Annotated in this window: 47 protein-coding genes (1 of these 47 running past the window's edge); 22 read left to right on the top strand and 25 right to left on the bottom strand. The window is 69.9% G+C overall.

What is annotated here, in order from left to right; all coding sequences use genetic code 11:
• From ACFOYY_RS17900 to ACFOYY_RS17885, 4 genes are all read right to left on the bottom strand, one after another.
• A protein-coding gene (locus ACFOYY_RS17900) for a hypothetical protein (RefSeq protein ID WP_386190358.1) crosses the window boundary here: on the bottom strand, positions 1–411 show its start. 963 nt of this gene lie to the left of the window's left edge; only the first 411 of its 1,374 coding nucleotides appear in the window; the start codon lies at positions 409–411; the stop codon falls past the left edge of the window.
• A 334-nt stretch (positions 412–745) separates the two neighbouring features.
• Positions 746–2,470 (bottom strand): M28 family peptidase, encoded by a 1,725-nt coding sequence (locus ACFOYY_RS17895; RefSeq protein WP_362777539.1) that lies wholly within the window; start codon positions 2,468–2,470, stop codon positions 746–748.
• A 169-nt stretch (positions 2,471–2,639) separates the two neighbouring features.
• A complete protein-coding gene (locus ACFOYY_RS17890; RefSeq protein ID WP_352013013.1) occupies positions 2,640–3,602 on the bottom strand; it encodes a LysR family transcriptional regulator in 963 nt (320 codons plus the stop codon).
• A 170-nt stretch (positions 3,603–3,772) separates the two neighbouring features.
• Positions 3,773–5,992 carry an MMPL family transporter gene (locus ACFOYY_RS17885; RefSeq protein ID WP_386190357.1) on the bottom strand — a complete coding sequence of 740 codons (2,220 nt, stop codon included), beginning with the start codon at positions 5,990–5,992 and terminating at the stop codon, positions 3,773–3,775.
• A 104-nt stretch (positions 5,993–6,096) separates the two neighbouring features.
• Between ACFOYY_RS17885 and ACFOYY_RS17880 the strand changes: the two genes are divergently transcribed.
• Entirely contained in the window at positions 6,097–6,726 is a 630-nt protein-coding gene (locus ACFOYY_RS17880) for a TetR/AcrR family transcriptional regulator (RefSeq protein WP_386190356.1), read from the top strand.
• Positions 6,727–7,063: 337 nt separating this feature from the next.
• Here the strand turns inward: ACFOYY_RS17880 and ACFOYY_RS17875 are convergent, their stop codons facing one another.
• Together ACFOYY_RS17875 and ACFOYY_RS17870 are read right to left on the bottom strand one after the other, a co-directional pair.
• The gene (locus ACFOYY_RS17875) at positions 7,064–8,104 is read right to left on the bottom strand and encodes a hypothetical protein (protein ID WP_386190355.1); all 1,041 of its coding nucleotides are present in this window, start codon (positions 8,102–8,104) and stop codon (positions 7,064–7,066) included.
• Complete coding sequence (locus ACFOYY_RS17870) at positions 8,101–8,703, bottom strand: RICIN domain-containing protein (RefSeq protein ID WP_386190354.1); 603 nt, start codon at positions 8,701–8,703, stop codon at positions 8,101–8,103. The genes ACFOYY_RS17875 and ACFOYY_RS17870 overlap by 4 nt, the downstream gene beginning before the upstream one ends.
• A 730-nt stretch (positions 8,704–9,433) precedes the next feature.
• On the opposite strand from ACFOYY_RS17870, the gene ACFOYY_RS17865 reads away from it, so the two are divergent.
• The 3 genes from ACFOYY_RS17865 (at position 9,434) to ACFOYY_RS17855 (ending at position 15,959) form a co-directional block, all read left to right on the top strand.
• Positions 9,434–12,532, top strand: a complete 3,099-nt coding sequence (locus tag ACFOYY_RS17865; RefSeq protein WP_386190353.1) for a golvesin C-terminal-like domain-containing protein — start codon at positions 9,434–9,436, stop codon at positions 12,530–12,532.
• Positions 12,533–12,556: 24 nt separating this feature from the next.
• A complete protein-coding gene (locus tag ACFOYY_RS17860) occupies positions 12,557–15,517 on the top strand; it encodes a hypothetical protein (RefSeq protein WP_386190352.1) in 2,961 nt (986 codons plus the stop codon).
• A gap of 223 nt (positions 15,518–15,740) precedes the next feature.
• Positions 15,741–15,959: a hypothetical protein gene (locus ACFOYY_RS17855; protein ID WP_386190351.1), complete on the top strand. Its 219-nt coding sequence runs from the start codon at positions 15,741–15,743 to the stop codon at positions 15,957–15,959.
• 271 nt (positions 15,960–16,230) lie between these two features.
• Here ACFOYY_RS17855 and ACFOYY_RS17850 read toward each other — a convergent pair whose 3' ends face one another.
• The 3 genes from ACFOYY_RS17850 to ACFOYY_RS17840 are packed head-to-tail and all read right to left on the bottom strand — an operon-like array spanning position 16,231 to position 18,481.
• Entirely contained in the window at positions 16,231–16,779 is a 549-nt protein-coding gene (locus ACFOYY_RS17850) for a hypothetical protein (RefSeq protein ID WP_352013010.1), read from the bottom strand.
• 21 nt (positions 16,780–16,800) lie between these two features.
• A complete protein-coding gene (locus ACFOYY_RS17845; RefSeq protein WP_352013009.1) occupies positions 16,801–17,781 on the bottom strand; it encodes an ankyrin repeat domain-containing protein in 981 nt (326 codons plus the stop codon).
• 28 nt (positions 17,782–17,809) lie between these two features.
• On the bottom strand, positions 17,810–18,481 hold the full coding sequence (locus ACFOYY_RS17840; protein ID WP_362915752.1) for an endonuclease V: 672 nt from the start codon (positions 18,479–18,481) through the stop codon (positions 17,810–17,812).
• A gap of 76 nt (positions 18,482–18,557) precedes the next feature.
• On the opposite strand from ACFOYY_RS17840, the gene ACFOYY_RS17835 reads away from it, so the two are divergent.
• Entirely contained in the window at positions 18,558–18,857 is a 300-nt protein-coding gene (locus ACFOYY_RS17835) for an MTH1187 family thiamine-binding protein (RefSeq protein ID WP_362777551.1), read from the top strand.
• Here the strand turns inward: ACFOYY_RS17835 and ACFOYY_RS17830 are convergent.
• The gene (locus ACFOYY_RS17830) at positions 18,845–20,110 is read right to left on the bottom strand and encodes an MFS transporter (RefSeq protein WP_362915750.1); all 1,266 of its coding nucleotides are present in this window, start codon (positions 20,108–20,110) and stop codon (positions 18,845–18,847) included. The two genes, ACFOYY_RS17835 and ACFOYY_RS17830, sit on opposite strands and share 13 nt — an antisense overlap.
• Before the next feature lie 325 nt (positions 20,111–20,435).
• Between ACFOYY_RS17830 and ACFOYY_RS17825 the strand changes: the two genes are divergently transcribed.
• From ACFOYY_RS17825 to ACFOYY_RS17800, 6 genes are all read left to right on the top strand, one after another.
• Positions 20,436–21,548: an MBL fold metallo-hydrolase gene (locus ACFOYY_RS17825; protein WP_362777556.1), complete on the top strand. Its 1,113-nt coding sequence runs from the start codon at positions 20,436–20,438 to the stop codon at positions 21,546–21,548.
• A gap of 257 nt (positions 21,549–21,805) precedes the next feature.
• Entirely contained in the window at positions 21,806–23,518 is a 1,713-nt protein-coding gene (locus ACFOYY_RS17820; RefSeq protein WP_386190350.1) for a glycosyltransferase family 2 protein, read from the top strand.
• Complete coding sequence (locus ACFOYY_RS17815; RefSeq protein ID WP_386190349.1) at positions 23,515–25,536, top strand: galactose oxidase-like domain-containing protein; 2,022 nt, start codon at positions 23,515–23,517, stop codon at positions 25,534–25,536. The genes ACFOYY_RS17820 and ACFOYY_RS17815 overlap by 4 nt, the downstream gene beginning before the upstream one ends.
• 8 nt (positions 25,537–25,544) lie before the next feature.
• Positions 25,545–26,555 carry a glycoside hydrolase family 6 protein gene (locus ACFOYY_RS17810; protein ID WP_386190348.1) on the top strand — a complete coding sequence of 337 codons (1,011 nt, stop codon included), beginning with the start codon at positions 25,545–25,547 and terminating at the stop codon, positions 26,553–26,555.
• 100 nt (positions 26,556–26,655) lie between these two features.
• Entirely contained in the window at positions 26,656–28,635 is a 1,980-nt protein-coding gene (locus ACFOYY_RS17805) for a Xaa-Pro dipeptidyl-peptidase (protein ID WP_362777563.1), read from the top strand.
• A 156-nt stretch (positions 28,636–28,791) separates the two neighbouring features.
• Positions 28,792–29,502, top strand: coding sequence for an SDR family NAD(P)-dependent oxidoreductase (locus ACFOYY_RS17800; RefSeq protein WP_386190347.1), 711 nt, complete (start codon positions 28,792–28,794; stop codon positions 29,500–29,502).
• 22 nt (positions 29,503–29,524) lie between these two features.
• Here ACFOYY_RS17800 and ACFOYY_RS17795 read toward each other — a convergent pair whose 3' ends face one another.
• From ACFOYY_RS17795 to ACFOYY_RS17785, 3 genes are all read right to left on the bottom strand, one after another.
• The gene (locus ACFOYY_RS17795) at positions 29,525–29,815 is read right to left on the bottom strand and encodes a DUF1330 domain-containing protein (RefSeq protein ID WP_352012999.1); all 291 of its coding nucleotides are present in this window, start codon (positions 29,813–29,815) and stop codon (positions 29,525–29,527) included.
• 83 nt (positions 29,816–29,898) lie between these two features.
• Positions 29,899–30,963, bottom strand: a complete 1,065-nt coding sequence (locus ACFOYY_RS17790; protein ID WP_386190346.1) for a cobalamin-independent methionine synthase II family protein — start codon at positions 30,961–30,963, stop codon at positions 29,899–29,901.
• Between the two features lie 117 nt (positions 30,964–31,080).
• Positions 31,081–32,022, bottom strand: a complete 942-nt coding sequence (locus ACFOYY_RS17785; protein ID WP_352012997.1) for a YihY/virulence factor BrkB family protein — start codon at positions 32,020–32,022, stop codon at positions 31,081–31,083.
• A gap of 397 nt (positions 32,023–32,419) precedes the next feature.
• Here ACFOYY_RS17785 and ACFOYY_RS17780 point away from each other — a divergent pair, with 397 nt between their 5' ends.
• The 4 genes from ACFOYY_RS17780 (at position 32,420) to ACFOYY_RS17765 (ending at position 36,757) form a co-directional block, all read left to right on the top strand.
• The gene (locus ACFOYY_RS17780) at positions 32,420–33,754 is read left to right on the top strand and encodes an erythromycin esterase family protein (RefSeq protein ID WP_386190345.1); all 1,335 of its coding nucleotides are present in this window, start codon (positions 32,420–32,422) and stop codon (positions 33,752–33,754) included.
• Between the two features lie 197 nt (positions 33,755–33,951).
• Entirely contained in the window at positions 33,952–34,122 is a 171-nt protein-coding gene (locus ACFOYY_RS17775) for a hypothetical protein (RefSeq protein WP_352012995.1), read from the top strand.
• Between the two features lie 96 nt (positions 34,123–34,218).
• Positions 34,219–35,253 carry an NADPH:quinone reductase gene (locus ACFOYY_RS17770; RefSeq protein WP_352012994.1) on the top strand — a complete coding sequence of 345 codons (1,035 nt, stop codon included), beginning with the start codon at positions 34,219–34,221 and terminating at the stop codon, positions 35,251–35,253.
• A gap of 130 nt (positions 35,254–35,383) precedes the next feature.
• A complete protein-coding gene (locus tag ACFOYY_RS17765; RefSeq protein WP_352012993.1) occupies positions 35,384–36,757 on the top strand; it encodes an NADP-dependent succinic semialdehyde dehydrogenase in 1,374 nt (457 codons plus the stop codon).
• A 67-nt stretch (positions 36,758–36,824) separates the two neighbouring features.
• Here ACFOYY_RS17765 and ACFOYY_RS17760 read toward each other — a convergent pair whose 3' ends face one another.
• Complete coding sequence (locus ACFOYY_RS17760; RefSeq protein ID WP_352012992.1) at positions 36,825–38,132, bottom strand: serine hydroxymethyltransferase; 1,308 nt, start codon at positions 38,130–38,132, stop codon at positions 36,825–36,827.
• A gap of 116 nt (positions 38,133–38,248) precedes the next feature.
• Here ACFOYY_RS17760 and ACFOYY_RS17755 point away from each other — a divergent pair, with 116 nt between their 5' ends.
• Both ACFOYY_RS17755 and ACFOYY_RS17750 read left to right on the top strand, forming a co-directional pair.
• Complete coding sequence (locus ACFOYY_RS17755) at positions 38,249–39,298, top strand: PucR family transcriptional regulator (RefSeq protein WP_352012991.1); 1,050 nt, start codon at positions 38,249–38,251, stop codon at positions 39,296–39,298.
• Between the two features lie 39 nt (positions 39,299–39,337).
• Entirely contained in the window at positions 39,338–39,487 is a 150-nt protein-coding gene (locus ACFOYY_RS17750) for a hypothetical protein (RefSeq protein WP_352012990.1), read from the top strand.
• 10 nt (positions 39,488–39,497) lie between these two features.
• On the opposite strand, the gene ACFOYY_RS17745 is transcribed toward ACFOYY_RS17750, so the two are convergent.
• The 3 genes from ACFOYY_RS17745 to ACFOYY_RS17735 are packed head-to-tail and all read right to left on the bottom strand — an operon-like array spanning position 39,498 to position 40,915.
• A complete protein-coding gene (locus ACFOYY_RS17745; protein ID WP_386190344.1) occupies positions 39,498–40,010 on the bottom strand; it encodes an ATP-binding protein in 513 nt (170 codons plus the stop codon).
• Positions 40,011–40,061: 51 nt separating this feature from the next.
• Positions 40,062–40,367 carry a DUF4031 domain-containing protein gene (locus ACFOYY_RS17740; RefSeq protein ID WP_362777644.1) on the bottom strand — a complete coding sequence of 102 codons (306 nt, stop codon included), beginning with the start codon at positions 40,365–40,367 and terminating at the stop codon, positions 40,062–40,064.
• Positions 40,364–40,915, bottom strand: a complete 552-nt coding sequence (locus ACFOYY_RS17735) for a TetR/AcrR family transcriptional regulator (protein ID WP_352012987.1) — start codon at positions 40,913–40,915, stop codon at positions 40,364–40,366. Before ACFOYY_RS17735 ends, ACFOYY_RS17740 begins: the two co-directional genes overlap by 4 nt.
• 116 nt (positions 40,916–41,031) lie before the next feature.
• On the opposite strand from ACFOYY_RS17735, the gene ACFOYY_RS17730 reads away from it, so the two are divergent.
• On the top strand, positions 41,032–42,606 hold the full coding sequence (locus tag ACFOYY_RS17730) for an MDR family MFS transporter (protein WP_352012986.1): 1,575 nt from the start codon (positions 41,032–41,034) through the stop codon (positions 42,604–42,606).
• Between the two features lie 100 nt (positions 42,607–42,706).
• Positions 42,707–43,669, top strand: coding sequence for a GNAT family N-acetyltransferase (locus ACFOYY_RS17725; RefSeq protein WP_352012985.1), 963 nt, complete (start codon positions 42,707–42,709; stop codon positions 43,667–43,669).
• 46 nt (positions 43,670–43,715) lie between these two features.
• Here the strand turns inward: ACFOYY_RS17725 and ACFOYY_RS17720 are convergent, their stop codons facing one another.
• Entirely contained in the window at positions 43,716–45,095 is a 1,380-nt protein-coding gene (locus tag ACFOYY_RS17720) for an MFS transporter (RefSeq protein ID WP_352012984.1), read from the bottom strand.
• Between the two features lie 102 nt (positions 45,096–45,197).
• Between ACFOYY_RS17720 and ACFOYY_RS17715 the strand changes: the two genes are divergently transcribed.
• Together ACFOYY_RS17715 and ACFOYY_RS17710 are read left to right on the top strand one after the other, a co-directional pair.
• Positions 45,198–46,073, top strand: coding sequence for a helix-turn-helix transcriptional regulator (locus ACFOYY_RS17715; protein WP_386190343.1), 876 nt, complete (start codon positions 45,198–45,200; stop codon positions 46,071–46,073).
• A gap of 125 nt (positions 46,074–46,198) precedes the next feature.
• The gene (locus ACFOYY_RS17710; RefSeq protein ID WP_362915728.1) at positions 46,199–46,636 is read left to right on the top strand and encodes a nucleoside deaminase; all 438 of its coding nucleotides are present in this window, start codon (positions 46,199–46,201) and stop codon (positions 46,634–46,636) included.
• A 1-nt stretch (position 46,637) separates the two neighbouring features.
• Here ACFOYY_RS17710 and ACFOYY_RS17705 read toward each other — a convergent pair whose 3' ends face one another.
• From ACFOYY_RS17705 to ACFOYY_RS17685, 5 genes are all read right to left on the bottom strand, one after another.
• A complete protein-coding gene (locus ACFOYY_RS17705) occupies positions 46,638–47,954 on the bottom strand; it encodes an AAA family ATPase (RefSeq protein WP_386190342.1) in 1,317 nt (438 codons plus the stop codon).
• Positions 47,951–49,420, bottom strand: coding sequence for a hypothetical protein (locus ACFOYY_RS17700; protein ID WP_352012980.1), 1,470 nt, complete (start codon positions 49,418–49,420; stop codon positions 47,951–47,953). The genes ACFOYY_RS17705 and ACFOYY_RS17700 overlap by 4 nt, the downstream gene beginning before the upstream one ends.
• Positions 49,417–50,517, bottom strand: a complete 1,101-nt coding sequence (locus ACFOYY_RS17695) for a hypothetical protein (protein ID WP_352012979.1) — start codon at positions 50,515–50,517, stop codon at positions 49,417–49,419. Before ACFOYY_RS17695 ends, ACFOYY_RS17700 begins: the two co-directional genes overlap by 4 nt.
• Complete coding sequence (locus ACFOYY_RS17690) at positions 50,514–51,296, bottom strand: hypothetical protein (protein ID WP_352012978.1); 783 nt, start codon at positions 51,294–51,296, stop codon at positions 50,514–50,516. The genes ACFOYY_RS17695 and ACFOYY_RS17690 overlap by 4 nt, the downstream gene beginning before the upstream one ends.
• 110 nt (positions 51,297–51,406) lie before the next feature.
• Positions 51,407–53,452: a HelD family protein gene (locus ACFOYY_RS17685; protein ID WP_386190437.1), complete on the bottom strand. Its 2,046-nt coding sequence runs from the start codon at positions 53,450–53,452 to the stop codon at positions 51,407–51,409.
• A gap of 63 nt (positions 53,453–53,515) precedes the next feature.
• Here ACFOYY_RS17685 and ACFOYY_RS17680 point away from each other — a divergent pair, with 63 nt between their 5' ends.
• Positions 53,516–54,121 carry a TetR/AcrR family transcriptional regulator gene (locus ACFOYY_RS17680; RefSeq protein ID WP_352012977.1) on the top strand — a complete coding sequence of 202 codons (606 nt, stop codon included), beginning with the start codon at positions 53,516–53,518 and terminating at the stop codon, positions 54,119–54,121.
• Positions 54,122–54,193: 72 nt separating this feature from the next.
• Here ACFOYY_RS17680 and gndA read toward each other — a convergent pair whose 3' ends face one another.
• Both gndA and ACFOYY_RS17670 read right to left on the bottom strand, forming a co-directional pair.
• The gene (gene gndA, locus ACFOYY_RS17675; RefSeq protein ID WP_362777663.1) at positions 54,194–55,624 is read right to left on the bottom strand and encodes an NADP-dependent phosphogluconate dehydrogenase; all 1,431 of its coding nucleotides are present in this window, start codon (positions 55,622–55,624) and stop codon (positions 54,194–54,196) included.
• 119 nt (positions 55,625–55,743) lie between these two features.
• Complete coding sequence (locus tag ACFOYY_RS17670; RefSeq protein WP_386190341.1) at positions 55,744–57,405, bottom strand: serine/threonine-protein kinase; 1,662 nt, start codon at positions 57,403–57,405, stop codon at positions 55,744–55,746.
• Positions 57,406–57,671 lie beyond the last annotated feature (266 nt).

Below are 57,671 nucleotides of genomic sequence, written 5' to 3'. Positions count from 1 at the left end.
CCGGACCACGTCCTTGACGGCGCCGCGGTACTTCACCGCGTCGAACGCGAGGTCGGGGCGGGCGGCCAGCCAGTCCCGCATGATCGCCCTGGTGCGCCGGTTGTTGACCTTGGCGCGGCGCAGCGCGCGGAACAGCCCGTAGACCCGGGGCGGCGGCAGCAGGGCCAGCCGCCGGGCGATCAGCCGTCCCTCTGCGCGGCGCTGTTCCGGATCCGCCTCCGCCGCCGTGGTCAGCAGGTTTTTTGCGATCATCACGGCGTTGTGGTCGTTGACGTCCAGGGCGAGGGTGGCGGTGTACAGATCGCGGTAGTTGCCCAGCAGGTAACGGTGCAGGAAGTCGAGCGAGAGGCTCTGTTCCTCCGCGCCGGAGTGGAACTCACGCTGGCCGGTCGAGGTGATCGCCGCGTTCACGAACAGCAGGACGTCGTCGGCGGCGATCAGGTCCGCGCTGGTTTCGACGTGGGTGTCGATCGTCGCCTCCGGGTCCGATGCCGAGGCCGGCCGGGGAATGAGGGCGCGAACTGCGAATCATCGCTTCAAATGCGGGTTCCGGAAGTCGCGCCGGAGTCCCACGGCCGGCGCTGGAAGCGTAACAGCGTAATTAACGATCTATCAGCTCATTTTTCAGGGCATCTCCGGACACAGATACGGCGGGCGGTTGTGGCCGCCCGCCGTACTGTCACCCGGTTTCCTGGTTGGTTCCGGTGGATCGATCAGAACCGTTCAGCCGGTTCGGATCCTCTGCTCAGATCTTCTGCCAGAGAGCGGGGACGTTCGGCGGCTCCCAGCCGGGGTAGGCCGTGTGTCCCTGGATGCAGCGGTAGCTGGAGCCGCCGTAGGTGACGACGTCACCGGTCGCGTAGGTCTTCCAGGCCGCCCACTCGGTGCCACTCTGGCCGCCGTTCACGGTCAGGGAGATGGTGGCCGTGTGGGTCACGTTTCCGCTGCCGGTGATCGTGATGGTGTAGGTGCCGGTCGGGGTCGTGGACGAGGTGGCCACGTTGACCGTCGAGCTGCCGGGCACGGAGACCGTGGACGGGCTGAAGGACACGGTGGTGCCCGCGGGGGCGCCGGAGGCGCTCAGCGAGACCGACTGCGAGTTGCCGGAGACGAGCTGGGTGTTCAGCGTCGTCGAGGCCGAGGCGCCGGGCTGGACGGTCAGCGAGCTCGGGTTGACCGAGATCGAGTAGTCGTCCGTCGGAGGCTGGCCGCCGACCGTGAGCCTGAAGGTGGCCGACTTGGCGCCGCTGGCCGCGTTGCCGTTCAGGGTGATGGTGTAGGTACCCGACGGGGTCGAGGGGGAGGTGGAGATGGTGACCGTCGAGTTGCCGGGGACGGAGACCGTGGACGGGCTGAAGGACACGGTGGTGCCCGCGGGGGCGCCGGAGGCGCTCAGCGAGACCGACTGCGAGCTGCCGGAGACGAGCTGGGTGCTCAGCGTCGCCGTGGTCGAGGAACCCGCCTGCACGGTGGCCGAGGAGGGGCTGACCGACAGCGAGTAGTCGTTGGAGGGAGCGTCGCTGACGCCCAGCTTCCACACGGCGTTCGCGATCGCGTCGGCGTTGACGTCCAGCGCGGTCACGTTGATGTTGCTGGTGGTGTCGCAGGAGGAGTGGTAGCAGCGGTCGAAGGCCTGGCCCGCCTGGCCGCCCCACTTGGCCGCCTGTGCCGAGGACTTGCGGGTCTCGGCGCCGGTGAAGACACCGCCGACCTTCACGCCCGCGTTCTTGAAGGCGGTGTGGTCGCTGCGGCCGTCGCCCTCGGTCTCGATCTCGGTCGGGATGTTCTTGCTGGCGTAGAAGTCGTTGAAGACCTTCTGGATCGCCGGAACGTCGTCGTAGACGAAGTAGCCCGGGTTGGGCGAGGCGGTCATGTCGAAGTTGAGGTAGGTGTCTACCCCGTTCGCGCCGCCGTTCTGCACGTAGTACCTGGAGCCGACCAGGCCGAGCTCCTCGGCACCCCACCACGCCAGGCGCAGGTGCTTGTTGAGGTTGGGCTTGAGGCTGGCCACGTTCAGGGCCAGCTCAAGCAGGGTGGCCGAACCGGAGCCGTTGTCGTTGATGCCGGGTCCGGCCGTCACGCTGTCCAGGTGGCTGCCCAGCATGAGGGTGGGGCTGGCAGGACCGGACGGCCAGTTGGCGATCAGGTTGTAGTGGGTCCGGCCGTTGTAGCTGAAGCTCTGGGTCTGCGTGGTGTAACCCACCGCCTCCAGCTTGTTCTTCACGTAGTTCAGCGACGCCGTGTAGCCGGAGGAACCGGACGAGCGGTTTCCGCCGTTGCTGTTGGCGATCGACTGGAACTGCTGCAGGTGCGCCTGGATGTTGCTCACGGACAGATCAGGTGCCGCGAGTGCGGCGCTGTTGCCCGCCGCGGGGGCCGCGACGGCGGTTGTGGCGCTCGCCACGGACGATGCGGCCATGGCGACGGCGGCCAGTACGGCGACCGCGCCTAACTTGACCTTGGGATTCACGCGGGGTGACTCCTCTCGGTGTCCCTTGGGGGGTTTGAGGGATGCAAGGAGCCCTGACGGTTTGGGCTGGACCAAAGCTCACACTCCGGGGACCGGGTGGAGTACCCCACGAATGTGGATAACTTGGAGATATGGTCGGCCAAACCTGGCAGGAAAGGGATATGGTCGTCTAGACCGGCGGAGAAAGCGGCACGTGGCGCCTCAGCCAGGAGGCATAGACCGGTGCGCGCCGTACCTCGGACCAGTAGGTCTTGGTCACCGCCTGAACCAGGTCGGGCCCGTGCCTGGCGATGGGGCCGTGTTCGGTCCAGCCGATCATGTGCCGGAACCGCAGCGGGGTTCCGGCGAGCGGCCGGATGACGATACCCGGATAGCCCTTGCTGGTCGCCTGGAACATGCCCACACAGCGTCCCGCGGCGATCAGGTCGATGGCGAGGCTGAGGTCGGCGGAGTAGGCGATCTTCGGTGCGAAGCCCTGCCGGGCGCAGGCCGCCCAGAAGTGCTCCCTGTGACCGGATTCGGCCAGCGCGTGCAGGGTCCAGTCCTCGCAGGCCAGATCGCGCAACTCCACCTCCTCCCGCTGGGCGAGCGGGTGGGTGGCGGCCAGGCCGACGAAGATCGGCTCGACGGCGACACCCGCGTACACCACTCCCGGGGGCGGGGTGAGCTCGTGCCCCGGATAATCTCCGAGCGTGGCGAGTTCGAGCCGCTCGGACTCCAGCAGTCCGGGCAGCAGGTCCATGGCCTCCTCGGTGCGGACGGTGATGTCCGCTCCGGCCAGCAGTTCATGGAGGCACTTGATGACATTTATCGCGAGATGGCTGGACATACAGCCCACTCGGATTTTGAGCTTCTCCGCGGCCTGTTCGGCGTAGCGCATGCCGTCACGCCGGAGCTCGTCGAAGGCCGGCAGCAGGGAGCGTGAACGGACCAGCACCCACATGCCGAGCTGTGTGGGCCGTGCTCCTTCCCGGCCCCGCTCGAACAGCGGTCCACCGAACATGCGTTCGATGCGTCGCAGCTGTGTGGCGAGCGCAGGCTGCGACATCTTGAGGGCTGCCGCCGCCTTGGAAATGCTGCCCGAGTCGGCGATCGCACAGATCGCCCGTAAATGACGCACTTCTAGGTCCACACCGGAAGGTTAATAGTAAAGAACCTTTCCGGTAAGGCCCAACTTTGTTGCGCGCCGTTTTCGTGGGCCGTATATCGGCGTCTGTGCAGCGTGTGGCGTCGGGGGGCCGCATACCAAATCGCATATGACGGCTCGATATGGAGTCCCTGTAAGGAACAAAAGGGACATTTTCACAGCCTGTCAGGCTGGTGAACGGCGTTGGACCCCGCCCCGGGGACGGATGGGACCGGATGGGGGACGGGCGTCTCGGTGAGGCCGATCCTACGGTGCAGGCGGCGAAGAGGCGCGGGCGCCCACCAGTTGGCTCTTCCCGTCAGCCGCATCAGGGCGGGCACCAGAACCGCGCGGATCACCGTGGCGTCGACCGCGACGGTCAGCGCCATGCCGATGCCGAGCTCCTTGAGGAAGACGACCCCGCTCGTCGCGTAGGTGGCGAACGACAGCGCGAGGATCACCGCGGCCGCGGTCACCAGCGGGGCGCCGCGGGAGACACCGGCCACGACCGAGCCGCGCGGGTCGCCGGTGCGCTCGTACTCCTCCTTGATCCGGGCCAGCAGGAGGATCTCGTAGTCCATCGACAGGCCGTAGGCGACGCAGAACATCAGGATGGGGATGCTCGGCTCGATCGAACCGGTCGGGGTGAAGGCGAGCGGGCCCGCCAGGTGGCCGTCCTGGAAGACCCACACCAGTGCGCCGAACATCACCGACAGGCTCACCAGGTTGAGCAGCGAGGTCTTCAGCGGGGCGACGACGCTGCCGGTCATCAGGAAGAGCACGACGAGGGTCACCAGCACGATCAGCGCCGCGACCAGCGGAAGACGGCCCGCGACGCCGTCGTGGTAGTCGGTCATCTCGGCGGGTGAGCCGCCGACGAGCACCTCGAAGGGCGCGGGCACCGCGCGTACGGCCCGAATCAGGTCGCCCGCGCCGGACTCCAGCCGCGCGGAGGAGGCCACGACGGAAAGCCAGGTTCCGCCACGGCCGTCGTGCGCGGTGAACCGCGCCGGGGCGGGGCCGCCGGTCCTGCGCCCGCCGCCGAAGGTCCCGGCGGCCGAGTCGACGCGCACCACGCCCTCAAGCCGGGACAGGGCCGCGGCGTACGGCCCGGCCGCCGCGGCGTCGCCGGTGGGGGCGACGACCCGCAGGGCGTCGGCGTCCTCGGCGGTGAACCCCGTGCGGACCTGGTCGTACAGCAGGCGCGCCGGGGCCGAGGCGGGCAGTACCCGGTCGTCGGGCGCTCCGAAGCGCAGGCCGAGGAACGGCGCGCCGAGCAGGCCGAGGACGAGCAGCGCGGCGCCGCCGGAGATCAGGGGGTGCCGGGTCACCACCAGCGCGGCGCCGTACCAGAGGGAGGAGGAAGAGGGGGCCGGTCGGCGGCGCTCGACACGGGAGCCGAGCAGGACGAGCGCGGCGGGCAGCACGACCAGCGCGGCGGCCACGGCGGCGAGGACGACCGCGATCCCGGCGTAGCCGAAGGAGGCGAGGAAGGGAAAGGGGAAGACCAGCAGCACCGCCAGGGAGGCCGCGACGGTCAGGCCGCTGAACAGCACCGTACGGCCCGCGGTGCGCACGGTCGTGGCGACGGCGGCGCGGACAGGCGCGCCGCCGAGCCGCTCCTCCCGGAACCGGAAGATCATGAACAGGCCGTAGTCGACGCCCAGGCCCATGCCCATGACCAGGCAGACGTTGGCGGCGAAGGTGGAGACCTCGGCGAAGCCGAGCACCCCGCGCAGCAGCGCCAGCGATCCGGCCACGGCGAGCAGCCCGGCGCCGAGGGTGAGCAGCGCGGCGGCCAGGCGCCGGTAGACCCACCACAGCGCCAGCAGCACCATCGGCACGATGATCAGCTCGGCACGGGTGAAGTCGCTCCGCGACTCCTCCATCACCTGGCGGAACACCTCGTCGCCGCCGCCGACCTCGACCCTGACCGGGCCGGACGGGCCGGTGAAGGCCCGCGCCAGGCCGGGCAGGACGTCACGACGCACGTGGTCGGCGCTGCCGGGCACCCAGGCGAGGACGAGCGCGCCACGGGCGTCGCGGCTGCGCAGGGTGTCCTGGCCCGTGGTCCAGTACGACCAGACGTCGCCGGCGCCGGGGTGGGCGGCGAGCCTTCGGGTGAGGTCGCGACCGGCCGCGGCGACGCGGGGGTCGTCAACGGTGCCCTCGCGGGCGGTCACCAGGAGCGTGACGTTCGGCACCCCGGTTCCGAAGCGCTCGGCCAGGACGTCGCGGGCTCGCGTCGACTCCGAGTCGGGTGCCTCGAACCGGTTGAGGGACAGCCGCGTCATGGTCCCCGAGGCCAGGAGGGCCGCCACGACGGCGACGATCATCCCGGCCGCGACCAGCCATGCCGGGCGCCTGGTCACGAGACCGGCGAGTCTGCTGAGCATGGATTCCCCCATTGAAGTATTTTTACGAGTAGTCGCTCGCATCAAGCGAAGATTACGAGTGATTGCTCGTGTTTTTCAAGCGGGGTTCGAGAGAAAGGAGGCCGATGGCCGAGACGACGGAGGATCCACGGCCGCGCAGACGGCAGGCACGCGGGGAACGGCGCATGGCGGAGATCCTCGCCGCGGCGGCCACGGTGTTCGCCCGGCTGGGGTACGAGGCCGCGACCACCAACAAGATCGCGGCGGAGGCCGGGATCTCACCGGGCTCGCTGTACCAGTTCTTCACCAACAAGGAGGCCATCGCGCGGGCCCTCGTCCAGGACTACCTCCTGGAGCTGGGACGGGCTCACCGTGGCGCGCTCGACCTCGCCGACCCCGCGGGGCTCGGCCTTGTGGAGCTGGTCGACCGGGCCGTCGATCCGATCGTGGCCTTCAACCTCGCCCATCCCGGCTTCAAGGCGCTGTTCGCGCGCCCCGACATGCCGCCCGAGCTGGCCGCCGCGCTCGCGCCGCTCCAGACGGCGTTGCGGGCACGCGTCGAGCAGATCATCGGGGAGCTGGCGCCGCACCGGGACGGTACCGAGCGCGCCCGTGTCGCGCTGACCTGCGTGCACATCGTGCAGGGGGTGATCCCGCTGATCACCTCGGCGGACCCGGCCGAGCGTCCCCCGCTGACCGGGGAACTGAAACGGGCGCTGTGCGGCTACCTGGAGTCGCTGGTCGCGCGCCCGTGACCGCTCACTCCGTGGCGTGCCGGTCCGCCGGGCGTTTCACAGCGGGGTCGGCGCTCAACGGTGATCGGTGGGCCGAGCCTGTTCCACAGACGGTTGCGGTAGGAGGGGCGCAGCGGCCGTACGCTCCGTCCGCTCAGGTGGAGATCCAGCTCCGCCGACACGTATATCTTGTCGGCGTTCGCCGTACCGGTGCCGCCGGATGCGTCAGGAGAGTGATGCCTCGCCGGTAGCCGGGCTGTCCCCGTGCGGCCCCGATCCACGCCAGTGAGGATCGGAGCCGCGCCCACGCCGTCATGCGCGGGCGGCGCGGATCGGCCGCGGAGCGACTTGTTCCTGGTCACTCGCCGTTCTTGGCGAGAACCGCGCTCGCGTTGGCCGTCCACTTCTGCGTGGTCTGCTGAGCGGCGGCCAACTTCTCCTTGTTCTTGGCCACGATGAGCTCCTCGTAGGCGATCCGCACGGTCTTGTAGACGCCGGTGAGATTGACCTCCTTCTGGCAGGTCGCGTCGATGCCGGCCACTCGCTTCTCCTCCGCGTCAGCCGGGGTGGAGGCATTGCGGCTGGCCCACCGGACGTCGTGCCGCGGGACCACGGGGCTTTCGTACCGCAGACCGTTTCTGGACATACACGTCTTCCAGGCGGAGACGGCCTGCCTCACCCTGCTGTCACCCATGGCCGAGATGCGCGAGTCCACAGCGAGCGCACGCGAGTCGACAGGAAGTTCGGCGGTGTCGCCGTAGATCTTCGCCTTCGCCTCCCCGGCGCAACCGCCTGCGGGAACGGTGTGGCCTGACTTCGTCCTCGGGTCGCGACCGTCATAGGCGGCCATCTGTTCCTTCGACGGCCCGTGCTTGGGCCTGACCTTGCTGAGCCTGGCGATCTCGGGTGCGACTTCCGGTCGTGGATATCCCTTGTCGGCCGCGGTGGCAGGGTCGAGATAGTCGAAATAGTCATATTCGTTGAAGGAGGTCTCGTCCCACGAGCGTACGATTCCATCCTCCCAGTCCGTGAAACCGATCGCCCGCATACATGAGTTCGCTGCGGCGTCTCTGGCCAGGCTGAGGTTCCTGAGTTCCTCCATTGACGGCAGATACGGATCCAGCGGCATGGGGATCCGCTTCCCGTTGGTGACCTGGAGAACGGATCCTATCGTCGGCTCCGGGGTCTTCTCCGGAGGAGAGGGGAGAGGTGAGCCTTCCGAGGAGGCCGGGCCGGGAAGCGTCGCCGACGGAGAGGACGATGATGTCGTGACGCTCGATACCGAGGTGTACTGCTGTGCGCGTTCCACACCACAGCCGGCGACAGTGAGACCGACGATCACCCCGAGAGAAACGACGCTGGTTCTCTTTCCGATGGGAGAGGTGGTGAAATTTCTCATTGTCCGTTCCTCTTCCAGTAGCAGTTGATGTGCTCGGACATGTAGCCCGAGTAGCCTGTAGGGGTGCAGGTGTCTTCTGTGTAAAGGGTGGTTTGATCGTATCTGGCCACCACCAACACGTCGTGATAGGGGTTCCCCTGGCAGCCGGCTCTGTTTATCCAGGCTGAGAAGTAGCGGTTGTATACCGGAGACCAGATCGAGCGGTAGTCCCACATCTGATAGTAAGTGTCGACCCTGTTGTACTGGTCGGGGAAACCACATGCGAGCCCGAAATCGTCATTGTAGGGCCTGTCGGCATGTCCTAAAACTTTGCTGCTGTTGTTGTTGACTATCAAATAGTAAGGGTTCCACAGTTTGAAGTCCGACCAGAGCTGGTTCTGGGAGGCCGCGTCGTAGGGCCATACGATCACCCGCGCCCCGTTGTCCAGGGATGAGCCAAGAACCTCCAGATAGGTTCCGGTGGAGTTACTTTGCCATCGATATGTGCCATCGGCATGGGCAGGTGATGACGGAACCGCGGAGGACGCGAGCATGGCTGCGAGCGTTGCCTTCGTCAAGAGCCCGACGACCCTTCGGGCGCGTGCGAACCTACTTCCCACATGAACTCCTTCTGTATCCGCCCAACGATCGGCGGCTGGCGCTCGGCGGTGAATGTGAAAGCTCTCGAACAGTGATCTATGCCATGGACGCACATCCATACTTCGATGTGCCACGAAATTTCCACCCGGATCTGGCGTGAAATTTCAGTCCTATGGGACTGGTCGGAGGGCGGAAAACGGCCGCCGGTCCGGGAGGGGCGACGGGCAGGCGCCGGCGCGAAGACCCGGGGCGGCATGCCGGAAGGCCGCGCCATGGCAGATCCAGGTCGTCCGATCCATCTGCTGGGCAGGGGCCGGAGATGATTTCGGTGCACCGGACTCCTGTAGTGACGCCCGGCCGGAGTCGATCTGATTCTCAAAAAGTCACAACCTTGTGAATCAAGGTCGGTGGTCGAGAACGTTTTGTCGGTCCGTCGGGGTTTCTTCTGGTGACGTTTTTGTGTCGGAGGCCGATGTGCGACCTGTTCCGCTCCTCTTCCCGAGGGTTGATGGATCCACTCCTGTTCGCCTTTTTGGCAATTACCGAGAACACGGTCGAACGTTGCCCTAGTCGGAGCGATGCGGCTCGGCGATGATCATCTTTATGATGCATCACGGAGTTTGTGGACGCAAGATATTTTTCTAGTCAAGTCCTGTTGATCTAGGGTTGTCCGTGTGATAGCTGTGATCGTCGGGGTGATTTTCCGTGACCCCCATCCCCTTACTCTGGCGGTATTAAATGTTGCGGACCGTGTTCAACGGGATTGCTCTCAACATGTTTTTGGCCGCGGCTCTAACTCTTCAGGCGATGTCTCCACTGAATGGTGCCGCGGCTGAAACGTTAGAAAATCGAAATCCAGAAAGAACGATTTCCCAATCGACCCCCGACTCCTCCGCCGAGCTCGCGTATGTGGCGCCTGAGCAGCGGGATCGTGTTCTGCCGAAGGGGTGGCAGGAGTCGAAGGACGTCGCCTTGGCCACGGCGGGCGACTCCACCGGGTTCCATGTGCTGGTCGCGAAGGAGAGCGATGGCTATCAGTGGCGTACGGTCGCCACACTCAGCGAACCCGGAATGGACACCGATCAGTGGATCGGCAACGCCTGCCTGACCGGTGCGGGAACCCGGGTGATGGCCGTCTACGCTCCACGGCATTTCACCAACCGGCCCGAACTCTTCGCGAGGGGAGCCTTCGCCGCGGTCGTCGACATCGGCACCGGCGAGGTCACCAAGCTCAGAGACCAGGTGACCCTGGCGTATTTCAACCCGGGCTGTGGCGCGGGTGACGCCGTCGCGCTCACCCAGGGGGCCGACGAGAATCACCGCACCAGCAGGTTGCTCCGCGTGGAGACAGGAGCGGGTAAGTCCACCGATCCAGTGGTGGTCCCGGGACAGGTCACCTCAGCGGTCCCCTACGGGGACGGGTACGTGGCTGCCAGGAACGCGGCTCTCGTCTCGGTCTCCAGGGCGGGGAAGACGAGGACACTGACCAAGGCCGGTTCTGTCCCGTTCGACATCCGGGTGGACGACCAAGGAGGTGTCGTCTTCGCCGAGGCGGACGCGGGCCGTATGACGGTCCGCTATCACCGCGACGGCACGACCCAGACCCTGGCCACAGGCGACCTCGGACGGTTGTCGGTCCACGCGGGAGGCGGCGGCAGGGTCTTCCTCGTCGGTGAAGCGGACAAGGTCCGGAGCCTGCCCGGCACGGTGACCGTCCTTGACGCCCCGGCTGACGGCCAGGTCTCCTCCCGGGGAGGACTCGTGGTCACCGCCGCCGCCCGGCGTGGCCTGCGTGGAGGACTTCGCGGAGACCCGAAGGACACCGGAATCGACGGGGTCGGCGGGAACAGCGCGGCCCCCGAGCCCATCGACGTGAAGGCGGAGGTTCCCGCGACACAGGCGAAGCTCGACTTCGAGGTGGCACCGGAGGCGAGGACGACACCGAAGATCAGCACGGGAAGGCTGGCGAATCCCAGGCTCGCTCAGGCCATGGGGCAGAAGGCGACCAGAAGAGCAGGTGCGCCCCTGGCCGCGGAGGACCCGGTTGACGTAGGTCACACGTGCTCGGTGCCGCGGAACGATCCGAAGCTCCAGACGTATCAGCCTCACTGGCGTCAGGTGGAGTGGGCGGTCGACCAGCTGGTGCAGAAACGGCTGACGCTGACCCGGCCGGCGAACTGGAAGGGGTCGGGGCTGCCGGCCTGGTCGCCGCAGGCGATGTTCCCCGCCGAGGACCTCCAAGGCGGCGGACGGGTCCCGACGAACATCATGCTTGGCATCCTGGCGCAGGAGTCGAACCTCTGGCAGGCGCAGCGGCGCGTTTCCGAGGGCGAGACAGGAAACCCACTGGTGGGCAACTACTACGGGGTCAACATCTACGACACCGACCCCGCCAACGACTGGACGATCGACTTCTCCGATGCGGACTGCGGGTACGGCATCTCCCAGCAAACCGACGGGATGCGTAAAGCCGGTTCGGAGCGAACCGGTGAGGTCGCCTGGCCGCCGGACAAACAGAAAGCCGTGGCCCTCGACTATGTCACCAACATCGCAGCCGGCCTGCGCACGCTGACCCAGAAGTGGAACCAGATCCGCACTGACACCGGCGGGCAGATGATCGCCAACGACGGCAGCTCCTCGAAGCTGGAGAACTGGTACTTCGCGATCTGGGCATACAACTCCGGCTGGCATCCGAAGGCGGATGCCAATGGCAACGACGACAAAGGTAAGCCGAACAACGGTGCCTGGGGTCTCGGCTGGACCAACAACCCTTCCAACGCCTTCTGGAAACCGGGTCGGCATCCGTTTCTGGACGGCAATGCTTATGCAGATGCGTCCACTCCGCAGTACTGGCCCTACCAGGAGAAGGTGCTGGGCTGGGCGGCCTGGCCCATCACCAAGACCTACTGGGACACCGCCGCGGGCAAGTATCAGGACCAGGCCGGATACAACCCCTCCTGGTGGAATCACACCGATTACCGTTCCGCGATAATTCCGGTGATCCAGAAAGCGAACCTCTTCGTCGTCGACTTGAGTGCGTTCTGCGTCGCACCGGGCGGCTCGGGCGCGGAACACAACAACTGTCAGCCCGGTACCGTCAACCAGGAGAATCCAGCCGCCACTCCGGCCGGTACGTGTCTGCGCGCGGACCTCAAATGCTGGTGGCATATTCCGAAAGCATGGAAGAGCTGCCCGGCCCAGTGCGGGAACGAGGGCACCATCCGCTACTCGGACGCCTCCTGGGCATCCACTGAGCGCGAAGAACCACGAGACTTCTGGTATCCGTGCCTGACCCCCGGGCTGCCGTCCGGCGCTCTCATCGTTGATGACGTCCCCCGTACGGCTCCCGCCGTACGTGGTGGCTGTGACAACAGCGGCTGGACCAACTCGGGAACCTTCACCCTCGAATTCGGCAGGGACGCCAAAGGAAAGGCACCCGCGAAGGCGGACTTCCAGCAACTCGGTAACGGTTTCGGCGGCCACGAGTGGTTCGCCTACACCCGCAACGCGGCCCACAACGGAGCGGTGATGCGGGTCACCGGCACCTGGACGCTCGACCAGCCGGTAACCGGACTCAGGCAGATCTTCGTCCACCTGCCCGACCATTACGGGTACACCCGCCAGGCACGCTACGACGTGCACACCGCACAGGGCATCAGAGCCCGGGTGATCACACAGCGTCCAGTCAAGGCGAACCCAGGACAGCAGGCCAACCGTTGGGTCTCGCTCGGTGTCTTCAACTTCTCCGGTACGCCCAAGGTCTCGCTGAGCACCCTCAACGGCAACGGCACCGGGGACGAGAGCGTCGTCTTCGACGCCGTCGCCTTCGCTCCGGCCTCCTGCCCCTGACGCCCTTTGGAGACGGTGTAAATCATGAGATTTTTCCGCGCCCCCCGGCGGAAAGCGGCCGCCATCGCGCTGGCCGCGGTTCTGTCGGCCGTGTTCCTTCCCTCGGCCTCGCCACAGGCCAATGCCACGACCGGCGCGCGCTCCGGCCCGGGAAGCGCTTCGGCGAAGACGTCGCCGGCCCCTGACGACCCGAAGCCCTATCACCGTGTTGAACGCAAGGAGAGCGCGCTCCACAAGGAACTGACCGGGAAACGGGCCGACTTCGGTCCTGCTGACCCGCTCTCCCAGGCATGGGCCAAGCACAAGATATCCACCGAGGAGTACATCGACCTCTCCCTGAAACGCGTCGCGAGACCGGGAGACCTCCCGAAGGAGTACCGTCCTGCGGCCGAACTGCCCTCCTCGGCGGGACTCGCGCTCGGCTACGCGCTCTCGATGCATGACAAGAAGCGGGAGAACGCGAACAGACTGATCGATGCATCAGGCCTGTCGGTGACGTCCGAACCACCTCAGGAAAACGCATCGGCGTCCGCCCGGAACGCCGCCTCCGCGTGGCCGGACTGCGACGCGGGGGACTACTCGTACCTGTTCCACAATTTCGACTGTAAGAGAACGCTCAATCTGTCGAGGCAGATCAACGTCTACTACAGCGTGGACGGGCTCAAGCCGCTCGATGGCGTCCCGGCCGTCGACCTCAACACGAACGGCGTGCCGGACGCCATAGACACTTTCGTGGGATCCCTTTCCACGGCATGGGCCGCGTACGAGTCCTGGGGATATGGCTGGCCGTCGAAGCCAGTTCACATATTCTTCGGCTTCGACGAGAACAACAACCCGGGACTGACACTCCCCTTCGGCGACAGCCTCGAAGACGGCGTGATCATGATCCTTCCCTCAGATCCCGGGCCTGACAGATACACCTACCTCGCCTACCACGAGCTTTTCCACGCGACTCAGTACTACTACCTGCCTCTCCTCAGCGTTATCGTCGACCTGCCCTCGGTCAACTGGTGGATGGAGGCGACGGCGGAATGGGCCACGCACCGGATGTACAACCTGGTCAATCCGTCCGCGCCGGGCTGGGACATATACAGCTACGCGCTCGATGAGTTCCTCGGCAACCCGGAACGAGCCGTCAACGCGAGTACCTGGCCCTGGCAGGCGCACAAACGGCAGTACGGTGCCTTCCTCCTGGCCCAGTACCTGACGGAACAAACCGACATGGATTTCGTCCGCCACACATGGGAGGAGATCCCCTTCGACCTTCCCATCAGTTCGATAGCCCAGGTCGTGGAGGGCTACAACCTTCAACTACCGATCTTGCTCCAAGGGTTCGCTCTGGCGAACTACCGGCTGACTGCCGACGTGCCCGATCTAAACCGTTTCATCGGCTCCCCGGTGGGATACCGCGACCCCCACGCGACAAGTCGGTGGAGCTCTGAGCTCGCGCCTTGGCTTGGACGGCCGAAACGGTCCAGCGAGCAGGCTCTGGCCTGGGGAAGATCCGCCAACGGATCGGTCGAGGTCTACCCCGGCGGAACGACCTACCTGGAGTTCACCGGCCCCTCCAGCGGGCAGAGCAGGCTGACCCTGCAGTTCGGGGCGCAGTCGATCCCGCAGATTCAGTTCCGATACTTCCTCGTGACCTGGCCCGCCACGGCCGGAAAGCCATCCGCGACGCCGTCCCGGTGGAGTCGTCTGGACCCCAGGGAGGACACCAGCGGACAAGTGAGCATTGCGGTCGCCCCCGGCGAGGTCGCGACGCTGATCGCGACACGCACCGACCTGGCCCCCGAATCCGGCACCGCTGACTCCTACGTGAACGTGGCACAGCTCGACTGGAACGCGACCATGACCGCCGAAACCGCGGCCCAGCCCAATAACGCGCTCAACACCATGTGGACGAACCAGGCGACTTCCGCCAAATGCGCCGACTGGAGCGGTGGGGATGCGGTGCAGTCCACTCGCTTGCCCAGCGGCAAACGGGCCTGGTTCTTCTCTGACACCTTCCTCGGGGACCCGGCCAAGCGAGGTGCCGGGAACGAGACCAGCTACATTCGCAACTCCATGGTCGTTCAGGACGGATCCACCCTGCGTACCGTCACCGGAGGAAGCACCTGCAAGGAAACCGACCCCAGCACGGACTTCTGGTCACGTTACGCGAAGACCCCGGTGGGCGAGGGCGGCCAGTACTGGACGGGAGACTCGAAGGTCCTTCCCACCACCGACTCAAAACACGAGGTGGTCAAGTTCTACTACGAGGGAACAGGAGACCAGGACACCCGCGGTGCCTACGCGCGGCTCCCGGTCGACGCCCTGGAGACAGACAATGTTCTCCAGGTCACTCCCGCCAATCTCGATGACTGCTCGGTCAGACCCCCGTACCCCATTGTCTGGGGAGCGTCGCTCGTCGACGATGGTGGCTACACCTACATCTACGGCTGGGAAGCCGACGGGACCAACGCCGAGAAGTCGCTGTTCCTCGCCCGCACCTCGCAGACGACCGCCTCGGCCTTCACCAACCAGGCCAACTGGAATTACTACGCCGGGACCGGAAGTGGCGGAGCCGCCCAGTGGGTGGAGTCGTGTTCCGCCGCCAAACCATTGGTCCCGAAGACCGAGGTGGACTTCAGTGTGATCCGGCTCAACGGCCGATTCTGGCTGGTGCACCACACCCCCGCGGCCCAGACGCCCGGAAAGATCGTCGCGGTTCCCTCCTCGACCGCATGGGGTTTCGGATCGGCCCAGGTGGACCTGTACACGCCGCCGGAGACACAGACGAACCCCAAGTACGCCGCGGTGTATGGAGCCAGGGTCCATCAGAACATCCTGTCCGACACGGGCAAGGTCTCCATCTCCTACACCGTCAGCACGAGCGCGACGAACGTCGCGTGCTGGGCTCGCGGCTACTACTTCCCCGACAACCAGTACCCGCGTTTCGTCGATGTCCCGACGACCGCGTTCTTCTCCACGACGGTGCCCTGACATCCTGACTCGATACGATCGCGGGGCGACCGGTCGGACCCGTGAGGGCCTTCCGGCCGCCCCTGGGAAGGAGAACGAGGTGAGGACATCGGCATCTGGCGCTCGAAGACGTGCCCTGACGGGCGTCGGGCTGATCATCCTGGTATGTCTCCAACTGAGCGCCTGCCAGATCGGGCGGGATGAGCTTTTCACGATCACTAATGGGACCGGGGAAACGGTCGTCGTGACATGGAACGGAATCGTGTACGCGACGCTCTCTCCGGGAGAAAGGAAGCAGAGCGCGTTGCCCGGCGACTGCCCGGCTGGGCCCTCGCCGCGTAACGACCTCTCGGCCGTATCGGCCAGTGGCAGGCGCTACGACTACGAAGGGCCGGTCTGCAACGGGCGCACCTGGTCGGTGGGCTCGGCGGAGAGCCGCTCCCCGAGCGTGTTCCCCACCTGAGGCAGGCCTCGGCACAACGCCGGCCTGGCGCACGGGCGCAGGAGAAAAACTGGACGGGCCGCTCCTGTTTAACCCGGTGACGAGAGCGCCGGACCGCTCCGATTGATCGTTTTGACGGAGTACGGCGCGGAGCACGGGCGGAATTTTCTGTCTCCCGCCCATGCTGTGAGTGCTCCGGTCACCAGGGCCCCTCGGCCGGATTCGCCGGGGACACGATAGGCGGAGGACGGCCCGTAGGTTCTCCGGCTGTCGATTCCGCGTTTCGCGCCGCTCACTCCGTGGCGTGCTGCCAGTAGGGGTCGCGGTAGAGGACGACGGTGGTGCCGCGCAGGAGTTCGTCGGGGGCGGAGACCAGGACGAGTTCGCCGTTGGCCTCAAGCCCGCGCAGGACGTCGCGGACGCGGGGGCCGACCGGCAGCCGGCCGACGGGCAGTTCGAGGGTCGCGCGTACGGCGTCCGCGACCTGGGAGAGCCGGAAGGGCTCGGTCAGCGGGGTGATCAGCTTGCGGACGAGCTCCACGGTGATCACGGCTTCGGCCTCGGCGTAGGCGAGTTCCCAGCTGAGCTGCGCCTTGCGTTTGCCGGTTCCCGCGCACGAGGTGCAGGGCTGGGAGAAGTTCGGGGTGATCTGCTCGGTCGTGGTGCCCAGGCAGGTGGTGCACTGGTTGGTTTCCATGGCGTGCAGTTCGGCGGCGTCGCGGTCGGCCAGGTGTTTGCCGCACAGGCACAGGTAGCGTCTGAACCCGCCACGAACCACGAGGAGATCGTCGGCGTCGTCCGGAATCTCGTCCCACAGCGTGGTCATGGTGTGTTTTTTCATGATTTTGTGACTCTATCCACCTCAGCTCGTCTGACGCAGTTCAACGGGGACCACCCGCGTGGGCGTGTTCCACAGCCATTCCTCGGTGATGTAGGTCGCGGTCAGCAGCGTCATCAGGGCCAGGGCCCGCTCCGTCGAGGTGGACGGGTGCGCCCCGCAGTCGCCGAACCGGCACATCCACAGCTCGACCGGACTGTCGTCGCCGAGCTGTTCGTGCACCGACGGCCTGGCCACGCTGACGCCGTCCCGCCATATGTCGATCGAGCCGCTGGTCAGCGGAAAGCCCCCGGCGAGGACTCCGCCGCCCGAGGTGACGCGGCGGGCGACGGCGTCGTGCACCGGCAGTATGCCCTCGGCCTGGAAGAGCACGACGCCACCGCCGGGAGGGCTCGCGATCCGCACGGTCTCAAGGGGGGACTCGCGCTCGGCCAGCCGCAGTTCCCCGCCCCTGATCGGCGGGCACCACTCGGGCACCGCCCCCAGGCGGCGGACCACCTCCTCCTCGGTGACGCCGCCGACGAACGCGATGCAGAACTCCTCGTGGTAGTCCTCGTAGGAGAACATCATCTCGTCCACGGTCTCCTGGATCTCCCGCAGGTTCGGGCCGATCCGGGGAGCGCCGGGCAGGTGGGCGAAGAGGTCGGCCAGTTCGGTGAAGAGCGCCTGGAGGCCGGGGGAACGCCCGGCGATGCACGGCCTCCACGGGTCGGCGCCCGCCGCCAGCAGCAGCCTGACCGCCTCGTCCTGGCCGTGCCGTACGGCCTCCCAGAGGGGGGTCACCCCGTCGCCGTCGGTCGCGTCGACCCGCGCCCCCGCGGCCAGCAGCAGCCCGATCACCCGGACCGCGCCCTCCTGGGCGGCCTGGTGCAGGGGCGTCGAGTCCAGCCAGGGAAGCCGTTGCCCGGGGTCGAAACCCTCGGCCAGCCGTTCGCGGATCTCCTTCAGGTTCGTGTCGCTCCACGCGCCGGTGATCTCACTCCACTCGATGTCGCCCACTGTCACCCCATCTCTTCGCGATGACAGGATCAAATCACTCGAAGGCGACATTTTCGATCAAACCCATACGTGACAACCGGTCAGAGATCCGAGTCGTCTCCGGCAGGCGGTGCCGGGGGGTCAGGGCGAGAACGTTGTGACAGGCGGTTTCGAGGTCCACGCGGTGGCCGACCGAGACGAAGACCGGTTTGACGCCGTCCCGGGTGCGCAGCACGCGTCCGACCACCTCGCCGTCCAGGACCAGGTCGCTCCACGATCCCCGCGTGGTGCCCGGAGCCGAGTACGAGCCGACGAAGGCGGTCTTCCCGACGCCGATCGTGGGCAGGCCGGTCAGCACCCCCAGGTGACAGGCCAGGCCGAACCTGCGGGGATGGGCCAGGCCGTACCCGTCGCAGACGACGAGGTCGGGCGGAGCGCTCAGCCGTCCGAGTGCCTCGACGAGCGCGGGCATCTCCCGGAAGGCGAGCAGCCCCGGCACGTAGTCGAAGGCCACCCGGCCGCCGACGACGACCTGCTCGACGACCTCCAGCGTCGTCCCGTCCAGTACGGCCACGGCCGCCGAGAGCCGTTCCCCCTCGTAGGCCACGTCCACCCCGGCGACCCTGGCGGGCCGCAGCGGGCCGGGACCCGTCAGGTCGACCAGTGGCCGCAGCTCGTCCTGGATCGCCTCGGCTTCGGCGATGGTGCGGGGCGTTCGTGCCTTCATATACACATGATCGCTATTTTTGACGCGTGACGCCGTACTCCAGGGCGGGACATCCCAGGACGCGAGGGAGAGTGACATGTCAGTTCTTGTGGCGTTCAGCGTGACTCCGATCGGCACCGGGGAGGACGTCGGGGAGCTCGTCGCCGAGGCCGTACGGGTCGTACGCGCCTCGGGACTGCCGAACCGGACGGACGCGATGTTCACCACCGTCGAGGGGGCGAACTGGGAGGAGGTCATGGCCGTGGTGCGGGACGCGGTCGCCGCGGTCGAGGCCCGGTGCGGACGGGTCAGCCTCGTGCTCAAGGCCGACATCCGCCGGGGCCGGGACGGCGGTCTCGACGCCAAGGTCGCCACCGTCGAGGACTATCTCGCCTGACACCCCGCGGGGGAGGAGTGGCGCCGGACCGTCGAGCGGACCGTGGTCACCGTCAGCAGCAGGGTCACCAGCGAGGCCACCGCGAGCAGGGCCAGGCTCAGGCCGTAGGAGCCGAGCCTGCCGTAGTCGAGTCCCATCACCAGTGGCGGGACGAACCCGCCCAGGCCGCCCGCCGCGCCGACCAGGCCGGTGATCGAGCCGACCAGATCGGCCGGGGCGACCAGGGTGACCAGGGCGAAGGTGGCCCCGCTGCCCGTGCCGAAGGCCGCGGCCATGGTCAGGAAGGCGACCGTGCCGGTGAGGGCGAGGGACGGGGTGAACGCCTGCGTCGTGGCGCAGACGGCGAGCACGGCGAAGACCGTGACCAGGACGGGAAGCGGTCCCGAACGGTCGGACAGCCAGCCGCCCAGGGGGCGCGCCAGAACCGCGACGAGCACGAACCCGGCCATCCTGCGGGCGGCGTCCGCCTGTTCGAGGCCGTAGGCCGTCTGCAGGTAGACCGGCAGGTAGACCGAGAACGCGACGTATCCGCCGAAGGCCACCGCGTACAGGACGGACGCCTGCCAGGTGATCGGCAGCCGCAGCGCGGCGGCCATGCCCGACGACCTCAAGGGCGCAGAAGAGGGCCGTGCCCTCATCGGGGTGCGGGCCGTGTGCCCGGGAGGGTGCCGCAGGACGAGACAGGCGACGACGGCGTAACAGGTCAGCACGCCCGCCGTGAGCAGGAAGGGCGCCGCGGGACCGCCCGCCTGGGTCAGCCCGACCGTGGTCAGGGCGCTGATCGCCGTGCCGCCCATGCCGATCCCGAAGACGCCGACGGCCAGGCCACGGCGCTCTGGCGGGAACCAGGAGGCGACGAAGGGCACGCCGACGGCGAAGATCGTCCCGGCGACGCCGAGGCAGAGCCCGCCGGCCAGCAGCGCCGCCAGTGACCGCTGCCCGGCCAGGCCGACGAACAGGACCGGCGGTACGGCGGCGGCCGAGACGAGCGGGAAGGTCACCCTGCCGCCGAGCCGGTCGGTGAGGGCTCCGACGGGAATCCGGCCGAGGGAGCCGATGACCACCGGAACCGCCACCAGCAGCGCCTGCTGGGAGGCCGACAGGGAGAGCGTCCGCTTGAACTGCGGGCCGAGCGGGCTGAGCAGCGCCCATGCCCAGAAGTTCACCGTGAACCCCGTCGTGGCGACCGCGAGCATCAGCGCGGGGCGGCGAGCGCGGCCGCTCGCATCGGTCCGTACATCGTTCGATTTCATCGCCCATCCTTGTTGCGCTGGTTTGTGCACAGATGAGGTGGTCGTGAATCCCGTCATTTCTGACGAGTGAACGTGTTCCTGGATAATCCGGACCGCACTGTCCGGTGGAGAAGGCCGGCGGATCGCCGAGGCGGAGCAGAGCGATCCGCTGCCGAGGCGGAGCGTATCAGCTGGAATGAGGCCACGCTCCCCCCGCAAGGACCTTCACCTCCAAAAAGGACGCCGAAAGGCCGGAGGTCTCCGCGGCCGTACCGGGAACACCGGCCGGGGCTTCGCGAGTTAGGGGATCGGAGTCGTTTCTGGAGTGTTGTGAGGGTGTGGGCGAATGGCGGGAAACGGGCGGGCCGGGCGTCTGGTCGCGGGCGGGCTGGCGCTGGCGGCCGTGGGGTGGGCGCTGCGGGACGTCCCGGCCGCGCTCGGCGGCGGGGCGGCGGGCGAGCGGCTGGAGCGGATGCGCCGCTCACCGAGGTTCCGTGACGGCGCCTTCCACAACTCCGTCCCGGGTACGGCGATGCCGAGGGGCGACCTGGTGAAGCTCCTGGGCGAACTGCTTCGCGACCGTGACGGGCGCCGTCCTCCGGGGCGTGTCCCGGTGGTGGGCTCCCCCCTGGTCCCGCCGTCCGAGGACGGTCTCAGTGCCCTGTGGTACGGCCACGCCACGACGCTGGTCGAGATCGAGGGGCGGCGGGTGCTGTTCGACCCGGTGTGGAGCGAGCGGTGCTCCCCGGCGCCGGTCGGGGGCCCCAGACGGCTGCACCCGATGCCCGCGTCGCTGGTCGGCCTGCCCGCCCTGGACGCGGTGGTGATCTCGCACGACCACTACGACCACCTCGACATGGCGACGGTCCGCGCGCTCACCGCCCTGCAGCGGGCCCCCTTCCTGGTCCCGCTGGGCATCGGCGCGCACCTGGAGCGCTGGGGTGTGCCAGGGGAGCGGATCGTCGAGCTCGACTGGGAGGAGGAGACGCGGGTGGCGGGCCTGCGCTTCGTCGCGACCGCCGCCCGGCACTTCTCCGGGCGCACCCTGAGGCGTGACACGACGCTGTGGGGGTCGTGGGTGGTCGCGGGGGAGCGGCACCGGGTCTTCTACGCCGGAGACTCCGGATACTTCGACGGCTACGCGGGGATCGGCGCCGCGCACGGTCCCTTCGACCTGACGCTCATGCCCGTCGGGGCCTACAGCCCGAACTGGCCGGACATTCACATGAACCCGGAGGAGGCGGTGCGGGCCCACCTCGACCTGGGCGGCGAGCTGCTCCTGCCCGTGCACTGGGCGAGTTTCACCCTGGCCTTCCATCCGTGGGCGGAGCCCGCCGACCGTCTGTGGCGCGAGGCCAAGGCCAGGGACGTCCGCGTGGTCGTCCCGCGTCCCGGCGAGCGGATCGACGTCGGCGACGCTCCCGCCCCGGACGGCTGGTGGGAGCTGCTGGGCGGGTGACCTTTACCCCGGCCAACCGGCCGGGGTGTGGATTTGGTAGTTTCCGGACCGTTCCATGAAGAATCTGAGAGTCTTCTGGAACGGTGCAGAACCTCATGTGACAGGTGATGCCTGGCTTACCGCTGAGAATATGATGGGTCATCCTTTATCGTTCTATGGGCCGGTGACGGCCGTGCCTTCAGGCAGGGTGGCCCATGTGATCTGCCTGGGGGGACAGTGCCGGTGTTCCGCATGCGCGTGGTGAGGTCACCGATGCGATGAGCGTCGGCACCGGACCCGCGAGGCGCGCCCTCTACGACTACGAGCGGTTCAGCAGGCTGGCCGGGCCGATGACCGAGCCCGACCCCGGCGAGCCGTACCGGGTTCGCTACCGCTCACTGCTGGCGGGCGAGCCGCACCGGGTGCGCGCGGTGCTGCTGATGGTCGCCGCGCTGCTGGTCGAGTTCACCCTGATGGTCTGGCTGCTGCTGCCCGCTCACTGGACGGAGCGTCCGGACCCCTACGGCGGGCTCCCGTGGTACCTGCCGGTCGCCGACCGGGTCATGCTCGTGGCGATCGCCCTCATCGAACTGTTCCGGCTGGTCAGCGTGGTCTCCAACGTCCACGCCATGCTCGCGGCCAGGGACCCGGTACCGGTGAGGCCGGAGCCCGGCGGCAGGGTCGCCTTCATCACCACCTGCGTGCCGGGCAAGGAGCCGCTGGAGATGGTCAGGCGTACCCTGACCGCGGCGCTGAAGATCCGTCACCAGGGCGTGTTCGACGTGTGGCTGCTGGACGAGGGCGACGACCCGGAGATCCACGAGCTGTGTGACTGGCTGGGCGCGCACCACTTCACCCGCAAGGGCGTGCCCGAGTGGAACCAGCCGAGGGGGCCCTTCAGGGCGAGGACCAAGCACGGAAACTACAACAGCTGGCTGGCCGCTCACGGCGACGACTACGACTTCTTCGTCTCGGTGGACACCGACCACGTGCCGTTGCCGGAGTTCTGCGAACGCATGCTCGGCTACTTCCGCGACCCCACGGTCGCCTTCGTCGTCGGCCCCCAGGTCTACGGCAACTACACCCTCGGCGTCACCAAGGCGGCCGAGAGCCAGCAGTTCCTCTTCCACTCCCTGATCCAGCGCGCGGGCAACCGGTACGGCGCGCCGATGTTCGTCGGCACCAACAACGCCGTGCGGATCAGGGCGCTCAGGCAGATCGGCGGACTGTACGACTCGATCACCGAGGACATGGCGACCGGCATCGAGTTCCACCGCGCCCGCGACCCGGAGACGGGACGGCGCTGGACGTCGGTCTACACCCCCGACGTACTGGCCGTCGGAGAGGGGCCGACGTCGTGGACCGACTTCTTCAGCCAGCAGCTGCGCTGGAGCCGGGGCACCTACGAGACGTTGCTGACCCAGTTCTGGCGGGCCGTCCCGCGTCTGTCGCCCGGCAGGCTGTTCAACTACACGCTGATGGTGACGTTCTACCCCATGTCCGCGCTCAACTGGCTGCTGGCCGGGCTGAGCGCCGTGCTGTTCATGGCGGTCGGCGGCTCGGGCGTGACCGTGCCGATGGACATGTGGCTCATGCTGTACGGCGACGCCGCACTGCTGCAGATCATGCTCTACACCTGGAACCGCAGGCACAACGTCAGCCCGCACGAGCCCGAGGGCTCCTCCGGCGTCGCCGGGATGGTGATGTCGGCCCTGTCCGCGCCCATCTACGTGGCCTCGCTCGCCGGGGCCGCGCTGCGGCGCCCCAGCCGGTTCGTGGTCACCCCGAAGGGCGACTCGGCCAGTCCGGACCAGGTCGCGACCTTCCGCATCCACCTGTGGTGGGCGGCGGTGTTCGGCGGGGGCCTGCTGCTCAACGTCTTCTGGACCGGCCACCTGCACGTGGCCATGACGCTCTGGGGGGTTCTCGCCCTCGTGATCTGCCTGGGGCCCATGGCCGCCTGGGCGTGGACCTCTAGGAGAGGCCGATGAGCAGGCTGCGCAAGAACCTGGTCGTTGCCGCGATCGTGACCGTCGTCGTGGGGGTCAACCTGCCGGCCGTCGCGGGGTTCGCCTACCGGGAGTGGCACGACTACCGGATCAACCGGGACGACTACAAGGCGAGCCACGGCCACTGGAGCTTCCTGAACATCCCCGAGCGGTTCAAGGTGAACGCCATCCACGCGGCGCTGCTGCACACCGGCAAGGTGCTCATCGTCGCGGGCTCCGGCAACAACATCGTCAACTTCGACAAGGGCACCTTCAAAACCCTGCTCTGGGATCCGGCCAAACCAGGAGAGCCGGGCGAGTTCAAGCTGGTCGACACCCCCGTCGACCTCTTCTGCTCCGGGCACGTCATGCTGCCCGACGGCAAGCTGCTCATCGCGGGCGGCACGCTGCGCTTCGAGGTGCTCAAGGACAAGGTCAAACGGGCGGCCGGGCCGCTGGTGGTGAAGAACGAGAACCCGCACATCACCAAGCACCTGCCCGCGGGCACACTGGTCGCCTCCCCCGACGGGCGGCTCTACCGGACCACCTCCATGATCATGGTGCCGCCCGCGACGAAGACCGAGACCGGGGTGCGCGGCAAGGCGCGGGTCACGCCCAGTGAGACCAAGGTGTTCGCCGAGTCGGTGGCCGAGGGCGCCATCGGGGTGATCAACGCGGCCGACGGCTCCGTCAAGTACGAGATCCAGGGACTGACCACCGACAGGGAGAAGCGCAACCTGTACGCCATGGGCGGCGGTATGACGCTCGACAAGCAGGACTTCCAGGGCATCAAGGACGCCTTCGAGTTCGACCCCGTGACCGAGCGGTACACCAGGGTCCCGGACATGGCCGAGGGCCGCTGGTACCCGACGCTGACGGCCCTGCCGGACGGCAGGGTGATGACGGTCTCCGGGCTCGACACCGTCGGGAAGGTCACCAGGGACAACGAGATCTACGACCCGGCCACGAAGAAGTGGAGCCCCGGCCCCCGGCGCTTCTTCCCGACCTACCCCGCGCTGTTCCTGCTCGACGACGACACGCTCTTCTTCTCCGGGATGAGCGCGGGGTACGGCCCCGGCCAGCTGTCGATGCGTCCCCCCGGCGTGTGGGACTACCGCCACGACACCGACCGTCTGGTGTCGACCCCCGGGGCGCCCGGCGGCCTCGCGCCGGACGAGATGGAGGCCTTCACCCCGGTGCCCGGCCTGCCCGAACCCGAGCTCAACGAGACCGGAGCCTCGGTGCTGCTGCCTCCCGCGCAGGACCAGAAGATCATGGTGCTGGGCGGAGGGCCGGTCGGGGAGCGCCAGCCCGGCCAGAAGAACGCGACCGACCGGACCGCCATCATCGACTTCGAGCAGCCCGCGCCCCGTTACGTCCGCGGTCCCGACCTCTCCCACCCCGTTCGCTACTCCTCGGCGGTACTGCTGCCGGACGACACCGTGTTCACCTTCAACGGTTCGAGCGACTACCGGGGCAGAGGGGACAGCAACATCCTGCGGGCGGAGTTCTACGATCCGCGGGTCAACGCCTTCCGGCAGGCCGCGGCACCCGCCGTCGGCCGCAACTACCACGCCGAGGGCCTGCTGCTTCCCGACGGCCGGGTGCTCAGCATGGGCTCGGATCCGCTCTTCGGCAACGGGGAGGGCTCGGTCCCCGGCAGCTTCGAGCAGCGGGTTGAGGTGTACACCCCTCCCTACCTGCACAACGGCGAGTCGCGTCCGGTGTTCACCGACGGCAGGCAGCAGGTGAAGCTGGGCGGAAAGGCGGGCTTCAAGACCCCCGACGCCGAGCGCATCACCGAGGTGCGCTTCATGCGGCCCAGCGCGGTCACCCACGTCACGGACGTCGAGCAGCGCTCCATCAAGATCGACTTCACCCGGGTGTCGAGCGGCATAATCGTCACGCTCCCCTCCAACCCCGCACTGATGCCGCCAGGCTGGTACATGATGTTCGGAGTCACGCAAAAGGGAACACCGTCCCAGGCCCGCTGGGTCCACGTCCTGGACGGTCGAGCCTGAGGAGCCCGATGAACAGCTACGGCCGCGCCGCCGCCGCGCTCGCCCTCGCCCTGGCGACGGCCTGTACGGCGGCCCCGGAGCCGTCAGCCGTACGACCGCCCGCCTCCACCGGAAGTGGCGCGGGAGCCGCGGGGGAGGACGTCCGCTTCTACGTGGACGACGAGGGAGCGGCCGCCAGGGAGGCCAGGAGGCTGCGCGAGGAGGGCAAGACCCAGGAGGCGGAGCTGATCGGCAGGATCGCCGAACGGCCGAACGCCGTCTGGATCGGCGACGCCGACCCCTCATCCCGGGTCGCGGCCGTCACGGAGAAGGCGGCCAAGGCGGGCCAGGTGCCGGTCCTGGTGGCCTACCACATCCCCGACCGCGACTGCGGCCAGTTCTCCGCGGGCGGCGCCGCGAACCCCGACGAGTACCGCTCCTGGATCCGCCGCTTCGCCGAGGGCGTCGCCGACCGGCCCGCCTGGGTCATCCTCGAACCGGACGCGCTCGCCCACATCCTCGACAACTGCACCAAGGGCGGCAAGGCGGATGAACGGCTCGACCTGCTCAGGGACGCCGTCGAGACGCTCAAGAAGCAGCCGAGAACCAGGGTCTACCTCGACGCGGGCAACGCGGGCTGGATCAGGGACCCCGGGGCCTGGGTCGATCCGATGCGGCGCGCCGGGGTCGCCACGGCCGACGGGTTCGCCTTCAACGTCAGCAACTTCTTCACCGTCGAGGAGAGCGTCGCCGTCGCGGGACGGCTCTCCGACGCGCTCGGCGGGGCGCCGTACGTGATCGACACCTCGCGCAACGGCAACGGGTCGCCACAGGGCGCGCAGGGTGACGACGCCTGGTGCAACCCGGCGGGCCGGGCCCTGGGCACGGCGCCGACCACCCGGACGGGCCGCGAGCGGGTGGACGCCTTCCTGTGGGTCAAACGACCCGGTGAGTCGGACGGCGAGTGCCACCGGGGCGAGCCCGCGCCCGGAACATGGTTCCATGACTACGCACTGGAGTTGGTACGTAACGCCAAGTAGTCAGTGAATTCGTTACCTCCCGGATCTTGTCGGTGAAGTTCCGACTGCTGGACATTGACAACTGTTGTCAATCTTCATCGGCCTTCGGGAGTCCCCCTCGATGAACAGATGGAAGACAGTCCTCATCGCCATGGCGGTCGCCGTACCCTCCGGCGTCATGCCCGCGGCGGCCGCGCGAACCGCGGCCGCCCCGATGCCCTCCTCGTCGTCCGCCCCGGTCGTGAACGAGGAGACCCAGCCGGTCTACTCACGCGCCGACGCCCTGACGGAGACCGTGTTCGTCGAGGTCGCCGGAGTGGACAGCGACCGTGACGGCAGCCCCGACCGGGTCGCCGTCGACATCATGCGGCCAAGGGAGACCGCGTCCGGGCTGAAGGTCCCGGTCATCATGGAGTCCAGTCCCTACTACGCGGGCACCAACACCGTGGTCAACCACACGGTGGACCTCGACGCCTCCGATCCCTCGGGCATGGACTACCGGCGCAACAAGCTCGACGGCATGGGTGAGGCGATCTTCGGCTCCGAGGAGCGTCCCCCGACCTCCAGGGCGGTCGCGCCGCCCTTCCGCGGCTACTACGACAACTACTTCGTCCCGCGCGGCTACGCCGTCGTGCTGGTGGAGAACCTCGGTTCCGGGCGGGCCACCGGGTGCCCGACCTCCGGCCTGGAGAACGAGACGGCCGGGCCCAAGGCGGTGATCGACTGGCTCAACGGCAGAGCCCGGGCCTTCGACGCCTCGGGCGGCCAGGTCCGCGCCGACTGGTCGACGGGCAATGTCGGCATGATCGGCGTCTCCTACAACGGCACGCTCGCCAACGCCGTCGCCGCGACCGGGGTCAAGGGTCTCAAGACCATCGTGCCGATCGCGGCGATCTCCTCCTGGTACGACTACTACCGCGCCAACGGCGGCGTGGTCGCCCCCGGGGGCTACCAGGGCGAGGACACCGACATCCTGGCCCGTTACGTCCTGACCAGACAGAACGCCGAGCAGGCCTGCGGCGCTCTGGTCGACTCGATCGAACGTGACCAGGACCGGGTGACGGGGGACTACTCCCCGTTCTGGGCCCGGCGCGACTACCTCAACCACGTGCGCGGGGTCCGCGCCTCCGTCTTCGCGGTCGCCGGGCTCAACGACTGGAACGTCAAGACCAAGCAGACCGTCCAGTGGTGGAACGCCCTCGCCGCCCAGGGGGTGCAGCGCAAGATCTGGCTGCACCAGGGCCCCCACTTCAACCCCTTCTCCTTCGCCGCCCGCAACGCCGAGTGGCTGCGCCAGCTGCACCACTGGTTCGACTTCTACCTGTACGGCCTGCGCAACGGCATCCTGGACGAGCCGAGGGCCGACGTCGAGTCGGGGCCGGACCAGTGGGCCCAGTACGCCACCTGGCCGCTTCCCGGCACCCGCGACGTCCGGCTGAACCTCGGCGCGGGGACGGGCGGCCGCAACGGCACACTGAGCCCGCGGCGCTCGCACGGCCGCGCCGTCGAGTCCTTCACCGACCAGGGCGGCCGCACCGCCGGTCAGCTCGCCCAGGACGTCGCCACGACCGATCCGAACCGGCTGGCCTACCTGTCGGAGCCGGTGAGCGGGCAGGTGCGCCTGTCCGGCACGCCGAAGGTGCGGGTCAAGGCGGCCTTCGCGGCGGGACGCTCGCCGTACCTGACCGCGTTGCTCGTCGACTACGGCACCGACACCCGTGCCACCGGCGGCGTGGTCTTCGGCCAGGAGCCGGTCTGCTACGGACAGGGCGTGCCGGGGGACACCGGCTGCTCCTACCTGGCCAGGCACGTCACGGAGACAGCCCCCTACAAGATCATCACAAGGGGCTGGCTCGACGTGCGCAACCGCCACTCCGCAGCCAGGACCGAACTGCTGAAGGAAGGCAGGTTCTACGACTTCGACTTCGACCTGCAGCCCAGCGACTACGTGGTCAAGCCCGGCCACCGGATCGGCGTCGTGCTCATCTCGACCGACCGTGACTTCACCCTGCGCTTCCCTGCGGGGACCAGGGTCTCGGTCGAACCGGGTGCGGGTTCGGTCACCCTTCCCCTCGTCGGGGGCCGCGGCGCCCTCGGCTGACGGAACGCGCCCTCCGGCCCTGCCGGAGGGCGCAAACCCTTGACCTTCACATCAATGTGAAGGTTTTACCCTCCTCTCGCGGTCGGCGGCGCACCATGGTCAACGATCAACCGGGCACGCCGACGCCTGGACTGAGACGTGAGGGGAGCGAAACGGATGAGCGACGAGGGAGGGCGCCGGCACGGGGCGTCCGAACCCGCGCCGGCGAAGGCGGAGCCGGGAGGCGTGGTGGTCATCGGCGCGGGGCCGGGGATCGGGCGCTCGGTGGCGGCGCGGTTCGCGCGGGAGGGACTGCCGGTCGCCCTGGTGGCCCGTACGGACAGGACCGTGAAGGCGGTGGCCGAGGCGATCGCCCCGGCAGGGGTCCGGGTGGTCGCCCTGACGGCGGACAGCGCCGACGAGACGGCGCTGCGGGAGGCCCTCGACACGGCGGCGGCCGAGATCGGCCCGCCGGATGCCGTGGTCTACAACGCGGCGATCGTCCGCCCGGACGAGCCCGGTGAGCTGTCCGTACGGGAGCATCTGGACATCTGGTCGGTGAACGTCATCGGGGCGCTCACCGCCGCCGCGCACGTCGCGCCCGGGATGGCCCGGCGCGGCGGCGGCTCGTTCATCGTCACCGGAGGGATGCCCGAGCCCAAGCCCGACTACGTGAGCCTCTCGCTGAGCAAGGCCGGGGTGCGCACGCTGGTCGTGCTGCTCGACGGGCGTTACGGAACCTCGGGCGTCCACGTGGCCAGTGTGACCGTCGGGGGCGTGGTCGCCCCGGGGACGGACTACGACCCGGACGACATCGCCGAGCACTACTGGCGGCTGCACACCCAGCCGCGTCAGGAGTGGGAGCACGAGGTCGTCCACGGGGCCTGAGGCCGCCCGAGATCGCCCGAGATCACAGCCCGGTGACGATCAGGCGGTCGCTGTCGGTGTTGCGGATCCGCAGGGGGGCGATCCGCTGGTATTCGGGGGAGTCGTTCCACGCGCGGGCGGTCTCGGCGTCGGGGAACTCAAGGACGACGATCCGGCCGGGCTCGGGGTCGCCTTCGAGGACCTCGACGGCTCCGCCCCGTACGAGATAGCGGCCGCCGTACGGTTCGAGGGTCGCCTGGACCTGGGCGCGGTACTCGGCCAGCTCCTCCTCGTCGCCGGTCGCCTTCACCTTCGCGATCACATATGCGGTCATGGGCCTCACCGTACCGGGAGGCGTTCCGCGGTCCCCGCCGCGGGGAGGGGCCGCGGAACGCCCCGGCCTTCACCGGCGGGACGTCACAGGCCGAGGGCCCGGGCGGCCAGCGCGGTCCCCCGCACCCGCGCGGTGATCTTGGCGAACGCGGTGTCGCGGGAGGTCGAGGTGTCGTCGGCGAAGGGGGAGAACCCGCAGTCGTCGCAGGTGCCGAGCTGGTCGGCGGGGATGTGGCGGGCGGCGGCCAGCACCCGGTCACGCACCTGCTCGGCCGTCTCGACCAGGGGGTCGATCGGGTCGATGACGCCGACGAAGACCCTGACGCCGGGGCGCAGGGCGCCGCCGATGAGGCTCAGCACCCGTTCCTGGTCCGGCTCACCGGCCAGCTGGACGTAGAAGTTGCCCGCCTGCAGCCGGAAGAGCGTCGGCAGCAGGTCCGCGTAGTCGACGTCGAGGCTGTGGGTGGAGTCCAGGTCGCCGCCGGGGCAGGTGTGCACGCCGATCCTGGCCCGCTCCTCCTGGCTGAAGCGTTCGAGGACCCGGTTGTTGAGCTCGACGAAGTCCCCGAGCAGCCCGCCGCTCGGGTCGAGCTTGAGCGAGAGCCGCCCCTCGGTGAAGTCGAGTTGCACGGCGTGCGCGCCCGCCTCCAGGCAGCCTCGGATGTCCGCCTCCGCCTCGTCGACCAGGTCGTCGAGGAAGGCCTTGCGCGGATAGTCGTCGATGCCGTCGGCCGGGTAGAGCAGGCTCAGCGCGGACGGGGCGATGACCGCCTGCTTGACCGGCAGGCCCGTGTGGCTCCTGGCCTGCCTGAGGTACTTCTCCGCGTGCACCGCGTAGCGGAACGGGCCCGAGGTCAGGCACGGCAGCTGCCGGGTGTGGCCGTCGGCGAAGGGGATGACGGCGCCGTCGGGGCGCAGCCCCGCCAGGCCGGCGATCGGATAGGTGGCGAAGCTCGGCTTGGACTGCTCGCCGTCGACGAGGACGGGGGATCCGGTCCCCTCCAGGCGTGTGATCGTCTCCGCGACGGCCTCGGCCTGCCGTGCGGCCAGTTCCTCGTCGCCGATCCGGCCGTCGGCGTGTCCGGCCAGCGCGGCGAGCAGTTCCGGAGGCCGGGGGATGCTGCCGATCGGTTCGGTGGGGATCGTCATGCCGCGAGCGTAGATAACGATACGTGTTCCATCAATCACTCGTCGGTGGAGATGATTACGCCCCGAGATGTGGAACCTCCGCCCACGGATGTGGAACATCCGCGCACCTGGCCCCACTCACGGCGCGTCGCCGTCCCGCCCCTGAGGAACGGCGGGCGGTACGGCCCTGCCGGTCGTCAGGTCGATGACGCGGCCGTTCCCGCCGGTCGCGGTGAGCGCCGCGGCGAACAGGACGAGCTGGTTGAGGAGCTTGAGGAAGACGAGCATCGCGGCGGCGCCCGCCACGACCTGGTAGGCCGGGTTGGCCGCGGTCATGCCGATGTAGAGCTGGCCGAGGGACTTGAGGATCTCCAGCCCGACGGTGATGAGCAGGGCCGGGCCGATCGCCCTGCGCGGGGGCAGTCGCAGCCTCGGCGGCCCGCTCAGCAGGGCGAACGCCAGCAGCGTGTTCACCCCGAGCCCGATCAGGAAGGCGGCGGCCGACAGCAGCCACTTGGCCGGGGCGTCGTCGGTGCCCACGGTGTGCGCGACCAGCCAGCTCAGCATCTCCCCGGTGACGAACGCCAGGGTGAGCGTCAGGGAGAGCAGCAGTCCCAGCCCGGCCAGCACCCCCAGGTCGATGAGCTGGCGCAGAAGGAGCACGCCCGGATACTGCTCCAGGCGCCAGATGGCCCTGATCGCCGAGCGCAGCGTGTCCATCCAGAACAGGCCGGTCAGCGGAAGGCCGACGAGGGCGATCATCCCGGCCGTGCTCTGCGCCTCACGCAACGCCGCCACGTCCAGGCGCGGGAAGTTCTCACTCAGATAGTCCTGTACGGCCCGCACGACCTCCGGCGTGTCCAGGACGTGCCCGATGATCGCGAACCCGAGCAGGCCGAGCGCGAAGACGGCGAAGAACGAGTAGTAGGTGAGCGCCGCGGACAGGCGCCCGCCGTCCACCTGGTCGTAGCGCACGGCGGCGCGCGCCAGATGGTCGAGCCATCCGTGGCGGCGGCGGGCCCGTGCCCACGCCTGGGTGATCCTTCCGGACAGGCGCCCGGTGAAGCTGACGACCGTCATGACAGGGCCTCGCCCCGGGGCCGTGCGGCACGTCCCAGGGGGTGTGGCCAGGGGCCGGATGTCACGGAACGCGACGGAATCATCCCGGAAGTCTGGCAGAAGCCCCGCTCCCAACGGCACCCCGACACCCCGTCGCACGCGGCCTTTCCGGGCTTTTGTCCCCTACGGCGCAGGAGATCGGGGACGTCCCCCGGCCGTTGTGCCGGGGCCGTTCGTGCTGATGGCGTGTCCCGGGTACCGGGGGCGGCCAAGGTGCGAACAGCCTCGTCCGGCGTGTCGTCCCCCCGACGGGGGGTGGGGTCAGCGCCACCACGATGGACCGGCCCGCCGGATCGAAAGGCCCGGCGCCGATCCCTAGTTTGATGAGCGTCCGGTGACACCGACCGAAGGAACACCCATGAGGAAGACTCCCCTGCGTCGCGGCCTGCTGGTGGCGGTCGCCCTGGGCGCCGTGGCGGCCCCCGCGCTGGCCACTCCCGCCCTGGCCGCTCCCAAACCGGCGTCGGAGACATCGGAGGAGCGGGTCGTCGCGGGCCTTGAGCGTCACGCCCACCCACTGCGCGGCACCCGACCGGACACGCCGGGACACGATCTGAAGGCGCTGTCGGCGCTGGTCCGTGACGCGGAGATCGTGGGAATCGGCGAGGCCACCCACGGTTCCAAGGAGCTGTTCACCCTGCGCCACCGGCTGTTCCGGCACCTGGCGACCACACAGGGCTTCACCACCCTCGCCCTGGAGGCGCCCTGGTCGGCCGGTGTCCGCCTGGACGAGTACGTGCGCACCGGCAAGGGCGACCTGCGCACGATCCTCAAGGAGGAGGGCGAGACCACCGGCGGCGTGTGGAGCACCGAGGAGTGGCTGGACCTGTACTCCTGGATGCGCGACTACAACCGCACCGCCCGCACCAAGCTCCGGGTGATGGGCTTCGACCTCAGTGACGTCCACCCGCAGCAGTACCGGCGGATCCTCGACTGGGCCGAGGAGCACGAGCCCTCGATCCTGCCCGAACTGCGCCGCCGCTACGCGAAGCTGCTCGCCCTTCCCGGTGGTGCGAAGGAACGGGTCGACGCGCTGACGGCTCTTCCCCCGGAGCGGCTCAAGGCCGTGGCCGAGGACGCCGAAGCCGCCTACCACCTGGTCGAGAAGGCCGCCAAGGTCGACCCCTACGTGCTCCAGGAGGCCCGCGTCATCCACCAGATGACCAAGGTGTACGCCTCGGAGGGGTCCGAACTGCACCTGAACCGCGACCGGTTCATGGCGGAGAACACCATGTGGTGGAAGCGGCAAACCGGTCTGAAGATCGTGGCCGCCGCGCACAACGGGCACGTGACCTACCTCTCCCCCTTCCCGCAGCACTACCCCGTCACCCAGGGGGCCCGGCTACGTGCCATGGCCGGGCGCTCCTACGTCGCCATCGGCACCTCCATCCACAGCGGCGGATTCCGGGCCATCAATCCCGACAACGGCAAGGCGGAGAACTTCGACACGGGGGTTGCGGGGCCGGACAGCAACGAGCACATCCTCGACAAGGTGCGCCATCGCGACTACTACGTGAGCCTGCGCCAGGCGGAGCGCGACCCGGCCACGCGGAAGTGGCTCGGCACCGCCCGCCCGACGTTCACCGTGCCGGCCACCTACCTGCCCGACATGCTCAAGGCACCACTGGCCCTGGGCCAGGCGTACGACATCGTGGTTCACCTCCACCGCGTCAAGGCGGCCGATCCGCTGTGAGGACGCCTGAGGCTCCCGGCGCACGGAGCCGGAACGGCCGCTGAATCCGGCCGGGAAGACGCGGTACGCGAAGGGAAGGAACGCCGGGGAGGCCTGGGCCGGGCCTCCCGGAAACAGCATGGGGGAACACCCTGGCTTGTCCCTGACTTCGGGTTCTGGCTCTGCCGCTGGTCCGTGCCGGGCCGTAGCGTGGAGACATGGGACGGATTCTGTTGATTGTGGCGGCCGTGGTGCTCGCCTTCTTCCTGCTCGGCTCGCTTCTGGGCTTCGTCGTCGGCCTCATCAAGTGGGCCCTGATCCTCGGCCTGATCGCCGTGGCCGCCGGTTTCGTGGTCAAGCTCTTCCGCTCCTCCAGCCTCAGAGGCTGACGGGGCCAGGCCCGCGGAGCCGTTCTCCTCACGGCGGTTCCGCGGGGGCAAGGAGGGCACGGGAATAAGCCGCTCTAACCGGAGATTTCCTCCGGTATGAGAGCGATCATCTACACCGAGACCGGCGGCCCCGAGGTCCTGCGCCTGGTCGAACGGCCCGTTCCCGAGCCGGGACCGGGTGAGGTCAGGGTCCGCGTGGTCCTGTCCGCCGTCAACCCCAGCGACTGGAAGTTCCGCGCGGACGACTCAGGCCCCACCTTCCCCGAGGTGGTGCCGAACCAGGACGGCTCCGGAGTCGTGGACGCGGTCGGCGAGGGAGTCGACGGGCTGCGGCAGGGCGATCGTGTCTGGATCTGGGAGGCCGCCTGGCAACGCCCGGACGGCACCGCCCAGGAGTTCGTGGTGCTGCCCGCCCGGCAGGCCGTACGGCTTCCCGGGGAGGCATCCTTCGAGGTGGGCGCGGCGCTCGGGATCCCCGCGCTGACCGCGCATCGTTGCCTCACCGTGGCCGACGGCACGGCGGCGGGCGGTGGCGCGGGACGGCTGGCGCCGGGTGCCCTCGCGGGCCGCACCGTGCTGGTCGCGGGTGGGGCGGGCGCGGTCGGCAACGCCGCGATCCAGCTCGCCAGATGGGCGGGCGCCACGGTCGTCACCACGGTCAGCGGGCCGGAGAAGGCCGCGCTCGCGACCGCGGCCGGGGCCCACCATGTCGTGAACTACCGCGAGGGGGACGCCGCCGCCGAGATCAGGCGGGTCGCCCCGGGAGGCGTCGACGTCGTCGTCGAGGTGGCCCCCGTGGTGAACCTCACCCTCGACCTCGCGGTCCTGGCCCCCGCGGGAACCGTCGCGGTCTACGCCGTGGACGGCGGTCCCGCCGAGCTTCTCCTGCCGCTGGGGCCGGTCGCGGCGGGCAACCTCCGCTACCAGGGCGTCCTGGTCTACACGGTGCCCGAGACCGCCAAGCTGGCCGCCGTCGAGGACGTCTCGGCCGCCGTCGCCGCGGGCGCGCTGCGGGTGGGGGAGGAGGCCGGGCTGCCGATCATCCGCTTCCCCCTGGAGCGCGCCGCCGACGCCCACGCGGCGGTCGAGGAAGGAGCCGTCGGCAAGGTCGTCATCGAGGTCGGCGCCTGAGCTCTGTTTCCTCCGGGTCTGAACGGATATCTGGGGAAGGTAGGGGCAGGACGCCCGCCGTACCCGCCCCTGTCCGGCAGGTCCCGATTCCGGCCGCCGTCCGGGGGCGGCGGCCGTCGAGGAGGCAGTGATGGCGATCGCGACGGTCAACCCGGCCACCGGTGAGACCCTGAAGACCTTCGAGCCGCTGGACGAGCGGGAGGTCGAGGAACGGCTCGCGCGCGCCGCGGCCGACTTCCTGACCCACCGGACGACCGGTTTCGGGCAGCGGGCGGCCTGGATGCGCGCGGCGGCCGACCTGCTCGAAGGCGAGCTTGAGGAGACGGCCCGTCTCATGACGACCGAGATGGGCAAGACGCTGGTCTCGGCCCGCGCGGAGGCGGCCAAGTGCGTGACGGGGATGCGCTACTACGCCGACAACGCCGAGGCGCTCCTGGCCGACGAGCCGGGGGACGCGCGGGCCGTGGGGGCGCGGCGCGCCTACGCGCGCTACCAGCCGCTGGGGCCCGTGCTCGCGGTGATGCCGTGGAACTTCCCGCTCTGGCAGGTGATCCGCTTCGCCGCGCCGGCGCTCATGGCGGGCAACGTGGGGCTGCTCAAGCACGCCTCGAACGTTCCCCAGACCGCGCTCTACCTGGGGGAGCTCTTCACCAGGGCGGGTTTCCCCGCGGGCTGCTTCCAGACCCTGCTCATCGGTTCGTCACAGGTCGAACGGGTGCTGAGGGACAGACGGGTGGTCGCGGCGACCCTGACCGGCTCGGAGCCCGCGGGCCGCTCCGTCGCGTCGATCGCGGGTTCCGAGGTCAAGAAGACCGTCCTTGAGCTGGGCGGTTCCGACCCCTACGTGGTGATGCCGTCGGCGGACGTCGAGGCCGCCGTCTCGACCGCCGTCACCGCCAGGGTGCAGAACAACGGCCAGTCCTGCATCGCGGCCAAGCGCTTCATCGTGCACGCCGACGTCTACGACGAGTTCGAGGGCCGCTTCGTCGAACGCATGGAGTCGCTGCGGGTCGGCGACCCCATGGACGAGGAGACCGACGTCGGGCCGCTGGCGACCGAGCAGGGGCTCGACGACCTGGAGAGGCTGGTCGCCGACGCGGCGGGACGCGGCGCGCGGGTGCTGTGCGGCGGGGTGAGCCCCGACCGGCCCGGCTGGTTCTACGAGCCGACCGTGCTGAGCGGTGTCACCCGGGAGATGAAGCTGTTCCTGGAGGAGTCGTTCGGCCCGGTGGCCTCGCTGTACCGGGTGGAGGACGTCGAGGAGGCCGTCGCGCTCGCCAACGCCACCTCCTTCGGGCTCGGCGCGAACGCCTGGACCACCGACGAGCGTGAGCAGGAGCGCCTCATCACCGAGCTGGAGGCCGGGATGGTCGCCGTCAACGGCATGGTGGTCTCCTACCCGCAGCTGCCCTTCGGCGGCATAAGGAACTCCGGGTACGGCAGGGAGCTGTCCGCCCACGGCATCCGGGAGTTCTGCAACCTCAAGACGGTCTGGATCGGCTGAGGGGAAAGACGCGCGGACCGGCCCGCCAGGGGCGCGCGGCCCCAGGGGGTCGCGGGCCGGTCCGGGATCAGGGGATGGAACGGCGCAGCCCGACCGTGTCCCGCAGGACCTCGGCCGGGTCGTGGCCGTCGATCAGCAGCCTGCGCATCAGCGCCGCGACAGGCCGCATCGTGCCGGGGGTGAACCCCCGGCGGGTGACCTCCTGGGTGCCGATGCGCAGACCCCGCATCGGCTCGCCGGGAGCCTGGTCGGGCAGGCCGATGCCGCTGAGGTAGACGCCGCCCTCGGCCAGCCGCCGGGCCGCCTCGTCCCCGCCGCCGAACGCCGCGGCGTCGACCGCGACGTGGTGGGAGACCGTCCAGCCCAGGTCGGCCGCCGCCACGGAGAAGCCCTCCTCGGTCAGCGCGGCGGCCAGGGCGTGCGCGTTCGCGATACAGGCGTCGGCGTAACGCGGGCCCTCGGCGGCGTGCTCGGCCGCCGTCACGGCCAGCGGGGCCAGCCGGGAGGCGTCGTAGTTGGCGGTCAGCCCGGGGTAGGCGGCGGCGGAGACCCGGTGGGCGAGGTCCTCCTCACGCGTCACGACGGCCGCCCCGGGAGGGCCGCCGAAGGACTTGTAGGTGGACATGGTCAGCAGGTGGGCGCCCTCCAGCAGAGGGCGCTGGAAACGACCGCCCGCGATCAGCCCGGCCACGTGCGAGGCGTCGTAGAGCAGCACCGCCTCCACCTCGTCGCACGCCGCCCGCACCCGTGCGACGTCGTGCGGGAACAGCATCAGGCTGGCCCCGATCACCACCAGGACGGGCCGGTGCTCGCGCAGGAAACCCGGCAGGGCGTCGTGGTCGATGCCGAACCCGGCCGCGTCGTAGGGCAGGTCGACGACCCGCAGGCCCCGGATTCCGGCGGCGCCCTGGACGTGGTGGCTGGCGTGCCCGCCCGCCGCCTCGGGCAGGACCGCGATCGTGTCGCCGGGGACGGCGAAGGCGGTGTAGCAGGCCAGGTTGGCCAGGGTCGCGCTCTGCAGCCTGACCTCGGCGAACTCGCCGCCCATCAGGGAGGCGACCCCCAGCGGGGCGAGCACCTCCAGCACGTCCAGCTCGTCGAGGCCGGTCTGGAACTTCTCCCCGGGCCAGCCCATGGAGGGACGGCAGGCCGCCGACAGCTCGTGGGCCGCCCTGGCGCGCTCGCTCATCGTGTTGGTGCCCGCGTAGAGCACGACGCCGTCCTCGTCGAGCCTGCTGCGGTGTCCGGCGAGCGCCGCGCCGACCGTCCGCACGACCTCGTCGAGCCCCAGGCCCTCGGCCGCGGCCTCAAGCTCCGCCAGACGTCGTTGCGCCCTGGGCGAGGCCCACGGGGCGATGCGGCTGCGCTCCTGCACGGCGGTCTCCCTTCACGAGACCCTCTCACTGAACGTGCAAGCGACGGTACGGCCCGCGCCCCGGTCAGTCATCGTCCTGCCAGCGGAGACCTTTCATACATCTGTAGGATTCGACGGTGATCGGCGATGAAGTCCAGGATCTCCTCGATTCCCTGGCCGCGACCGTGGGACGGGGCGTCGCGGTGGACGATCCCGAGGGCCAGGTCGTCGCGCACAGCGTCCACCACGGCGAGGTCGACCAGGTCCGCGCCCAGGCGATCCTGTCCCGTTCCGTCCCCGCCGAGGTCAGCGCCTGGCAGGAGGCTCACGGCGTGGCCACGGCCCGCGTTCCGGTCAGGGTGCCCGCGAACCCGGCGCTGGGCATGGCGGCCAGGCTCTGCGTTCCCCTGCTCCACCAGGGCAGGCGTGTCGGCCTGCTGTGGATCATCGAGGGGAGGACGCCGCTGAGCCAGGAGGAGGAGGCCGGGGCCGTACGGGACGCCGCCGCCATCGCCGCCCTCCTCGACGGCGGAGGAGGGTCGGGCACGCTGCGGGGGCTGCTGACCGGCGGGATACCCGCGGCGCGGGCCGCCGCGGTGCTCGGCGAGGGGCCGCTGCGCCTGCTGGCCCTGCGCGGTGAGCGGGGGGAGCCGGGCCGGGCGGTCGAGGAGGAGCTGGCCGGGACGCGGCGCCCTCCCGCCTTCACGGTCCTCGACCGGCACGCCGTACTGCTGCTGAACGGCGGGCAGGACGCGACCGCGCTGGCCGGACGGCTGGTGGCCCGTACCGGGGGCGCGGCGGGGCTCAGCGCGGTGCACGCCGGGCTCGGGACCGTCAGGCGCGCCCACCGGGAGGCGGTCGCCGCGGCCAGGGCGGCGGTCGCGGAGCCCGCGCTCGGGCCGGTGGCGAGCTGGCCGGACCTGGGCGTCTACCGGCTGCTCGCCGAGCCGGGGCGGATCTCCCCCGGACCGCTGCACGAGCATCCGGCCCTGGCCGCCACCCTGGAGACCTATCTGGACAGCGGAGGGGACGCGCAGGAGACCGCCAGACTGCTCCACCTGCACCGCACGAGCCTGTACTACCGGCTGACACGGATCGAGGAGATCACCGGACGCAGCCTGAAGGACGGAGCCGACAGGCTGGAACTCCACCTCGCGTTGAAGCTGGCACGCTGGAACGCGGTGTAGCGGCCGGATAAACCGGGCAAAGCTGTGCAGGTGCGGCAGTTGATCAGTGAGCTTGTCAGCGTTCTGGTCGTTGTCGGCCTCATCGGCCTGGCGGCGCTTCTCGTCTCCGTGGTCGTCCTCGTCGCGATGGTGACGCTGGCCGCCTCCACCCTGCGCGGACGCGGCGGGCCGGCACGACGCCGGGGCTGAGGGCCCCGGTTCACCTTGCCCTGGCGTGCTCCTGCTCTCGCCGGGCGTCTCCCGGCCGGGAACGGTCCACCCCGTCGTGTCGCACGTGCTCCTCGTCGAGCAGCAGCGACAGCCCCGGGGCGTCCTGGACGAAGCGCAGGTTCTTCTCCAGGCAGACGACGGATCCCCGCTCGGGGCGGCTGGTGAAGCGGATGTCGTCGGCCAGCGCCCTCATGATGAGCAGGCCGCGGCCGTGCTCCGAGGTCGGCGAGGGAGCCCGCGTCCCGGAGAAGTCGAACCCCTCGCCCGTGTCGATCACCTTGATGACGCAGCGGTCGCTGAAGAGCTCGGTGCTCACCATGTAGTCGTCGCTCGGGATGGCGTGCTGGATCACGTTGGAACACGCCTCCGAGAGCATGAGCAGGATGTCCTCGCGCACCTGTGACTCGACCCCCAGGGCGCGGAGCGCCGCGTCGAGCAGTTGCCTGATGACCGGAACGCTAGCCGCGTCACGCGGCAGGCGGAGCGTGATTGTGGCCTCCACGGTCCCTCCTTCACGGTTGCCCGCTGAGAGCCCTGCCCCAGCCCGCCCGTCCTAACCGGGACGAACGGCATCTCCTGAATCGCCCGTCCAGGGACGCCTGGTCTTGCGCCTGCGCAGACCGGAGGCGACCAGCCGGGTGAGGAGCTCCCGGGAGGAGACCGGCTGCGCCCCGAGGGAGACGGCGCGCTCGTAGACGGTCTCCGGGACGTCGTAGTGGTCGCGGTCGAAGGCCCTGGCGGGCACGCCGAGCCGTTCGGCGAAGGCGTGCAGCTCCTCGGTGGAACTGTCGCTGACCAGGTGGGACCAGAGCAGGCCGCGGGGCCCCGGCCAGGCGGGCGGGTCGATGAGGACGCTCACCGGCGCAGCAGTTCGAGCGCGACCTCAAGGGCGGCGTCCCTGCGCTCGTCGTCGCTGATCTCCTCGTCCCTGAGGAGGAACCAGGAGGCGTGCAGGGCGAACAGCGACATCGAGTTCCTCAGCCGGGTCGCCGTGGGATCACCGGGCTCGACGAGGATGGTGAGCATCTCGAACATCTGGTGGCGGACCCGCTCCATCGTCGGGTGGCCCTTGAACGAGGCCTGGTTGCGCTCTATGAGACGCATGATCTCGTGGTGCCTGCCCCGGCGCAGGTCCTCGGCGTAGCGGCGTACCAGTTCGCGTCTGGTCTCCTCGGTGCGCGGCTGGGACTTGGCCCACTCGATCAGCTCGTCGAAGGCGTACTGCCGGGCCTCGACGAGACTGGTGATGATCTCGTCCTTGCTCTTGAAGTGGTAGTAGAGGGCGGCCTTGGTCACGCCGAGCGCCTCGGCGATCTCGCGGAGTGAGGTCGCCTCGTAGCCCTGTTCGATGAACAGTTTCAGGGCCGTTTCCTGGATGCGAGTCCGGGTGTCGGCGTTTTCGCTCATGGTTCCCTTTGCGGTGGAATTAACTTGACGGCCGGTAAGTAGGCGCCCTACATTTCCCATCATATCCGACACTAGCCGGTCGGCAAGTAAGCAAGATCCACTAGGGGGCAACGAAAGTGAAGGAGACCGCGACCGCGCCGGCGCGGCAACGTGAGGTCATGGTGGTGCTGCCGGGCCTCATGCTGGCGATGGTCCTGGCCATGCTCGACAACATGATCGTCGGTACGGCGATGCCACGCATCGTGGGGGAGCTCGGCGGCCTGACCCACCTGTCCTGGGTGGTCACCGCCTACGTGCTCGGCACCACCGTGTCGACCCCCATCTGGGGCAAGATCGGGGACCTGTACGGCAGGAAGAACATCTTCCTCGCCTCCATCGTGATCTTCATGATCGGTTCGGCGCTCTGCGGCATGGCCGGTTCGGAGATGCTGGGCGGCACCGCGGACGGCATGAACCAGCTCATCGGCTTCCGCGCGCTCCAGGGGCTGGGCGCGGGCGGCCTGATGGTCAACGCCATGGCCATCATCGGCGACCTCGTCCCGCCCCGTGAGCGCGGCCAGTACCAGGGCATCATGGCCGGTGTGATGGCGCTCGCGATGATCGCGGGACCGCTCGTGGGCGGCTTCATCACCGACAACCTCAACTGGCGCTGGGCCTTCTACGTGAACCTGCCCGTCGGCTTCGTCGCGCTCGCGCTGCTGGCCGTCACGCTCAAGCTGCCGAGATACCGCACCGAGCACCGCATCGACTGGGTCGGCGCGGTCCTGCTCTCGGTCGGCATCACCGCCCTGGTCCTCATCACCACCTGGGGCGGCAACGACTACGACTGGAACTCGCCGCAGATCATCGGCCTCGCCGCGGGCGCCGTGGTCAGCCTGGCCCTCTTCATCGTGGTCGAGCGCAGGGTCGTCGAGCCGATCATGCCGCTCAACGTGTTCCGCGACCGCAACTTCAGCCTGATCTCCGTGGTCGGCTTCCTGCTCGGCTTCGCCATGTTCGGCGCCATCAACTTCCTGCCGCTGTTCCAGCAGACCGTCCAGGGCGCCTCGGCGACCAACTCCGGCCTGCTCCTGCTGCCGATGATGGGCGCGGCCATGGTGGTCTCGCTGTTCGTCGGCCGGGCCATCACCAAGACGGGCAAGTACAAGATCTACCCGGTCCTCGGCGGCGTGATCATGGCGGTCGCCATGTGGCTGCTGTCCACGCAGACGGTCGACACCCCCTCCTGGCGTACCGGCGTCTACATCGCGGTGCTGGGCCTGGGCATGGGCTTCCTGATGCAGACCACCATGCTGATCGCGCAGAACAGCGTCGAGCAGAAGGACCTGGGCGTGGCCAGCAGCGCCTCGACCTTCTTCAGGTCCATCGGCGGCTCGTTCGGCGTCTCCCTGTTCGGCGCCATCTTCACCCACCAGCTCACCGCCAACCTGACGAGCAAGCTGGGGGAGGCGGGCGGGAAGCTCGCGTCGAGCGGAGGCCAGTTCAACCCCGCGGCCCTGCACGAGCTGCCGGCCGGCGTGCGCACCGGATTCCTTGAGTCCCTGGCGTCGTCGATCGGCTCGGTGTTCACCTGGGCGATCCTCTTCGCCGTCCTGGTGCCGCTGGCGGCGGCCTTCATCAAGGAGATCCCGCTGCGTGGCGGCTCCGACCAGGGCGCGGACGAGTCGACCCCGGTCGCGGCGCTCGACTGAACGGCAGGGCGAGACTTGAAGGGCGGCGAGCAAGACTTGGACGGCGGCGAGCAAGTTCTCACCCAGTGATCGCCAAGTCCCTCCTCCCAGACTGGGTGGCATGAACACAACGACGACAATCGTCACCGCCGCCGGGTACACCACCCGGCGGCCGGGGACCGGCGACGCGGTCGAGATCCACCGGCTGATCTCCCTGTGCGACACGCAGGTGATCGGCAAGGCCGACATGACCCTCGACGACGTCACCGACCAGCTGAACGAGCCCGACTTCGACGGGGAGAAGGACGGCTGGGTCGTCCACGACACGTCGGGCCGCCTGGTCGCCTGGGCCTGGGTCTGCCGCAAGGGCACGGGCGACAACATGGACGTCGACGTGGTCGTGCACCCCGACGCCGCCGAGCTCACCGGCGCGCTGTGGGACGCGGTCACCGAACGGGCGGCCGAGATCGCCGCCGAACTCGGCCACGACAGGGCCGTGGTGGACATCGCCCTGTACCGGGAGGACAGCGGCAAGCGGGCCCTGGCCGCCGCCCGGGGCTTCGTCGCCGCGACGAGCTTCATCCGCCTCCTGACCGACCACGGCGCCTCGGTCCCCGAGCCCGCCGCCCCGGCCGGGGTGACGGTCCACCACGGGACGAGCGAGGAGGTACGGCGTCAGGGCCACGCCGTACAGCAGGAGGGCTTCGCCGAGCACTTCGGGTTCACGCCCAAGGACTACGACGAGTGGTTCGCCGACCTCGACTCCTCGGCCAGCACCGACTGGGCGCAGCTCATGGTCGCCAGGGTGGACGGCGAGCCCGCCGCGATGCTGCTGGGCACCGACGCCTTCGCCGGGGACGAGAACTCGGGCTACGTCCGCCAGCTCGCGGTGCTGCCCCGCTTCCGGGGACGCGGCCTGGGCCGGTTCATGCTGCGCCGGGCGTTCGCCGCGGACGCCGCGCGCGGCCGGGTCGGCACCTACCTGCACGTGGACGCCAACAACAGCACCCCCGCCCTGGACCTGTACCTCTCGGTCGGCATGCGGCAGGTGCTGGCCATCGACGTCTGGCGCAGGACCGTCTGACCCGGCCTCCCCGCGGGCCGTACGGCCCGGCCCGCGGGACGGGACCTCAGCGCCGCAGCAGCGGCAGCGCGCAGGCCGCGGTGACCAGCGTCGCCGCGGCCAGGACCACCCCGACGGCCGTCATCGACGCCCCGCCCAGGTACAGCGTGCCGAAGGTGGCCACCCCGACGACCTGGCCGAGCTGGGTCACCATGACGAACAGCCCGCTGGCGTCCGAGGCGTGCTCGGGCGCCACATGGGTGAGCGCGATCGTGAGCACCGGGCTGAAGACCGCGCCCATGCCGAACCCGGCGACGGCCTGCGTGATCCACAGCAGCGGCTGGCCGTGGTCGCCACCGCTCAGCGCGAGGGCCAGACCCAGGTAGCCGAGCGCCGCCACGACGAGCCCGGAGACGACCATGGGCCGCCTGAACCGCTCGGGGACCCGCCGCCAGTTGAGGCTGGAGACGGTGAACGCGGCCGCGGCGGGGACGAAGGTCAGGCCGGCCCGCAGCGGGCTGTCACCCAAGGCGCCCTGCAGGTGCAGGGCGAGGCCGAACAGGTATCCGCCGTAGCACGTCATCAGCCCGAAGACGGTCAGCACCGAGGGGATCACACCCTTGGCCATGAGCACCCGCGCGGGCACGAGCGGAGCGGCCGAACGCCGCTCGACCAGCGCGAAGATCCCCGCGAAGGCCACGCTCACCCCCATCGAGACCCACCCCCACAGCGGCCAGTCCTGCTCGTGGCCCAGCACCAGCGGCACCACCAGCAGACTCACCGCGAGAGAGAGCGTGACCAGGCCCGGCAGGTCCAGCGGGCGGTGCAGACGCGGTCCGCCCGAGGGCAGCAGCCGTACGCCCGTGACGAGCAGGGCCAGTCCGATCGGCACGTTCACCAGGAACACCGGGCGCCACGCGGTGCCGAACAGGTCGGCGGAGACCAGCGTGCCACCCAGCACCTGCCCGATCACGGCGGCCCCCGAGATCACCGTGGCGTACAGGCTGAGCGCGCGGGCCCGCGCGGCCCCCTCGAAGTTCGTCTGGATCATGATCAGCACCTGGGGCACCATCAGGGCGGCTCCCGCGCCCTGCAGGAGCCGGAAGGCGATGAGCTGCCCGGCGGAGGCGGCCAGGCCGCAGGCCAGGGAGGCGACGGTGAAGACGGTCAGGCCGGTCAGGAACAGCGGGCGTCCGCCGTACCGGCCGCCGAGCCGGGCACCGGTGATCAGCAGCATCGCGTAGGCGATGGTGTACCCGGAGATGATCAACTGGAGCCCGGAGCCCGAGGTGCCCAGGTCCGAGCGGATCACCGGGGAGGCGACGTTGACGATGGAGACGTCCAGGATCGCCATGAACTGCCCGGTCAGGATCACCGTGAGCAGCCGGCGGTTACGGGAGGAGGCCGGGAGAGCGGCCGGGGCCTCCAAGATCGGTGGCGCGGTCATGGAGAAGACTGTGAGGGCGGGCGGATACCGGTAACGAGAGCCTGCTGATCCTGGTACCGACACCACCTGGCAACGGCTTTCCCCGTCGGCCAGCATGGGGGGATGACCATGACCAGCCGGCGTGCCCGACGGGCGGAGCTGGCCTCGTTCCTGCGCAGCCGCCGCGACCGCATCACCCCCGAGGCCGTCGGACTGCCCCCCGGGTCGCGGCGCCGTACGCCGGGCCTGCGGCGTGAGGAGGTGGCCATGCTCGCCGGGGTCGGCGTCACCTGGTACACCTGGCTCGAACAGGGACGTCCGATCAACGTCAGCGTCCAGGTGCTCGACGCGATCTCCAGGACGCTCCGTCTCGACGAGGCCGAGCGCGAACACCTGTACCGGCTCGCCGACCTGCCGAGCGTGCCCCAGCCACCCGGCGGCGGCGGTCTCGAACCGGAGGTCCAGCTCATCCTGGACCAGCTCGACCCGATGCCCGCCGTCGTCTACAACGGCCGCTACGACGTGCTCGCCTGGAACCGGGCGTACGGAGCGCTGTTCCCGAAGGTCGTCAAGGCCCCGCCGGCCACCCGCAACGCGCTCTGGCAGATCTTCGTCACCCGTTCCTGCTGCCTCCCGATGACCAACCGCGAGGCCGAGCTGCCCCAGATGGTGGCGACCCTGCGGGCGGGCTTCGGGCGGCACCTCGGCGAGCCCGCCTGGGACGACTTCGTCCGCGTGCTGTCGGCCGAGAGCCCCGAGTTCGCGCGGATGTGGGCGGCCCACGACGTGGCCAGGCCCGGCAGCAGGATGAAGATGTTCCGGCACTGCCAGGCGGGGCTGGTCCGCACGGTCTCCACGAGCCTGAGCCTGTCGGCGCCCGCGGAGGCGCGGATGGTCGTCTACACCCCGGTCGACGAGGAGAGCCGCGAACGCATCGCCTGGATCAGCGCGAACCCCGAGGTGTCCCCGGTCGCCGAGCACGTCCACCGACCCCGATAGCCTGAACGGGTGCGAACCCGGCGTCGCGCCCCGTTCGACGGCGGCCCCGGCGAGGCCCTCGACCCGGCGGCGAAACAGCGGATGCCCGCCGTCGGCTGGGACCTTCACCCGCGAACGGAGCGACCATGACACACCAAGCCACGACACACGACGAGGAACGACTCCTGCGCCGCGCGATCGAACTCGCCGCGCAGGCTCGGGCGGGCGGCAACCCGCCCTTCGGGTCGCTGCTGGCGGACGGGAACGGCCGGGTGATCGCCGAGGAGCGCAACACCACCCTCACCGACGCCGACATAACCGCGCACCCGGAGTTGAAACTGGCCCGCTGGGCGGCCCGCGAACTCGGCCCGGAGACCGCGGCCGCCACGACCATGTACACCAGCTGCCAGCCCTGCCCCATGTGCGAGGGGGCGATCCGGCGCTCCGGACTCGGCCGTGTCGTGTTCGCCCTCTCCGGCGAGCAGCTCAACGCCCTCAAACCGGGTGGCGACTTCCCTGAGGTGCCGCAGCAGGGCCCCACCCTGTACGACGAGGCCCGCGTCCCGGTGGAGGGCTACTACTGAGTCAGTGCGCGGCGACCCGGTGCTTGGCCAGGTGGGCCAGCACCGCCTGGTTGGCCTCCCAGCCGTCGGGGAACTTCACCGGCACCCCGAGCTGGACCGGCTCCGCGGACGGGTGGGCGTCGAGCAGTTCGGGGATGCCCGCCCTGGCGACCACGACGCAGGCGTGCCGGTGCCGTGAGGCCAGCACGCACAGCCGTCCCGACTCCAGATGGAAGGCGGTGGCGTCCCGGCGCCCGGACAGCGGGTGGAGCACGATCGTCACGTCGTACTCCCGGCCCTGGAGCCGGTTGGCGGTGTCGACCGTGATCTCCTCGGGCACCCCGGCGGCGCGGATCGCGGTCACCTGGTCGCGGTGCGCGGCGCCGATGGCGATCCGGTCCGCCGTCACCCGGTGGCTGCCCCGCTCGGAGTGCGCGACCGGCGCCCGCTGCAGCAGCCGTACGGCCAGCAGCGCGACCGCCTGCACCGCCTCGGCGTCCGTGCGCACGGTGTGACGGCTGGGCAGCTCGTACAGCGCCCACCCGGAGGCGGCGGCCTCCTCCAGCGCCCGGTCGTAGGAGGTGCGCATGCCGTTCACGGTCAGTTCGAGCGAGCGGTCACGGTGCTCGGTCCCCGCCCTGAACCCGGTGAACGGGTAGAACGCCTCGGAGACCACCGGCGCCGCCGAGGCGGGCAGCCGCCAGGAGACCGGCAGCCGGTGCACGGGAAGATCGGGGTTGTGGCGCAGCAGCACCGAGACCGCGCTCTGCACCGGGTCCCAGGACAGGCCCGCCCAGCGGTCGCCGTCCACGATCGAGAACGGGTCGAGCTGGCCGGGGTCGCCGACGAACAGCGAGCGCTCGAACAGCGAGGCGATGCGCAGCAGCTTGTCCGAACGCATCTGGTAGGCCTCGTCCACGATCGCCCACGGCCAGGTCCGGTCGCCGACCCAGGCCCACTTGTCCGCGGTGGCGATCACCACCGCCGGGTCGCCCAGGTCGGGCAGCTTGCCCGCGACCGAGACGTTGGGGTGGGCAAGAACGCGAGGCGGCGTGACGTAGCCACTCGCGGAAAGCCGCCCGACGGTGAGATCGGGGTGATCGGTGGCCAGCCGCTCGACCAGGTCGTCCACCTGTTCGTTGGTCTGCGCCACGATCATCAGTGGCTCGCCCGTCTCGGCGATGTGCGCGGCGGCCTTGACCACCAGCGTGGACTTGCCCGCTCCGGGCGGGGAGTCGACGACCACGCCCCGGTTGCGGGGCAGGTCGGCCAGGACCTCGCCGACGACGGCCGCGGCGGCCTGCTGCGGCGTCATGTCCTCCGTGGGCCATACCTTCATGACCACTCCTCCTGGGCGTCGTCGTCACCGGGCACGTACTCCTGCGGAGGCCCGCCGTGGGTCCACGGCGTCAGCTCCGGATCGGGCAGCGAGGCCGAGGACTGGAAGTCGTCGAGCAGCGAGGTGTAGGTGATCCGCTCACCGGGTCCGGGCACCGCCCCCGGAGCGGGTGTCCTGCCCCGGCCCATCCCCTTGACGACCTTCAGGGTGATCTCGTCGCCGGAGACCTCGACGATCTCGGCGGCGTGCCCGCGCCGTTCCGGGCTGCCGACGACCACGCCCGGCGCCAGCCGTACCGGGTCGGCGGTGGTGACCGTGACCAGCGGCCTGAGCTTGCGCGAACGACCCTCGCCCTCGGTGTGCTCGGGGTCGGCGGCGGTGACCGTCCCGGTGAACGCCTCACCGGTCAGGCGGTACTCGGCCATGATCAGCGGGTCGTCGTAGGCGCGCTGCACGTCGTAGCTCGCCCTGGCGCGTTCGAGACCGGCCAGCCGGGCCGCGGCGCCGACCGCGCCGTCCCTGCGCGCCTGCGGCGGGCCACCCTCCGCGAGCCGTTCGGTGAAGCGGGTGAACGACCCCCGGTCGCTCTCCCAGCGGTCCCGTACCCGTGACCCCTCGGGCAGCGCGCGCAGCAGGTCGACCGCCCGCCACATCAGCCGCCACGTCGGATCGAGCTGGGTGCGCAGCGCCTGGGTGACACGTTCCACCGACCGCTCGGTCGGCGCCTCCTCGTAGGCGCGCATGGCCGGGGCGAGCACCTCGTTGTCGAAGCCCGGGTCCGTCGAGGGCCCCGCAGGAGGCCACAGCAGCGGATCCTCCGCCTCAAGCGCGGCCTGGGATCCGGTCATCCCGGCGGGAGGGTCGATCCAGCCGAGCAGCGCGGCCAGGTTGGCGTCCTCAAGGCCGCTCTGCCCGCTCGCCCAGTGCGCGCCGAGCGCCTCGGTCGCCGCCATCAGCAGGCAGGATCCCGGCTGCTGCGACCGGTCGGCGAAGTAGGTCAGCCACCGGCCGAGCAGCGGCACCGAGGGATGCACCGGATAGGGTCCGTCGACCCTGCGGAAACGGGTGGACCGGCCGAGCAGCCCGAGGAAGGCCACCCCCTGCCGGTTCGGCACCAGGATCTGCGGGGCGTCCAGGCACCGCTCGTACGGCTCGCCGCCCCGCCGCTCGACCGTCTCGGTGCCCTTGCAGAACCCCTCCACGTACGGCAGGACGACCTCGGCCAGTTCGGCGGCGAAGGCGAAACGGAGGTCCCGGTTACGCGGCTGGGGCACCACGAGCAGCCGGGGATGGCCGGGATCGCTGCCGACCATGGCGGCGAGCGGGGCCGCGGCCTCACCGGAGAGGCCGAGCGGGACGAACACCAGCGGCTGCGGGGCCAGGTGACAGTGCCTGACCGTGGTGACCGGCTGCGCGCTCCCGTCCCTGATGGCGCGCAGCCGCGCCAGCGCCGTCAGCGCGCTCATCGCAGGCACTCCTCGCGCAGCCGGTCCGCCAGCCGCAGCAGCCGGGCGATCTCCTCCTGGCCCTCGGCGGGCTCCAGGGTGCCCTCGGCGAGCCCGAGCGCCTCCGCCACGGTCGAGACCCCTCCGAGTTCGTCGCGGACCTGGCGGCCGAGCAGGTCGGTCGAGCCGTTCCCCCTGGCCTCGTCCCGGCAGAACATGCACATGTCACAGGTGGACAGGCAGTCGGGCGCGTAGCGGGCGGGCACCCGGGACAGGGCCTGGGCCACCTCCCCCGCGGGCCGGGTCGGCACGCCGTCCTGACCGGGGGCCAGGTCGAAGGTGAGCTCCTCGGGAAGCTCGTCGAGCAGGGTCTCGACCCGGGTCAGCCGGGTGAGCTGCCGCTTGAGCACCGCCAGCTGCCTGCGTACGTCGACCAGGCACGCCACGGGCCGGTTCGCGAAGTTCTCCGGGCAGACCAGGACCACCTCGTGGGAGACCCGTTCCGGGTCGTGTCCCAGGTCGGCCAGCAGCGCGCGCAGCGCCAGCACGTAGACCGCGGCCTGCCTGGCCGCGGCGGCGACCTTCCGCGGCTCGGCCTGCCCGTCGATCACGCTGAACGACTTGATCTCCACGATGTGGAAGCGCCCGCCGAGCTGGAAGGCGACCACGTCCGGCTCCAGGTAACAGACGTGCCCGGCGATCTCCAGGCTGAGCAGCGGGTGGTCGTAGAAGACAGCGGCCTCCTCCTGCCGTGCGGCTCTGTCGACCAGGGCCCTGGTGTGGGAGTGGCGCAGATGGGCGCCGACGCTCTCCACGTCCTGGTAGCCGACCTCCGCGACGGGCAGTCCGAGCAGTTCGCGCAGCAGCCGGAGCAACTCGGCGCAGCCGTTCTCCTTCACCACGATCTCGAAGGAGTTCCCACGGGTGATCGCGAACTGGGACTGGCCGAAGGGCGCGGGAAAGCCCATGTGCCTTGCCGTACGGTCCTTGTCGACTCCCGCGGCGTCCAGCAGCGCACGGCGTGCGCAGCCGGGGTTGGCGGCCAGCGCCGCGATGGCGCGGGCGTCGTGCGGGTGTGACGGCACGGGGCCGCGCAGCCTGTCCAGCCTGCCGTTCAACTCGCTCCCCTCAGGGTGCTCAGGGCGGCGGCGCCGAACAGCCGCTCGATGTCGGAAAGCTGCCTGCCCGCCCGCGCCGCGACCTCGGCTCGCTGCGCCGCGTCTCCGGCGTGGTGCACGTCGAGTTCGGCGCGTGCCGCGCGGATCGTGAGCTCCGGGTCCGCGGGGGCGAGACCCTCGACGGCTCCCGGGACGTTCTGCGCCATCCGCCGCAGCAACCGTCGGGCGCCCTGCGGCGGATCGGTCATGCGGATGATCCTGTCGGCGACGCGCATGGCCGAGACGAGGAAGTCGACACGTGGGCTCAGCGGCCCGAGCACCCTCCGCTCCGGCTCCCAGGTGCTGTCGGCGAGCAGCCCCCTGGCGGGGGAGAGGCGGTCGGTGAGCGCGGCGCACAGGTAGTAGGGGCGGGCGTAGGGGTCCCCGCGGAAGGAACGTTCCTCGTCCCTGCGCAGGCTGGTGAGCTGGGCGCCGCGCAGCGCGCCGGAGAAGAACGCCTCGTTCACCGCGACGATCATCCTGGCCGCGGAGGGCACCCCCAGCAGCGCCAGCGCCTGGTGGACCTGTTCCCTGACCGGCAGCAGCGGCGGCTCGGTCTCCCCGGTGGACTCCCCGGTGGACTCATCTGTGCCGACCGCGCGGTCCCAGGCCTGTTCGGCCCGGCGCAGGTCTCCCCGCAGGGACCGCGCCAGCGTGTTGTCCCGCGCCTTGACCGCGCGCCGTACCTGGGCGCGGAGCTCGGTTATCCGCAGCTCCAGCGCGTCCAGTGATTCACTCACGGCACGGAGCGTAACAGGAGTTCCACCAGCCTCCCGTGTATTCCAGCGATTTCCAGCATTTCGTGGCGTTTCATTGAGTGGATATATGTGGATAAAAGGGATATTTATAGCTAAATGGCTGGGGTGATTCCGGCGGGCAGCGGGCGGGTGTGCACCACCTCCAGCCGCGAGACGGCACGGGTCAGTACGACGTAGAGCCGGTTCGCCCCCCTGGGCTCCGCCTCGACGACGGCCGCGGGCTCGGCCACGACCACGTGGTCGTACTCCAGTCCCTTGGCGAGTGTGGCGGGCACGGCGGTGACCCGGACGCCGTCGGACCCCTCGCCGAGGGCGGCGATCTCGACACCCTCGGCCCGGACCGCCTCGGCCAGGCCGTCGAGCGCGTCGTCCGCGGCCACGAGCGCGATCGAGCCCTCGTGCCCCAGCGCCTCGCGCACCACCCGCGCCGCCGTACCGGGAAGATCGGACGTCCGGTGGAACCGCAGCAACCCGTCACCGCGGAACGAACGCGTCCTCGGCACATCGACCGCCAGCTCGTCGAGCAGGCGGTTGGCCAGCCTGACGACCGCCCCGGGAACCCGGAACCCGGTCGTCAGGGTGACCGGTGCCGCTCCCGGCTTGCCCAGCGCGGCGAGCTGCTCCGGCCAGCTCCGCGCCGCCCAGGGCGTGGTGCCCTGCGCCAGGTCGCCCAGCACGGTGATCGAACCGTGCTCGCTCCTGCGCGCGACGGCCCGGCACTGCATCGGTGACAGGTCCTGGGCCTCGTCCACGATGACGTGACCGTATCCCCTGGGACGCTCGATCAGGCCCGCCACCTCGTCGAGGAGCACGGCGTCGGCCTCCGACCACCTGGCGCTCTTGAACGAGCGCGGCGGACGTGACCACAGGATCGCCGACTGCTCGGCGGGGGTGAGGATCCCCCCGGCAGCCCCGGCCAGCACGTTCGGATCGGTGAGCAGCTCCGCCACGACCTCCCGGGGCCGCGCCACGGGCCACACCGTGTCCAGGAACTCCCTGACGGCCCTGCCGGTCCTCCTCGTCCACGCCGTGCCGGTCGTCTGTCCCCGAGCCTCGGCCCGCGCCCGCAGGAGGGAGACCAGCCGTGAGAGCACCCGCTCACGCCCGACCCCGTACGGCGGCGCCTCCCGCAGGACGTCGTCGACGACGCGCCGCAGCTCCTCCTCGGAGACCCGCCAGCGGTAGGCCCCGTCGGGCACGGTCAACGGGCCGTCGGGCCGTCTGACCCGCCCGTACAACGCCCTGCGCAGCACCTCGGCCATCCGTGCGTCGTGTTTGACCACCGCCGCGGCCTCGTCGTCGGAACCCTTCGGCGGCCCCTTGGACGGCTCCGGCGCCAGCAGCCGCCCCAGGGTCGTCTGCTCGACGTCCATCTCGCCGAGGGCGGGCAGCACGGCCGAGATGTAGCCGAGGAAGGCCTGGTTGGGACCGAGGATCAGCACACCGCTGCCGGCGAGCCTGCGCCGGTAGGTGTAGAGCAGGTAGGCGGCGCGGTGCAGGCCGACCGCGGTCTTCCCCGTGCCGGGCGCGCCCTGGACGCAGATCGACGTCTCAAGCCCGGTCCGCACCAGCTCGTCCTGCTCGGGCTGGATGGTGGCGACGATGTCACGCATCGGGCCGACACGGGGCCGTTCGATCTCCTCGGCCAGGATCCGGCTCGCCGTACCCGGCGCGCCGCCCTCGCCGAGCCGTTCGTCCTCGAAGCCGGTCAGGACGGGAGGCCACCCCGACCATCCGAACCGGCGGCGCGTCGTGACACCGCGGGAGTCGCGGACGTCGGCCTGGTAGAACACCGTCGAGACGGGTGCCCGCCAGTCGAGCACCAGCGGCTGACGGCCGGTCCCGCCGGAGATGTGCCGCCGCCCGATGTAGTAACGCCGCCCCCGGTGGTCGCCCGCGTCCGCCCCCGCGCCGAAGTCGAGACGGCCGAAGAACACGGGCCCCTCGGGCTCCTCGGCCAGCTCCTTGGCGAGGCTCTTGAGATGGCGCCCCAGCCGTTCGGCACTGTAGCGGTCGCCCGCCACATGCTCGCCGACGACGACGTTGAACCGTGCGCCGTCGCGCATCCCCCGCAGCGCCGCCCTGCATTCCTCCAGGTAGGACCGCTCCTCGTCGAGTCCGGTGCCGGTCACCAGCATCACCCCTCAAAACTTAACCGAGTCAATATATTAACCCGGTTAACCACCTGTTAGGTTGGACGGGTGACAGGACTCCGGCAGCTCAAGAAACAGCAGGTCCACGACGCGATCTCCACGGCGGCCATCACCCTGTTCCTCGACCGGGGCTTCGACGAGGTGTCCGTCGCCGAGGTCGCCGCCGCCGCGGGGGTCTCCAAACCGACGCTGTTCAAGTACTTCGCCTCGAAGGAGGACCTCGTCCTCCACCGCATCTCCGACCACCACGAGGAGTCGGCACGAGTCGTACGGCACCGCGGCCGGGACGAGAGCCCCCTGGCCGCCCTCCACCGTCACTTCCTCGAAGGACTCCGCAGGCGCGACCCCGTGACAGGGCTCAACGACCACCCGACGGTGCTCGCCTACCACCGGATGATCTTCTCGACCCCCGGCCTGGCCGCCAGACTCGTGCACCACACGACCAAGGACGAGGAGGCCCTGGCCGAAGCGCTCAGGGAGGTCACGGACGAGCTCACCGCCCGACTCGTGGCCGCGCAGACGCTGGCCGTACAGCGGGTGCTGGCCAGGGAGAACTGGGCCAGGCTCACCCGGGGGGAGACCGCCGACGAGGTCTACCCGTCGGCGGTCGCCGCCGCCGACCACGCGTTCGGCCTGCTGCCCCAGCCGGGCTGACCGGAACGGTCGCGCACAGGAACGGGGTGCCGCCCCCGAAGGGACGACACCCCGCGACGCCGGAGGCCGAGCTCAGGCGCCCACCTCGGAGCGGTCACCGGACCACAGGGTGTGGAAGGCGCCCTCCCGGTCCGTCCGCTGGTAGGTGTGCGCGCCGAAGAAGTCGCGCTGCCCCTGGATCAGGGCGGCGGGCAGCCGCTCGGCGCGCAGCGAGTCGTAGTAGGCGAGCGCCGTGGAGAAACCGGGCACCGGAATGCCCAGCTCGGCCGCCTTCGCCACCACCCGCCGCCACGAGTCCTGCGCCAGGCCGAGCGCCTCGACGAAGATCGGCGCGGTCAGCAGCGTCACCGGCGGCGTGCTCTCCTCGTAGGCCTCGCGGATCCGGTCCAGGAAGACCGCCCTGATGATGCAGCCACCCCGCCAGATCGTGGCCAGCGCGCCCGGATCGACGTCCCAGCCGTACTCGGCGCTCCCCGCCCTGATCTGGTCGAACCCCTGCGCGTAGGCGATGATCTTCGACGCGTACAGCGCCCGCCGTACGTCCTCGACGAAGTCGTCACCGAGCGTCCGATCGGGCACGGGCGTGGGGCCGGGGAGCCCGCGGGCGGCCTCCCGCAGGTCGGCGTGACCGGAGACCGAACGGGCGAAGACGGCCTCGGCGATACCGCTCACCGGCACACCCAGGTCGAGCGCGATCTGCACCGTCCAGCGCCCGGTGCCCTTCTGCTCGGCCCGGTCGGCGATCACGTCGACCAGCGGCCCGCCGGTCGAGGCGTCCACCTGCCTGAGCACCTCGGCGGTGATCTCGATCAGGTAGGAGGACAGCTCACCCCGGTTCCACTCGTCGAAGACGTCGGCGAGCCGCGAGGGCTCCAGCCCGGCCCCCTGCCTGAGCAGGTCGTAGGCCTCGGCGATGAGCTGCATGTCGGCGTACTCGATGCCGTTGTGCACCATCTTGACGAAGTGACCGGCCCCGTCGGGACCGATGTGCGTACAGCACGGCACTCCGTCCACCTTCGCCGCGATGTCCTCGAACAACGGCCCGAGCGCCGCGTACGACTCCTTCGAACCGCCGGGCATGATGCTCGGCCCGAGCAGCGCGCCCTCCTCACCGCCCGAGACCCCGGCGCCGACGAAGTGGATGCCCCGTTCCCGAAGCGCCGCCTCACGCCTGCGGGTGTCGAGGAAGTGCGCGTTGCCGCCGTCGACGAGCATGTCACCCGGTTCGAGCAACGGGGCGAACTCCTCGATCACCGCGTCCGTCGGAGCCCCGGCCTTGACCATGATGAGGACACGGCGGGGACGTTCGAGCGCCGCGACGAACTCCTCCGGAGTCTCACAGGCGACGAAGGTTCCCTCGTCCCCGTGCTCCTCGACCAGCTTCGTGGTCCGTGACAGAGACCTGTTGTGCACCGCGACCACATGCCCGTGCCTGGCGAGGTTGCGGGCCAGATTCGCCCCCATCACCGCCAGGCCGGTCACACCTATCTGCGCCTGAGTCATGTTGTGACACCCCCTATTACGTTCAAGGATGCCCAGTCTGCACCGATCGCTCCCCACAGCGCGCGCCGAGCCGCGCCGACGCCCGGAGCCGGCTCAGGGCCGGGTCTCAGGGCCGGGTCTCAGGGCCGGAAGGACGACCCCGCCCGGTCGCCGCCGACAACGCTCCCGAGACAGCGGTAGGTCCGCACCCCCGAGGCGAACCGCTCCTTCGAGGGCGGCAACACCGCGATCTGCCAGTCCGAGGGAATGATCTTGACGGCGGCGCCGCGCCGGGAGCTGAGCATGACCGACGACGCGCACACCTTGCGCACCATCGGATCGCGCTCGGCGGCCCCCGCGTCGTAGGTGAGGCCGCCCGGCAGCGTGGCGATCGCGAACGTCTCCCACGCGTGCGGCTCCTCGCACCTGACGGGCCGCGCCGACGCGTCCCCCGCGATCACGACGAGTCCGCCCCAGCACTCGGCCTTCTGCACGCACGAGGCACGGCCACCGGGCACGGCCGCCGCGGGACAGTCCAGGGTGAACGTGGCGACCTCGGCGTTCGTCCCCTGAGCCCCCGTACCGGGGCCCCCGGCCTCGGAGGTGTCCGCGAGGCCGCCGACGGAGGCGCCCTGACCGAAGTTCTCCATGATCATCAGCCCGACCCCGGCCAGCAGCAGGATCACGAAGGCGGCCGCGACCGCGACGAACACCCGGGTGTTCGAGGCGCCGGCGGTGGGCGCCGCGTCCTTGGCCGGTGACTGGGTCACGCCGAGCTCCTGAAGACCGGGTGAGGTCAGGTGCGCGCGCATCACCTCTCTCCCCGGCCCCGGCCGCGCCCCCGGCACGCCGTACGACGCGTGCCCCCCGGTCTGAGGAGTGGGGCGGGGCCCGGAGGCGTACGGAGGCGGTACCGGGACGGACGGCGGTGGAACGGGAGAGGGACGCGGAGGCATCGGCCTGCCGTCCCGGGCCCCCCGTTCCAGGTGCAGATCGGTGAGGGCGTCCCGCAGGGCCGCGACCGAGGGGGTGCGTCGCGCGGGATCGCTGTCCATGGCCTGACGGAGCACGGCGGTCAGCTCCGGCGGCACACCGGGGATCTCCGGGATCGGCAGCCGGTGCAGGGCCATGATGACCGCGATGTTGGCCACCCCGCTCTCCGGAAACCGGGGAGGACGCCCGGACAGCAACGCGTAGAGAGTGGCGGAGAGGGAGTAGACGTCTCCCGCCGCGGAGGGCTCCGTCAGGTCGAACGCCTCGGGCGGCGCGTAGGCGGGGGTGAGCGACTCTCTGGTCACCGAGGCCTCGCCCCCCGCGGAGGGCATGGTCGCCAGCCCGAAGTCGGACAGCACCACGTTGCCGTACCGGTTGATCAGGATGTTGGCCGGCTTGATGTCCCGGTGCAGCACCCCCGCGGAGTGGGCGGCGGCCAGCGCGTCGGCGATCCGGACGCCGATGTCGGCGACCTCGGCGGGAGCCAGCGGCCCCTCCGCACGCAACCGGTCGAGCAGCGACCCTCCAGGACACAGCTCCAGCACCATGTACGGCCTGCCGTCGGCGAGCACTCCGGCGTCATAGACATGGGCCACGTGCGGATGCCCCGACAGGGCTCCCGCCGAGGTGACCTCCCGCATGAAGCGCCGCCGGTCACGCTCGGAGAGCAGAACGCGGTTGTCGACCTTGAGCGCGACCTCCCGGTCGACCGCCAGCTGCCGGGCCCGGTAGACGATCCCGAAACCGCCTTGGCCGAGTACGCCGGATATGTCATAGCCGGGTACTGAAAAGGCGCCCGCTTCAGCCATCTGCCACCTCCTGACGACGGGCAGATTATCGGAGTTCAGCGTCGTCCCGGCTGCGTGACCGGCCCTGATTTGACGACGTCCCTCGGGGGACATAGAGTCACCAGGCCCGAGGGCGCCGACGATGTCGGTGAGACCCCGGGAACCCCTTCTGACTCACTCTCGACCGAGACACGTGTGTCCCGGTCGCTTCGGTTCGACACGTTCCGGATGTCAGAGTAAATTGGAAGGGTTGCTCCGGAGACGGGGCGGTCTGAAATTCCTCGGAC

The organism is Streptosporangium jomthongense (genome assembly GCF_042650425.1).
GTDB lineage: Bacteria > Actinomycetota > Actinomycetes > Streptosporangiales > Streptosporangiaceae > Streptosporangium.
Note: the sequence above shows the minus strand (reverse complement) of the source record. Positions and strands in the feature narration are given on the sequence as shown.

Excerpts from the sequence above, each read along its gene's own strand:
- ACFOYY_RS17885 (WP_386190357.1), bottom strand. The coding sequence starts at position 5,992 with ATGCTCAGCAGACTCGCCGGTCTCGTGACCAGGCGCCCGGCATGGCTG.
- ACFOYY_RS17880 (WP_386190356.1), top strand. The coding sequence starts at position 6,097 with ATGGCCGAGACGACGGAGGATCCACGGCCGCGCAGACGGCAGGCACGC.
- ACFOYY_RS17875 (WP_386190355.1), bottom strand. The coding sequence starts at position 8,104 with ATGAGAAATTTCACCACCTCTCCCATCGGAAAGAGAACCAGCGTCGTT.
- ACFOYY_RS17860 (WP_386190352.1), top strand. The coding sequence starts at position 12,557 with ATGAGATTTTTCCGCGCCCCCCGGCGGAAAGCGGCCGCCATCGCGCTG.
- ACFOYY_RS17850 (WP_352013010.1), bottom strand. The coding sequence starts at position 16,779 with ATGAAAAAACACACCATGACCACGCTGTGGGACGAGATTCCGGACGAC.
- ACFOYY_RS17840 (WP_362915752.1), bottom strand. The coding sequence starts at position 18,481 with ATGAAGGCACGAACGCCCCGCACCATCGCCGAAGCCGAGGCGATCCAG.
- ACFOYY_RS17835 (WP_362777551.1), top strand. The coding sequence starts at position 18,558 with ATGTCAGTTCTTGTGGCGTTCAGCGTGACTCCGATCGGCACCGGGGAG.
- ACFOYY_RS17830 (WP_362915750.1), bottom strand. The coding sequence starts at position 20,110 with ATGAAATCGAACGATGTACGGACCGATGCGAGCGGCCGCGCTCGCCGC.
- ACFOYY_RS17825 (WP_362777556.1), top strand. The coding sequence starts at position 20,436 with ATGGCGGGAAACGGGCGGGCCGGGCGTCTGGTCGCGGGCGGGCTGGCG.
- ACFOYY_RS17820 (WP_386190350.1), top strand. The coding sequence starts at position 21,806 with ATGAGCGTCGGCACCGGACCCGCGAGGCGCGCCCTCTACGACTACGAG.
- ACFOYY_RS17815 (WP_386190349.1), top strand. The coding sequence starts at position 23,515 with ATGAGCAGGCTGCGCAAGAACCTGGTCGTTGCCGCGATCGTGACCGTC.
- ACFOYY_RS17810 (WP_386190348.1), top strand. The coding sequence starts at position 25,545 with ATGAACAGCTACGGCCGCGCCGCCGCCGCGCTCGCCCTCGCCCTGGCG.
- ACFOYY_RS17805 (WP_362777563.1), top strand. The coding sequence starts at position 26,656 with ATGAACAGATGGAAGACAGTCCTCATCGCCATGGCGGTCGCCGTACCC.
- ACFOYY_RS17800 (WP_386190347.1), top strand. The coding sequence starts at position 28,792 with ATGAGCGACGAGGGAGGGCGCCGGCACGGGGCGTCCGAACCCGCGCCG.
- ACFOYY_RS17795 (WP_352012999.1), bottom strand. The coding sequence starts at position 29,815 with ATGACCGCATATGTGATCGCGAAGGTGAAGGCGACCGGCGACGAGGAG.
- ACFOYY_RS17790 (WP_386190346.1), bottom strand. The coding sequence starts at position 30,963 with ATGACGATCCCCACCGAACCGATCGGCAGCATCCCCCGGCCTCCGGAA.
- ACFOYY_RS17785 (WP_352012997.1), bottom strand. The coding sequence starts at position 32,022 with ATGACGGTCGTCAGCTTCACCGGGCGCCTGTCCGGAAGGATCACCCAG.
- ACFOYY_RS17780 (WP_386190345.1), top strand. The coding sequence starts at position 32,420 with ATGAGGAAGACTCCCCTGCGTCGCGGCCTGCTGGTGGCGGTCGCCCTG.
- ACFOYY_RS17775 (WP_352012995.1), top strand. The coding sequence starts at position 33,952 with ATGGGACGGATTCTGTTGATTGTGGCGGCCGTGGTGCTCGCCTTCTTC.
- ACFOYY_RS17770 (WP_352012994.1), top strand. The coding sequence starts at position 34,219 with ATGAGAGCGATCATCTACACCGAGACCGGCGGCCCCGAGGTCCTGCGC.
- ACFOYY_RS17765 (WP_352012993.1), top strand. The coding sequence starts at position 35,384 with ATGGCGATCGCGACGGTCAACCCGGCCACCGGTGAGACCCTGAAGACC.
- ACFOYY_RS17735 (WP_352012987.1), bottom strand. The coding sequence starts at position 40,915 with ATGAGCGAAAACGCCGACACCCGGACTCGCATCCAGGAAACGGCCCTG.
- ACFOYY_RS17725 (WP_352012985.1), top strand. The coding sequence starts at position 42,707 with ATGAACACAACGACGACAATCGTCACCGCCGCCGGGTACACCACCCGG.
- ACFOYY_RS17720 (WP_352012984.1), bottom strand. The coding sequence starts at position 45,095 with ATGACCGCGCCACCGATCTTGGAGGCCCCGGCCGCTCTCCCGGCCTCC.
- ACFOYY_RS17715 (WP_386190343.1), top strand. The coding sequence starts at position 45,198 with ATGACCATGACCAGCCGGCGTGCCCGACGGGCGGAGCTGGCCTCGTTC.
- ACFOYY_RS17710 (WP_362915728.1), top strand. The coding sequence starts at position 46,199 with ATGACACACCAAGCCACGACACACGACGAGGAACGACTCCTGCGCCGC.
- ACFOYY_RS17705 (WP_386190342.1), bottom strand. The coding sequence starts at position 47,954 with ATGAAGGTATGGCCCACGGAGGACATGACGCCGCAGCAGGCCGCCGCG.
- ACFOYY_RS17700 (WP_352012980.1), bottom strand. The coding sequence starts at position 49,420 with ATGAGCGCGCTGACGGCGCTGGCGCGGCTGCGCGCCATCAGGGACGGG.
- ACFOYY_RS17685 (WP_386190437.1), bottom strand. The coding sequence starts at position 53,452 with ATGCTGGTGACCGGCACCGGACTCGACGAGGAGCGGTCCTACCTGGAG.
- gndA (WP_362777663.1), bottom strand. The coding sequence starts at position 55,624 with ATGACTCAGGCGCAGATAGGTGTGACCGGCCTGGCGGTGATGGGGGCG.
- ACFOYY_RS17670 (WP_386190341.1), bottom strand. The coding sequence starts at position 57,405 with ATGGCTGAAGCGGGCGCCTTTTCAGTACCCGGCTATGACATATCCGGC.